This is a genomic window from Planococcus donghaensis MPA1U2 (assembly GCF_000189395.1).
Classification (GTDB): domain Bacteria; phylum Bacillota; class Bacilli; order Bacillales_A; family Planococcaceae; genus Planococcus; species Planococcus donghaensis_B.
Genome location: NZ_AEPB01000001.1, coordinates 1 through 57671 on the forward strand (window position 1 = coordinate 1; position 57671 = coordinate 57671).

Below are 57671 nucleotides of genomic sequence, written 5' to 3' on the forward strand. Positions count from 1 at the left end.
GTTTGTTTCGTTTTGTTTGTCGCGCTCATTGGCGACTCAACTAATATACCATGCTGATATATAAGAGTCAACACTTTATGCAAAGAAATCTTTAGTTTTATAAAATAAGTCTATTTCGAAATAAGGATTTCCATCTCTATACGGTCGTTTTAATAGAGATAGCTATCTATCGAAGATCACTCGAACCCATGGTATCACTTGATTTTCTTGTCTTATTTACTTCTCTGCGTTTTTATAATACAACAAAGAACCGAGCTAATTTATTATCGGAAATTACTTATCTTAAAACTCATCTCAAAATACACGCCTAACTAATTGAATATCTAACTTCTAAGTAAAGCGTTTCTTCAATAAATGCTTTGTAAATGATTTAGCAAAATCAGTGGCGCTCTTTTAAATCTCGAGCTCTACTTTTAAAAGTGTTTTTCTATAAATCCCTTTTTCACTGGTCCAACTAACTAAGCTAAATCTTTTTAAACGAATAGTCGTTTTAATTATCCGCCTATTAAGTTAGTAGGGCTCAAACAATTTTTGCAAATAAAAAATCGCTGCTCTTTTTTTGTCATTGCTCTCCAAGTTTCTTTCGCACATACCCGGTCGCTCCAAAATATTGATCCTCTATTCGTTAATTAGCTGCTCGCTCTTAAGCTTAGAAAGATTCACGCCTCTCTTTCATTGCGGTGGCCACTCATCATGAATTTCTACACAATAAAAGCCCCTTGATTAAATCAAGGGGCTTGAACTTATTCTCCGTCTTCTTCTGGAGTTTCTTCTATAGAATCAACTTGATCGTTTGCAACACTTTCATTTGCTTCAGCGTTTTCGTTGATTGTTGTTTCTGTGTTGTCGTCTTCTAATTCTTCAGGCACGTCGATATCTTTTTTGACTTTAGCTACAGTTGCTACTACTTCGTCATCGCCTAATCGAATTAAACGAACGCCTTGTGTGCTTCTACCTGTAGTTGAAATATCATTAACGTCCATACGAATTAAAATACCATTAACCGTGATCAGCATGATATCTTCTGTGCCATTAACAGTTCGCACTGCAACAAGTGGTCCGTTTTTGTCTGTAATCTGACACGTCTTGATCCCCATACCACCACGAGATTGAACACGGTACTCAGATTCTTTTGTCTGCTTACCATATCCTTTCTCCGTAATAACCAACACATTGTCGTTAGGGTCTAAAATCTCCATACCGACTACTGCATCGCCTTCACGTAGACGAATACCGCGAACTCCACTAGCTGTTCGGCCCATGCTGCGAATATCGGTTTCTGGGAAGCGAATCAACGCACCATCTTTAGTACCGATGACCATTTCCTTAGTGCCGTCTGTTAGTTTAACTGAAATGAGTTCATCTTCTTCACGAAGACTGATTGCAATCAAACCGTTTTGACGGATGTTGGCGTAATTCGTTACAGGTGTCCGTTTGCTGAGCCCTTCGCGTGTTGTAAAGAAGAAGAATGAGTCTTCTTTAAATTCTTTCACACGAATAACAGCTGTAACTTTCTCTTCTTTACTAATTTCCAGAAGGTTGACCAATGGTAAGCCTTTGGCAGTACGGCCGTATTCAGGAATTTGATATCCTTTTTTACGGTATACTTTCCCTTTGTTTGTAAAGAACAAGATTGTGTCATGAGTCGACGTATACAATAAATGTTCAACGAAATCGTCTTCGTTTGTGCCCATTCCTTGTACACCACGTCCACCACGTTTTTGACTACGGTAAGTGTTCGCCGGCAAACGTTTGATATACCCGTTATGAGTCAGTGTTAATACCGTTGCTTCCACTGGAATCAAATCTTCATCTTCAAACATTTCCGCTCCGCCAGTCGTAATTTCAGTTCTACGCTTATCGCTAAAACGGTCTTTAATTTCAAGCATTTCTTCTTTAATGATTTCAAGAATGCGGTATTCATTTGCAAGAATATATCTTAATTCTTCGATTAATTTCACTAATGCTTGATATTCTTCTTCAATTTTATCTCTTTCCAACCCAGTTAAACGTTGCAAACGCATGTCTAAAATGGCTTGAGATTGGCGTTCTGTTAAATTGAAATCCGTCATTAAGCCATTGCGCGCTTGTTCTGCCGTTTGAGATCCACGGATCAACGCAATAATGGCATCAATATGGTCTAAGGCAATTCGTAAACCTTCCAAAATATGAGCACGGTCTTCTGCTTTCGTCAATTCGAATTGTGTACGACGACGAATAACCACTTTTTGATGCTCAAGGTAATGGAAGAGAATTTCTTTTAAGCTCAGCACTTTTGGTCGGCCATCGACAAGTGCCAGCATGTTAAGACCAAAGCTCGTTTGCATCGCCGTTTGTTTATATAAATTATTTAAAAGAACACTTGCACTGGCATCTCTGCGAACTTCGATGACGATACGCATGCCGTTACGGTCAGACTCATCGCGTAAATCAGTAATGCCGTCGATTTTCTTGTCACGCACAAGTTCTGCGATTTTTTCAATCAATCGAGCTTTATTGACTTGGAAAGGAATTTCGTTAACGATAATGACTTCTTTGCCATTTGGTTTTGTTTCAATATCTACAACAGAACGAATTAAAACAGAACCTTTCCCTGTTTCGTAAGCGCGACGAATCCCGCTACGGCCGAGGATAATACCACCAGTCGGGAAATCAGGTCCTTCAATATGTTCCATTAGTTCTTCAGTTGTGATTGCCGGATTATCAGCAAGTGCCAAAACCGCATCAATTGTTTCACCTAAATGGTGTGGCGGAATATTCGTCGCCATACCAACAGCGATCCCTGAAGTACCGTTTACTAAAAGGTTTGGGAATCGACTTGGCAATACGATTGGTTCTTTTTCTTGGCCATCATAGTTATCGCGATAATCAACCGTATTTTTATTTAAATCACGTAATAATTCCATCGAAATTTTTGACATTTTGGATTCTGTATAACGCATTGCTGCCGCAGAATCTCCATCAACTGACCCGAAGTTACCGTGTCCGTCAACAAGCATATAGCGGTAACTAAAATCTTGCGCCATACGAACCATGGTTTCATAAACAGCTGAGTCACCGTGAGGATGGTATTTACCAATTACATCTCCGACGATACGCGCTGATTTTTTATAGCCTTTATCTGCTGTAATTCCTAAATCATGCATTGCATAAAGAATGCGGCGATGAACTGGTTTTAATCCATCACGTACATCCGGTAAGGCACGGGACACAATAACACTCATCGCATAATCTAAAAAGGAAGTCCGCATTTCTGTACTTATATTTATTTCTTCAACACCACTGCTCGGCCGTTCAGCCATATCCGCAGCCTCCTCTCAACTCTATATCACTTAAACGTCCAAGTTTTTAACGTATTTCGCATTTTCTTCAATAAAGTTACGGCGTGGTTCAACTTCATCTCCCATTAAAATATGGAAAGTTTCGTCTGCGACCATCGCATCGTTTAATGTGACTTGCAACAATGTACGAACATCTGGATCCATTGTTGTGTCCCATAATTGCGTTGCATTCATTTCTCCTAACCCTTTATAACGCTGAATGTTTGGTTTTGGCGTTGGAGATAAGTTTTCAAGTGCTGTTTTTAATTGTGCGTCTGTGTAGACATATTCTACATGCTTCCCTTGTTTGATTTGGAACAATGGAGGCTGAGCAATATAAATATAACCAGCTTCAAGCAATGGGCGCATATAACGGAAAAGGAATGTTAATAACAATGTACGAATGTGCGCTCCATCAACATCGGCATCTGTCATAATAACGATTTTATGGTAACGAGCTTTTTCAAGGTTGAATTCTTCGCCGATTCCAGTGCCTAATGCGGTAATGATATTGCGAATTTCGTCATTAGTCAGAATGCGGTCTAGTCGTGCTTTTTCAACGTTTAAGATTTTACCACGCAACGGTAAAATTGCTTGGAAATGACGATCACGGCCTGATTTTGCTGAACCACCAGCCGAATCACCCTCAACGATATAAATTTCACTGATTTTCGGATCACGCGATGAACAATCGGCGAGCTTACCTGGAAGACTCGAAACTTCTAACACCGATTTACGGCGTGTGAATTCACGCGCTTTTTTAGCGGCCATTCGTGCATGAGAAGCCATAATCCCTTTTTCAACAATCTTTTTCGAAACGGCAGGATTCTCTAATAAGAATCGTTCAAATCCATTTGAGAACAAATTATTGACGATGGTGCTAACTTCCGTATTGCCTAATTTAGTTTTTGTCTGACCTTCAAATTGTGGATCTGGGTGTTTAACCGAAATAATGGCTGTTAACCCTTCGCGCACGTCATCTCCAGTTAAATTAAGATCTTGTTCTTTTAACATGCTTTTTTTACGACCATAATCATTAACTACACGTGTTAAAGCCGTTTTAAATCCAGATTCATGTGTCCCGCCTTCGTGCGTATTAATGTTATTGGCAAAAGAGAAAATATTTGCTGCATAGCCCGCATTGTATTGCATCGCAACTTCAACAGTAATTCCATCTCTTTCCGCTTCAACAAAAATAGCTTCTTCATGAAGTGGATCTTTCGATTTATTTAAATGTTCGACATACGACTTTATGCCGCCTTCGAAATGGTAGATTTTTTCTTTTTCTTCGCCTTCGCGCTCGTCTTTCACCACAATTTTCAAACCACGGTTTAAGTAAGCAAGTTCACGCAAGCGATGGTCTAAAATATCAAATTCATAAACGGTAGTTTCTTTGAAAATTTCTGCATCTGCTTTAAAACGGATGGTTGTCCCTGTGTGATCTGAATCTCCAATTACATTCAGTTCTTCAGTTACCGCTCCTCGTTCAAATTTAATATAATGTCTTTTTTCGTCACGATTTACATATACTTCAGTTGTTTCAGACAAAGCGTTTACTACAGAAGCCCCTACACCATGAAGACCGCCGGATACTTTATAACCGCCGCCGCCAAATTTACCGCCTGCATGGAGTACCGTCATAATAACTTCTACTGCTGGACGGCCCATTTTCTCTTGCATCCCAACAGGAATTCCACGTCCATTATCTTCTACACGAATCCAGTTGTCCGGTTCGATCGATACACGGATTTCTGTACAATGACCAGCTAATGCCTCATCGATACTATTATCAACAATTTCCCAAACTAAATGGTGTAGCCCTCGTGCACCTGTAGATCCTATATACATACCTGGTCTTTTACGAACCGCTTCTAATCCTTCTAATACTTGAATCTGACTTGCTTCATATGATTCTTGTAGACCTTTTTCTTCCATAGCCATTCCATTCACCTGCTCTTTCTTACGCATTTCATAACCGTATCTATTCACAATCAACGTTATATCGATATATTAAAGTGTTTTTACTTTGTTACAGTGCCGTGTGAAACTTCGAAAAGACGCGCATTTTGAATTGTTTCATGTTGTATGCCTTCAACACTAGTTGTGGTGACAAATGTTTGAACTGATCCTTTAATCGTATTTAACAAATGGGATTGTCGATAATCATCTAGTTCAGACAATACATCATCAAGCAATAGCACGGGTGCTTCTCCAACTTCTTGCTTGATCAACTCAATTTCAGCTAACTTCAACGATAAAGCAGTTGTGCGCTGCTGACCTTGTGAACCGTAAGTTTGAACATCGTAACCATTTACAAAAAATTGCAGTTCGTCTCGATGTGGTCCAACAAGCGTCACCCCACGTTCAATTTCTCGTTTGCGCACTTCTATCAGTTTCTGCTCTAAAAAAGACGCCATTTCTTCAGGCGTCCATTCAGGCTTTAAACCGCTAATCGGTTGATAGCGGATTTGAAGTTGTTCGAGCCCCCGAGAAATGCCGTGATGAATCGGTTCAGCCCATTTTTGCAAAAGCTCCATAAACTGATACCGCTTGCGTATAATTTTGACAGCCGCTTCGATAAATTGTTCTGTATAAACTTCGAACATGACGTCATTAATGGTTTGTTTTCCATAATGTTGTTTCAATATATGATTTCTTTGTTTGAGGAGTTTTTGATAATTTACTAAATCGTGTAAATAAACCGGAGAGATCTGTCCAATTTCCATGTCAATAAACCGTCTGCGCACTTGTGGACTTCCTTTTACAAGATGAAGATCCTCTGGAGCAAACATGACAACATTCAATTGGCCAATATAATCACTCAGCCTGCGTTGTTCTAAATGATTAACTTTCGCTTTCTTCCCTTTTTTTGACAAGGTGATTTCAAGGGGTAGTTTGCCGTATTTACGGAAAACATCAGCTTTAATTTTACCATAATCAGCATCCCAACGTATCAATTCTTTATCATTAGAGGTGCGATGCGATTTTGCCATAGATAACACATAAAGAGATTCCATGACATTGGTTTTGCCTTGCGCATTTTCCCCTATAAAGACATTAATTTCTGGAGAAAATTCCAGTTCTAATGATTCGTAGTTTCGATAATTGACAAGCTCAAGGCGGTCAATCCGCATCGAAGCTCATGCCTTCAGCCGTCACGATACGAAAATCTCCAAACCCTGGAATATTTACAAGATCGCTTGCACGCAATTTACGTCCTCTGCGATTTTCTGCTTCACCGTTTACAAAAACTTCGTGTTCACTTAAAAACCATTTTGCCATTCCGCCTGAACTTATTGTGTCCGTCATTTTTAACAATTGTCCTAATGTTATATATTCCGTCTCAATCCCGATTTCTCTCAAAATGCACTCATCCTTCGATTCATAGTCTATCCCTCTATTTTACCCTATTTTAGCTAAAAAGTAAAAAAGGATAGCCTATATGGCTATCCTGAGGGTTTGTTTTGTTTTTAATATGTTCGGACAGGAAGAATCAACTGTAAAATTGAGTCATCTAATGCTGATTTCAAAATAAATGGACGCATAGCTCCAGTAAATTGAATTACCACATCTTGTCCATCAATCGCTTTAAGTGCATCCATCATAAATTTAGCACTAAATGAGATTTTCAGTTCTTCGCCTTCGATACTTTGAGCTTGCAGCTGCTCTTCTACTTTACCAACTTCAGGTGAATTAGAAGAAACTTCAACATCAGTACCCTCTTTTGCAGAAAAGCGTACAACATTATTGCGTTCTTCTCTAGCTAATAGCGATGCACGATCGATTGCTTGCAAAAGTGAACGTCCGTTTACAGTTACCGTTGTTTTGTATTCCGCTGGAATTAAACGACTTGTATCTGGATAGTTGCCTTCTAATAGACGAGAAAAGAAAAGAATATGCTTTGACTTGAACAATACTTGTTGGTTCGTCATCACGATTTCAACAGCTTCAGAAGTGTCATCAAGGATTTTGTTGAGCTCAGTTAAGCTTTTCCCTGGAATAACAACACTGTATTCCCCTTCTGGCAATGTTTCAAGTTTTGTTTTGCGACGAGCTAGACGGTGACTATCTGTTGCAACACAAACTAATTCCCCATCTTTCACTTCCCAATGAACGCCTGTTAGTACAGGACGTGTTTCTGAACTTGAAACAGCAAATACCGTTTCACGGTTAATTGTTTTTAATAGATCTGCTGGAATGGTAAACAAACGATCGTCCTGAATATCAGGCAATTGTGGATAATCCATTGCGTCTAAGCCGATTAAATGGAACTCTGACTTTCCTGAACGGATATGTGTTTGAAAGTTTCCTGTAATTTCAATTTCAACTTCGTTTGTCGGTAACTTACGAATGATTTCTCCGAAAACTTTTGCTTGAAGAACAATACTTCCTCCATTAGTAACTTGGATGATTTGTTCCCCATCTTCTTCTGCAGGAATAAATGTTTGGATTGTGATATCGGAATCACTTCCTGTTAATCTCATTCCTTCTGAAGAAACATCCATTTTAATTCCCGTTAAAATCGGAATGGTCGTTTTTGAACTTACTGCTTTCATTACATCGTTTAATCCTTCAACTAATCGCTCACGTTTTATCTCGAATTTCATTCTCGAACCTCGCTTATATATATATTTTATTTAAGGGCTTTTAAAGTAATAGTAGTAGTAGGGCCTGTGAATATGTGGATAAGCCTTAAAAAGTCAATAAAAGCAGTTTATCCACATGTAGACAGCCTGTGCATAAACTGCTTGATGATTTATGGGTTTATCCACAATCATTTTTACTTGCCAAGCGCACTTTTGATGTCCTTGACGTCTTGCTGAAGCTGCTGATTATCCGTTAACATTTTAGAAATTTTGTCGTGGGCGTGAATAACTGTCGTATGATCACGTCCACCAAATTCTTCGCCTATTTTAGGCAGCGAGAAATCCGTCATCTCACGTGACAAGTACATAGCAACTTGGCGTGGATAAGCAATATCTTTCGTACGGCGTTTTGTTTTAAAATCTTCTAATTTAACGTTGAATTGCTCACCAACAGCGTTTTGAATGTCTAAAATTGTAATAACTTTTGGTTTTGAGTTAGGCATAATGTCTTTTAATGCTTCTGAAGCGAGTTCTGCACTCATGTCTCGGTTGATTAAAGAAGAATAAGCCACAACTCGGATCAATGCGCCTTCAAGTTCACGAATATTTGAGTCAATCGAATTTGCAATATACGTCATCACATCATTCGGAATATCAAGTCCATCCGCTTTTGCTTTTTTGCGTAAAATAGCGATTCGTGTTTCTAAATCTGGCGGCGTAATATCTGTGATCAAGCCCCATTCAAAGCGAGAGCGAAGCCGATCTTCCAGTGTTGGAATCTCTTTTGGCGGCCGATCACTTGAAATGATGATTTGCTTTGACTCTTCGTGCAATGTGTTAAAGGTATGGAAAAACTCTTCTTGAGTTTGTTCTTTGCCCGCTAAAAATTGAATATCATCGATTAAAAGAATGTCGACACTTCTATATTTGTCACGGAATTCACCTGTTTTATTGTCGCGAATCGAATTGATAAATTCGTTCGTAAATTTTTCCGAAGATAAATAAACGACTTTCGCGTTTGGATTGTGTTCGAGGACATAATGTCCAATTGCATGCATTAAATGTGTCTTGCCAAGTCCTACTCCCCCATAGATAAACAGCGGGTTATAAGCTTTTGCTGGCGCTTCGGCCACAGCCAAAGAAGCGGCGTGTGCGAAACGGTTACCTGAACCAATTACAAATGTATCAAACGTGTATTTTGGATTCAGCATGCCAGGTAAAAACTCGTGCTGCTGGTCTTGTCCCGGTTTAACGCGAGGCGCAGGAAGTTGAAAATCATCCATATCCTGATCTTTAGGCACAACAAATTTAATCATCATATCATCGCCGGTAGTATCTGATAAAATCCCGGTGATCAAATGCACATAATGGTTTTCCAACCAATCACGTGCAAAAGAATTAGGCGCTGAAATAGTGACTGTATCATCCTGATAGGATAAAAGCTTTGTCGATTTTAACCACGTTTCAAAACTCGGTTTGGAGATTTTGGTTTCAACTTGGGCTAAGACACTTGACCATAATTCGTCTAAGTGTTCCAATAGCTCGTCTCCTTTATATTTAACGATATTTTAAAGTATATCATACACAAAATCACAGCTTGTGGATAACATTCATAAACAAGCTGGTGAATAACTGTCCACACCTTACCCACAATTTGTGGATAACTTATTTGAGTTGAAAATTGTTAACAAGTGAAAACAAGTTAATGTTACCAAAAAAGAGTAGACAATACAAGAAGTTCTTTAAGTTATCCACATATCTTTTTTTCTGCACAATTAATCTATCCACAAGGGGTTTGTATGTTAAAAAACTGTAGATAAGGCATGTGGATAATTATTTTTCGGAAAAAAAGAGTAAACAGGAGATTAAGAGAAAAAAAGAAGAATTGTGTATAACTTAGCAAAAAGGAAAGAAAGTAAATGGAGCAATTTATGGACAAAAGAATACTTATATAATTTTCATATGCATATGGAATTCTTTGCACTAAGCAGACGAAGTACAGGAGTCGCCACTAGCTGCTGCGGATTGGAGAGGGAGTAGGAAAAATCTTTTAATGGGAGCATACCTAGAAATCTCACATTGATCGAAGCTAAAAGCCTTTCAGTGGCGATCACTGTGAGATTAGACATCACGATTTAGTTTAGTAAGACTTTGTCTATCGTCTGGAATTCAGGTGTTTTTTTCGTGAGACATTGACATTTATGGCGTTGCACCTTTATAATAGTCGAGACTGTCTTTAGAAAAATAGTTAACTCTCAATATAGGAGGTGTCATATATGACATTACGCACATACCAACCAAATACACGTAAACACAGCAAAGTACACGGCTTTAGAGCACGTATGAGCACAAAGAACGGACGCCGCGTTATCGCAGCACGTCGTCGTAAAGGAAGAAAAGTATTATCAGCTTAAGTCCACTGACCGCATCAGTGGTCTTTTTTTTCTTTTCTGCTCGTTTTGAGCGGGAAGTAGTAAAATAAGCAGGTGAAAGAATGAATAAAGATCAACGGATCAAGAAGAACAAAGAGTTCCAACACATCTTTAAAAAAGGAAAATCTTTTGCGAATCGGCAGTTTATCGTTTATGTATTAAAAAACGAGCAACCTGAATTTCGCGTTGGGCTTTCTGTCAGCAAGAAAGTTGGAAACGCAGTAGCACGTAATCGCATTAAGCGTTACATAAGGCAAACTTTCTTGGAATTGAAAGATGATTTATTGCCAAATGCGGACTACATTATTATCGCCCGACCACAGGCGGCCACATTGGATTTTCACGAAAGTAAGAAAAGTCTCGAACATGTATTGAAAATTGCCCGTACATTACCGAGGAAGTAGAAGATTACGTAAAATAGATGTTATTATAGAAGTAATTGAGATTAGTTTGGGGGAAAAAGGGTGAATAAGAAATTAATTTTACTTATTTCACTGATTGCAGTAACCTTGCTGCTTTCTGGCTGTACCGAGTTTGATCAGCCGATCAGTGACCAAAGTGAAGGTTTTTGGAATGAATTTATCGTTTGGCCATTGGTTTCCACTATCACATACTTTAAAGGGTTATTAGGAACTTATGGTTTTGGGATTATCGCAGTAACAATTATTATTCGATTAGTTATGTTGCCGTTAATGGTCAAACAAACGAAAAGTTCAAAACGTATGCAAGAAGTACAACCTGAACTTGTTAAGCTAAAAGAAAAATACAAGTCTAAAGATGCGGTAACACAACAGAAATACCAAAAAGAAATGATGGCATTGTTCCAAGAAAAAGGCGTTAACCCAATGGCAGGTTGTTTGCCTGTAGTTATTCAAATGCCTGTGCTAATTGGTTTTTATCACGCAATTAGCCGTATGAACAATACACCAGAAATCGATTTAGGATCGTTTCTTATTTTCCCACTTGCAGAACCAAGTATTATTTTGGCGGTTATTGCCGGATTAATGCAATTCGTTGTTTTGCGTACGGGACCAGCGATGGACAATCCTCAAATGCGGATTATGATGTATTTCATGCCAGTGATGATCATTGGATTTGGTATTGTATTACCTTCCGCACTAACATTGTATTGGGTTATCGGAAATATCATTTCATTAATCCAAAATTTGGTAATTTATCGTCCGTGGGAGAAAAAAGATGTACAAGAGCCTGTTAAAACGAAAGCAGGAGGGGCTAAAAAGTGAAACAGATTACGCAAACGGGTTTAACTGTTGAAAAAGCGATATCTGAAGCATTAGAAAGACTCCAAGTTACACGTGAAGAAGTAAGCATTAACGTAATTCAAGAAGAGAAAAAAGGATTTTTCGGTTTTGGTGCCAAAAAAGCAGAAGTTGAAGTTACTGTTATTGAAAAAACAATAGCCACTGAACAGCAGACGCCAAAAGAATCAGCTACTGAAATTCTTGAAACACCTGTAATGTCGATTGAAGAAGAAAAAGAGGAAGAAATTCCTGCTCTTTCAAATGACAAAGCAATTCAAGAAACGAAAAATTACATCTTATCCATCGCGAAAGACATGAAAATTGATGATTTATCGATTACTCATGAAAAGCGAGGCAATAAAAAAGTTAATTTTTATCTGGAAAGCGAAAAAGTAGCCATGTTGATCGGAAAAAGAGGGCAAACCTTGAATTCTCTTCAACAATTAGCTCAACTCGTTGCCAATAAATATTCAAATCAATTTATGATGATTCAATTAGATGCGGAAAATTATCGTGAACGACGTCAAGAAACGCTGGAACAATTAGCGGATCGTATGGCGGATAAAGCAATTCGGACGGGTGGCCGTGTTCAATTTGAACCAATGCCATCTTATGAACGAAAAGTGATCCATCAAACTTTATCAAGACGTTTAGACATCGATACGTATTCTGAAGGCAAAGATCCGAACCGATACCTTGTTATCGAACCTCATAAATAAAAAACTCGCCATCTAGGCGGGTTTTTTTTATGCCAAATTAACGAAATTTAGCAATATGAAGCACTGTGTCTTTCGATTTCAAATGCTTTATGCTATTGTAGTATGTTAGAAAGCCATGTGCATTTACTGGTTGTCCACATGTGGACAACTTTTTTTAAGCAAAAAATAAAGAAAAGACTATATATTTTTGTAATCAAGCCGCGCTCATGCTCTGATTGTTATCCACAGAGTAAAAAGTGCTGCTTTTCTTAAGAGGAGGGAACATCATGGAATTCGACACAATCGCTGCCATATCGACACCGAGTGGAGAGGGAGCAATCGCAATTGTCCGCTTGAGCGGTCCTGAAGCTGTTGCAATTGCAGACAAACTGTTCCGGGCTCCAAGCAATAAAGCGTTAGCTTCTCAAGCAACTCATACTATCCATTATGGGCATCTTGAAGATCCAGCGACAGGAGAAATCGCGGAAGAAGTAATGGTATCACTCATGAAAGCACCCAAAACCTTCACCCGTGAAGATGTTATTGAAATCAACTGCCATGGTGGAATTGTTTCGGTAAACCGAGTGCTTGAATTGGTACTACGTGCAGGAGCAAGACTTGCGGAACCAGGTGAGTTTACGAAACGAGCATTTTTAAATGGCCGAATCGATTTGTCTCAAGCAGAAGCGGTTATGGACTTGATTCGTGCAAAAACGGATCGTGCCATGGATGTTGCGCTCAATCAAATGGAAGGCAAGTTGTCAAAGTTAATTGGCACATTGCGTCAAGCCTTACTAGAGTCGATTGCTCAAATGGAAGTAAATATCGATTATCCAGAATATGACGACGTGGAAGAAATGACCCGTCCAATTATGTTGGAAAAATCGAAATGGGTTCGTTCAGAAATTGAGAAATTGTTGCAAACCTCTTCACAAGGGAAAATTTTAAGAGAAGGGCTTTCTACCGTCATTCTAGGACGTCCCAATGTCGGAAAATCTTCGCTTTTAAACAGCCTTGTTCAAGAAAATAAAGCAATTGTCACAGAAATAGCGGGAACTACCCGTGATATAATAGAGGAATACGTAAATGTCCGTGGTGTTCCATTGCGTTTAGTTGATACAGCCGGGATTCGTGAAACAGAAGATATTGTCGAGCGAATTGGTGTTGAACGTTCAAGAAAAGTGTTAAAAGAAGCTGATTTGATCCTTTACGTGTTAAATTATGCAGAAGCGCTAACGCCAGAAGATGAACTGTTGTTTGAAACGGTTAAAGATATGGACTATATTGTCGTGATCAATAAAACCGACTTGCCACAGAAAATCGATTTGGAGCAAGTGCAGAAGTTAGCTGGCGATAAATTGTTAGTGACAACTTCGCTAGTTGAAGAAGAAGGCATTGATCAGCTTGAAGAAGCGATTGCTGCTTTGTTTTTCAAAGGAGAAATCGAAGCAGGGGACATGACCTATGTATCCAATGTGCGCCACATTGCATTGCTGCATCAGGCACATAAAACCATTTCAGACGCTATTGAAGCTGCTGAAATGGAGGTTCCTGTAGATATGATTCAAATTGATGTTACTCGAACGTGGGAACTTCTTGGTGAGATTATAGGAGATACCGCAGATGACGGCCTCTTAAACCAATTGTTCTCTCAGTTCTGTCTAGGGAAATAAAACTCGAAGGGAATGAACGAACATGCCACAATACGAAGCAGGCACGTTCGATGTCATCGTTGTAGGAGCCGGACATGCAGGAGCGGAAGCTGCTCTTGCGTCTGCGCGAATGGGCGCTAAAACGCTTGTTTTGACGATGAATCTGGATATGATCGCATTTATGCCATGTAACCCATCTATTGGGGGACCAGCAAAAGGCATAGTCGTACGTGAAATAGACGCACTTGGCGGAGCCATGGGGCGCGTAATCGATAAAACACACATTCAAATGAGAATGTTGAATACAGCTAAAGGACCTGCTGTTCGCGCACTGCGTGCACAAGCCGATAAAGTTCTTTACCAACAAGAAATGAAACGCTTGATGGAAGAAGAGCCAAACTTAAGCTTGCACCAAGGAATTGCAGAAGAATTGATCGTTGAAGACGGTAAAATTCAAGGTCTGATTACGCAAGTAGGGGGCATTTACCGTGCGAACTCTGTCGTAATTACGACAGGAACTTTCTTGCGTGGGGAAATCATTATTGGGGATCTGCGTTATTCAAGCGGGCCGAATAATCAGCAACCTTCCATTAAATTAGCAGAAAACCTGGAGAAGCTAGGCTTTGAAACAGTTCGTTTTAAAACAGGAACACCTCCACGTGTAAACAGTAACAGCATTGATTACAGCAAAACGGAAATTCAGCCTGGAGACGATGTGCCACGTGCATTTAGTTACGAAACGACTGAATACATTACGGATCAATTACCATGCTGGTTAACGTACACAAACGAAGAAACACATCAAGTAATTGATGACAACCTTCATTTGTCACCAATGTATTCTGGAATGATTAAAGGAACGGGGCCGCGTTATTGCCCTTCTATCGAAGACAAAGTGGTGCGTTTTAATGATAAACCGCGTCATCAAATCTTTTTAGAACCAGAAGGTCGTAATACGCGTGAGGTTTACGTACAAGGCCTTTCAACTAGTTTACCTGAACACGTCCAGCGGAAGCTGTTAGAATCGATTCCAGGGCTTGAGAAGGCTGAAATGATGCGTGCAGGATATGCCATCGAGTATGATGCCATTGTGCCGACGCAATTATGGCCAACATTAGAGTCGAAACAAATCGAAAATCTTTATACGGCAGGTCAAATTAACGGAACATCTGGCTACGAAGAAGCAGCGGGTCAAGGACTAATGGCGGGAATCAACGCAGCAGCAAAAGTGTTGGGCAAAGAAGAAGTCATCTTGAGTCGTTCGGATGCATATATCGGTGTATTGATCGATGATTTAGTCACAAAAGGCACAAATGAACCTTATCGTTTGTTAACATCACGTGCTGAATACCGTTTATTGCTACGTCATGACAATGCAGACATGCGTTTAACTGAACTAGGTTACGCTATCGGTATGGTAAAAGAAGATCGTTATGTGAAGTTTCTTTCGAAAAAAGAGCGGATTGAAGAAGAAATTAAACGCTTGAGAAGCGTTATGATCAAGCCAAATGAAACGACCCAGCAAACGATTCGCGATGCAGGGGGCAGTGAATTAAAAGATGGCATTCGTGGAGCGGATTTATTGAAGCGTCCAGAAATGACATACGACATGATTTCACAGTTAACCGCTTCTCCTGTAGACCTAGAGGATGAAGTAAAAGAACAAGTTGAAATTCATATCAAATATGAAGGTTATATTGAGAAATCATTGATGCAAGTGGATAAACTCAAAAAAATGGAAAACAAAAAGATTCCTGATAACATCGATTATCATGCAATCTCTGGAATTGCGACGGAAGCTCGCGGCAAGCTGGCAGAAGTTCGCCCGTTGTCAATTGCGCAGGCATCTCGCATCTCTGGTGTAAATCCGGCTGACATATCCATCTTATTGGTGTATATTGAACAAGGAAAGATTGCAAAAATCTCTGTTTAAAGAGGAAAGACGAAAGTTTTTCTTTTGAACTTTAAGTAACTAAAGGCATAAGCTAGACAATAGAATGGACTGGCTCACACCAGTCCATTTCTTAATTTACATAAGAGTACGAAAGAGGGAGGAAGCCAGTTTGAATGAACAACAGTTTAAAGATGCCCTCAGTGAAAAAGGGATCGTCTTAACCGATACACAGCTCGAGCAATTTCGGATCTACCATAAAGAACTAGTTGAATGGAACGACAAGATGAACCTTACAGCCATTACAGAACAAACGACTGTGTATTTAAAGCATTTTTATGACTCAATTACTGCAGCATTTTATTTAGATTTCACAAAACCGATGAATATTTGTGATGTTGGTGCCGGTGCAGGATTCCCCAGTATCCCACTAAAAATTTGTTTTCCCCATATTGAGGTTACGATAGTGGACTCTTTAAACAAACGCATTCAATTTCTTCAGCATTTAAGTGGGGAACTAGGATTAACTAAAGTTCAGTTTGTTCACTCAAGAGCAGAAGATTTCGGACAATCTTCGCATCGTGAAAGCTACGATGTTGTAACAGCACGTGCAGTAGCAAGATTATCGGTACTCGCTGAATTATGTGTCCCACTTGTTAAAAAAGGTGGCGTTTTTGTAGCGATGAAAGCAGCCACGGCTTCGGATGAATTAGATGACGCAGAAAAAGCATTGCAAAAACTAGGTGTAAAGCTAGAAACCGTACATTCTTTCTTATTGCCAATAGAAGAAAGCGAGCGTTACATTCAAGTATTTAAGAAATTCAAAGAAACACCAAAGAAATATCCGCGGAAAGCTGGAGTTCCAAACAAGTCACCAATCTCTTAATGTTTCACGTGGAACATTAGTTATAAAAGCAACAAGGGTGATCGGTACTCAGTAATAAAGTGAGCTTGTAAAAGGTGGTGCTTGAGGATGAAAAGTCCTTTTTCTCGTTTCTTCGGAGGCGGAGATAAAGCAAATGATACAGCGAAGAAGGAAACAGCAGAACACAAAGCGTCAGAAGAAGTCATGAAATTGCCGCTCGATAAAATACACGCAAACAAATACCAACCTAGAACAATTTTCGATGAAGAGAAAATTGAAGAACTTGCACGGACTATCCATGTCCATGGCGTTATTCAACCGATCGTAGTCAGAAATTCTGAAAGGGAAGGCGAATATGAAATAATCGCCGGTGAACGACGTTTCCGTGCAATGAAATCGCTCGAGTGGACAGAAGTACCGGCAATTATTCGTAACTTGAGCGACAAAGAAACAGCATCTATCGCTTTGATAGAAAACCTTCAGCGCGAGGAACTTACTTCGATAGAAGAGGCCCATGCTTATCGAAACTTGTTGGATATACAAGAAATCACACAAGAAGCTTTAGCGCAGCGTCTTGGTAAAGGTCAGTCGACAGTTGCCAATAAATTACGTTTATTAAAACTGCCAGAAGAGATCCAGACAGCATTACTTAATCGGCAGCTGACAGAACGGCACGCAAGAGCTTTGTTGCAAGTAAAAGATGTAGAACAACAGAAAAAGTTGTTTGATGAAACCATTGAAGAAAGCTTGAACGTAAAACAGTTAGAAGCGAAAGTAACTAAATTGCTTTCAACTGAGCCAAAAAAACCAAAAGCACGTAAAAAAGCCTTTAGTAGAGACATGCGCATAGCTATGAATACGATCAAAGAATCATTAAGCATGGTATCAAAAAGTGGCATTGATTTGACTACAGAAGAAGAAGAACACGAAGAATACTATCAAATCACTGTGAAAATTCCGAAGAAAAAATAACGAAAAGCTCTTTCCAAGTTTGGAGAGAGCTTTTTTACTGATTAGAACATCGTATTGTTGAAAAATTTTGATACAATAGAAAAATAGGAAGCTCCTATAACGCAAGTTACTGATTTCTTTCGAATAAAAAGTTTATAAAGCTGTTTTTAACGACAATAAAATAGCTAAAATAGAGATTCCGCAGTAAAATAAAGAAAGTAATAAAGAAAGTTGGTGCAAGTGTGGGTAGAACTATTGCGATCGCCAATCAAAAGGGCGGCGTAGGAAAAACAACGTCTTCAGTGAACTTAAGTGCCTGCCTTGCTTATTTAGGCAAAAAAGTTCTTTTAATAGATATCGATCCTCAAGGAAATGCTACTAGTGGAGTAGGCGTTAACAAAGGCGATGTAGATAAATGCATATACGAAGTGTTAATCGATGACATCGCTGTAAAAGATACAATAATGGAAACAAAGGTGGAAAATTTACATGTAGTTCCCGCTACTATTTCTTTAGCAGGAGCTGAAATTGAATTGGTTTCGACCATTTCAAGAGAAGCCCGTTTAAAAAATGCTTTAGAAGAAGTCAAAGATATGTACGATTACATAATCATTGATTGTCCGCCATCTTTGGGATTACTGACTTTAAACTCCTTAACCGCTTCTGATGCAATCATTATTCCAGTACAATGTGAATACTATGCGTTAGAAGGATTAAGCCAGTTATTGAGCACGATTCGCTTAGTGCAAAAACATTTAAATCATGACTTAATGATTGATGGTGTATTGTTAACAATGCTAGATGCACGAACAAACCTAGGCGTGCAAGTAATTGAAGAAGTGAAAAAGTATTTTCAGGATAAAGTGTATAAAACCATTATTCCAAGAAACGTAAGATTAAGTGAAGCACCGAGCCATGGAGAGCCAATTATTATTTATGATCCAAAATCCAGAGGCGCAGAAGTGTATTTAGAATTGGCAAAGGAAGTGATTGATAATGGCTAAAGGATTAGGAAAAGGTATTAATGCATTGTTTCCAGGGGAGACAATTAGCGATACAGATAAAGTAAATCAAATCAATGTAGGCGAAATCCAAGCCAATCCATATCAACCACGGAAAATCTTTGATCAAGTGGCTTTAGATGAGTTGGCAGAATCTATTAAAGAACATGGGATTTTACAGCCGATTGTTGTACGTAAAGCAGGAGAAAAATATGAAATTGTGGTTGGAGAACGTCGTTTCCGTGCAGCCAAGTCAGTTAAGTTAAAGAAAGTTCCAGCGATTATTAAAGATCTATCAGATCAACAAATGATGGAACTTGCTATATTAGAAAATCTTCAACGTGAAGACTTAACCCCGATTGAAGAGGCGGAAGCTTACCAAAAATTAATGGAAGCTTTGAGCTTAACACAAGAGCAGTTAGCTTTCCGATTAGGGAAGAGTCGTCCGCATATCGCCAATCACATTCGTCTTTTGTCATTGCCTGAAAATGTCCGAAAACTCATCTCTGATAAGGAATTGTCAATGGGTCACGGACGTACATTATTAGGTTTAAGAAGCAAAAAACTTATTCCAGAAACTGCTGAAAAAGTGGTTAAAGAAAACTTGAATGTTCGCCAATTAGAAAATTTAGTACAACGTTTAAATGAGAATGTTCCACGTGAAACAATCGAAAAAAAGAAAGATATTTTTATAGAAGAAAAACAATCTGAACTGAGAGATCGTTTCGGTACAAAAGTTCAAATTAAGAAAAACAAGAACAAAGGGAAAATAGAAATAGAATTTTTCTCGGAAGATGATTTAGAACGAATTTTAGAATTATTAAGCTGACGAGTGCCTATTTCCCGAAACAGGGGAATAGGTTCTGTTTTTGATAGGTAGAAAACTAAATAATGCTCTCAAAAGAGGGAGAAGAGGATCTTGCTGTAAATGGGGCAAGGGGCGAAGGGGGAGAAACGGAATGGTTCTCTTAGGGACATTGATAAATGCAGTATTGATTATAGTGGGAACCATACTTGGAAGAGCTCTTCAAAACATTTCGGAAAAGATGAAAGAGACAGTGATGTATGTAATTGGCTTATCGGTCATTGTGCTGGGTCTAGATATGGGATTAGGAAGTCAAAACTTCGTAATTGTCATTATCAGTTTAGTGCTGGGTACAGTTATTGGCGAATGGGCAGATTTAGAAGGTAAGTTGAATGCGTTTGGCCATTGGATTGAACGCATACTCGGAGCAAAAGAAAGCAAAGGCAGTTTAGCACAAGGATTTGTCACAGCGACGTTAATATTTGTGATTGGAGCAATGGGGATTATTGGGGCGATGGAAAGCGGCCTTAGTAATGAGCATGGAGTCCTGATCTCTAAAGGGATTATTGATGGATTTACTTCTATTATTTTAGCTTCTACACTTGGATTTGGCGTTATGCTTGCGGCAATCCCTGTGTTTGTCTATCAAGGATTGATCGCGTTGTTTGCTACTCAAATTAGTTTGGCAATTCCTGCCGATGCGCTAGATATGTTTATTTTAGAAATGAGTGCAACAGGCGGTGTGATGATTGTCGCCATTGGGTTAAATTTGATGGGTGTGACAAAAATTAGAGTCGCAAATTTATTGCCAGGTATAGTAGTAGTCGGATTAGTCGTTTCGGTTATGTATAATTTTAATTTGATGTAAAAACCGGGAAGGTGAAAGAGTGAATGTTGAAAAAATAACGCAACGGATTTTAACCGTGCTATCTGACGAAGCCATGTGGGTAGGGTTGTTCGTTGTATTTTTGAAAGTAATTTTAATCACGGTAGCTGCAATTGTGTTGGTGAAAGTATTACGCATGTTAATACGAAAAACATTTTCTGTTCGCATTAAAGGACCGCTTGTTTACAATGAACGAAGACAGCAAACGTTATCGAAATTATTGTCGAATGTCGTAGCGTATGTTGTTTATTTTATAGCAGTAGTTTCTATATTAGCGACTTTTACAATCGATATTACAGGACTCATCGCAGGTGCGGGAGTTTTAGGGTTGGCTGTAGGGTTTGGTGCACAAAATTTAGTGCGTGATGTAATTACTGGATTCTTTATCATTTTTGAAGACCAGTTTTCAGTAGGGGACTATGTTCGTATCGGTACTGCTGAAGGCACTGTAGAAGAAATTGGATTACGAACAACCAAGGTGAAAGCATGGACCGGAGAATTATTTATTTTTCCGAACGGCAATATAATGGATGTAGTAAATTTTTCAATCCATAACTCAATCGCAGTAGTCGATATCAATATTTCGTATGAATCGGATATAAAGCGTGTAGAAGAATTAATCATGGAGTTTCTAAATAGCTTGCAAGAGCGATATGAACAAATTATTAAGCCTGCAGAATTGCTAGGTGTGCAAAATTTAACAACAACGGAAGTGGTCATGCGAATTACAGCAGAAACCATGCCGATGCAACATTTTGCTGTAGCGCGTGAAATACGTCGTGATTTGAAAGATTTCTTGGATCAGCGAGGAGTCGAAATTCCTTATCCGCGTATGTTAATGGTGCAACGGTCACCAGGGGAATCACCTATCACGAAAAATGCTAAAAATGAATAAAAGGAGAAAAATTCATGGAAATGAAGGATTTTGGACTGAATGATATAGTGGAAATGAAAAAAGGTCATCCTTGTGGAGCAAATGCTTGGAAAATTATCCGCATGGGAGCAGACGTCCGGATTAAATGTGAAGGTTGTCAGCATAGTGTCATGCTTCCTCGTATGGAATTTAATAAAAAGATGAAAAAGGTTTTAGTAAAAGCTGAAAGTGAATGAAAAATGGACATTTTCCTGTTTCGTTCTTATAATGGAATGGTTGTGTAAAAAATAATTCGTTTTATATAGAGGAAAGGTTGTGCATCCTATGGCATTAACTGCAGGGATTGTAGGGTTACCAAACGTGGGGAAATCCACATTATTTAATGCAATAACTAAAGCGGGTGCCGAAGCGGCAAACTACCCGTTCTGTACAATAGATCCAAACGTTGGAATTGTTGAAGTTCCAGATGAGCGTCTTGATAAGTTGACGGAATTGGTAGATCCGAAAAAAACCGTTCCAACGGCTTTTGAATTTACAGATATTGCAGGAATCGTAGAAGGCGCGAGTAAAGGTGAGGGATTAGGAAACAAATTCTTGTCTCATATCCGTGAAGTTGACGCAATTTGCCAAGTGGTTCGTTGTTTTGCTGACGACAACATTACGCATGTAACAGGTAAAGTAGACCCGATTTCGGATATTGAAGTGATTAACTTAGAGTTAATTTTAGCTGATATGGAAAGCATCGAAAAACGCATTACGCGTGCAGCAAAATTAATAAAGCAAAAAGACAAAGACGCAGTGGCAGAAGAGCCAGTGCTTATGAAATTGCGTGAAGCCTTTGAAAATGGTCAATTGGCACGTTCAATCGAATTCACGGAAGATGAGTTGAAGATTGCAAAAGGTTTGAACCTATTAACGATCAAACCAATGCTTTACGTAGCAAACGTTTCAGAAGATGAAATTGCAGATGCTGATAACAACGAATACGTTCAAACCGTGCGTGACTTCGCTGCAAAAGATAATGCAGACGTGATCGTGATCTGTGCGAAAATCGAAGAAGAAATGGCAGAACTTGAAGACGAGGAAAAAGAAATGTTCCTTGAAGAGTTAGGCATTAAAGAATCTGGTTTAGATCTATTGGTTAAAGCTTCATACAGCTTACTTGGATTAGCGACTTATTTCACTGCGGGCGTTCAAGAAGTTCGTGCATGGACATTTAAAAAAGGCATGAAAGCACCACAATGTGCCGGCGTTATTCACTCTGACTTCGAACGCGGATTTATCCGTGCAGAAACAGTTGCTTATGATGACTTGGTCGAAATCGGATCAATGGCAGCGGCAAAAGAAGCAGGCAAAGTACGTCAAGAAGGTAAAGAATACATCGTCAAAGACGGCGACGTAATGCTATTTAGATTTAACGTCTAAAAGCGGAAGCGACCGTTATGCTCCGTTGAACGAAAGATTACAAAACTAAAAACTACCGGATGCCTTACCGCATCCGGTTTTTGCATGGAGGAATAGAAAATGTTGTTATTTGTATACGGAACGCTGAAACAAGGCGGGAAGTATCATTGTTATTTGGATGAAGCTGAATTAGTGGAAAAACGCGCAACGGCAAAAGGCTCTTTGTATGACACCGGCATGGGTTATCCAGCAATGGTTTTATCGAGTGATTGCCAAGTTGAAGGAGAAATATACGACATTCCGGAAGTTTTATGGCCGGCTCTAGATTACCTTGAAGACTATTCGGGAAATCCAGAAATGGATTTGTACGATAAAAAGAAAATTCAAGTAGAAGTAGATGGCAAAGTTGTCGAAACGCTTGCTTATCTTGCAAAAGATGAAAAGTTATTAAAAGACCTAATCCCGACTGGGAAATGGGAAGTACGGTATTCGATGGCATAAAAAAGCACCGAGGTTACTCAGTGCTTTCGGGGTTCGGATAGTGATCGTATACATGAAGACGCGGCAGCGAAGGATCATCAAGAATCCATGCCGCGTTTTTTTCTTTGCGCAATTCGCTATACATGATAAAGTCGCCAAAAGCACCGGCAGTCAGCATGGCTCCTAAAAAAACAAGCACTTGACTATCGAGCCAAAATCCTAAAACAGTCGGGATAAAGGCAGTTGTCCAAAAAGGCAAGAGCAGCGCTTTGCGCATTGCTAAATTTCGGATAGGTTTATTGGTAGTGGCATATGCAATGCCGAGTTTCAGGTTTACACCGTAATTCAATGAGGAAAGAGGCACTTTACCGAACAACACAAAGCCGATTAAGTGAAAAAGCTCATGTAAAACAATCAGCACCAAATAGCCCGTTATAAACAAAGAAATACCTGTTAAAGAAAAGCCGAACGATAACGGTTCATTAAAAAGATGGTACAGCACAGCGAAGACAACAAGCAAAGCAGCATTAAACCAAAGTGCTTGAGGAGCTATTTTATCCATCTTTAACTCGATGATTCGAGAGGGTGTCATGGCTTCACATCCTTTAGGATCTATGCTGAAAAGTATAGCTGATTTGAAAGTGAAAAACATGCTTGCGGGAGCTTAGTTATTATGATACAATACTGTGATGTGAGTAATATTTATGAATTGCTTGCTCCTTGCCCGCTGGATACAGCAGGGCCCAAGTCCATGAGGAGGTGACAACACGATGAGAGAATATGAATTAATGTATATCATTCAGCCTGCAATTGAAGAGGAAGCGAAAAAAGCTCTAGTTGAGCGTTTTAACGACATCCTTACTACAAACGGTGCTGAAATCATCGAGTCGAAAGAGTGGGGTAAACGTCGTTTAGCTTATGAAATCAACGATTTACGTGAAGGTTTCTACCAAATCGTAAAAGTAAACGCTGGTTCTGAAGCTATCAACGAATACACACGTCTTGCGAACATTAACGAAGACATTATTCGTCATATCGCTGTACGCAAAGACGCGTAAACAGGATACAGACACTGAAATTTTTTTGACTTGAAGGAGGTTGAATTCTGATGATTAACCGAGTTGTTTTAGTCGGAAGACTGACAAAAGATCCAGACCTTCGTTACACACCAAGCGGCGCGGCAGTAGCTCGATTTACACTAGCTGTAAACCGGACTTTCTCGAACGCTCAAGGTGAACGCGAAACTGATTTCATTAATTGTACCGTTTGGCGCAAACAAGCTGAAAATACAGCGAATTTCCTTAAAAAAGGAAGCTTAGCAGGTGTTGAAGGCCGTATCCAAACTGGTAGCTACGAGGGACAAGACGGGAAACGCGTCTATACAACAGAAGTAGTGGCGGACAGCGTTCAATTCCTTGAACCAAAAAACGCCAATACGGATCGTTCACAAGGCCAGCAGCCTTCTTATCAACAGAACCAATCACCGAGCCCAAGTCAGCAAAACCATACTCGTGTAGATGAAGATCCATTCTCAAGCGGTAGCGGCCCGATCGAAGTATCGGATGACGATTTACCGTTCTAAGATGGACGGAAACTAACGATTAATCATTAAGTAAAGGAGGTAATTCGATATGGCACCACGTCGCGGAGGAAAAAAACGGAAAAAGGTTTGTTACTTCACTTCCAACAACATCACGCACATTGACTATAAAGATACTGATCTTTTGAAGAAATTCATTTCTGAAAGAGGGAAAATCTTGCCACGTCGTGTTACAGGCACTAGCGCTAAATGGCAACGTAAGTTGACAATCGCTATTAAACGCTCACGTATCATGGCACTTCTACCGTTTGTTGCGGAAGAAAGATAATTACGATTTTAAAGACCGGGAAACCGGTCTTTTTTTTATGCGTTGAAACATGATGAAAATATAAAAAATGATAGCAAAAATCATAATTTTAATACGACTTCTATTTTACAGCCGTTATCTTCATACAGGGGACGGCTCCTTTTGTTCAGGTTCTTGAATCATGGTACAATTACAAGGATGAAATATACCCGAAAGAAGGGGAAATCCAGTCATATGCAAAATCAACAAACGCGACAACTTACCAACGGTGCGATGATGGCAACCGTATTTACCGTGCTCTTGGCAATTTCGGTTTATGTGCCTGTATTAAGTATAGTAAGTACGTTATTTTTAGCGTTGCCAATTGCATGGTACAGTGCGAAATATCCGTGGAAAGCGTCTGCGCTTTTCGCAGCGGTCTGCTTGATACTAGCCTTTATCATTGGTGGTCTTTTTTCTTTACCTTTAGCATTGATCCACGTGCCTCTAGGGGTAGCAATCGGTATTTCAATTTATTATAAGAAAAGCAAATTATTTATGTTCATGAGTGCTAGTTTAGTGTTATTGATGTCATTAATGCTCCAATACGTGGTTTCCATTTGGTTGTTTGGCATTAATGTATTAGAAGAATTTTCTTCAAACTTTGATAAATCTTATGAACAAACAGGCGTTATGATGGAAAAGCTAGGGGCTTCTGAAGCTTCCATAGCAGACTATAATGAACTCGTTGGACAATTGCAGTTTTCATTTGAAACTTTATTGCCTGTGTTGTTAGTGTTAGTCGTTTTCTCAACTGTGTGGGTGTTATTGCTGATTCTATTGCCGATTTTAAAACGCTTTGGAATTATGGCTCCTAAATTTCCACCTTTTCGGAACATGAAATTGCCAAAATCTGTTTTATGGTATTATTTAATCGTGTTGCTTGTGTCGTTGTTATCAGAGTTTGAACCTGGAACAATGGCATACATGATTTTTATCAATGCCACCGTGCTGCTCCAATTCCTGTTGTTTTTACAAGGTGTTTCTTTTTACCACTACTATATTCACCAGGAAGGTTGGCCAAAATGGGTAACAGTGCTCGTCACAATTTTAGCATTTCCCTTGCAGTCATTTACGAGTATTGTCGGAATCGTAGATCTTGGATTTGATATCCGAGGTTGGGTCAAACGAGCACACGAGTTTAAAGGAAAATAAGGAGCTGAAGAATAATGTCGGCTTTTTTCAGAAAAAGAAAACTTCGATATCCACTTATCGCACTTCTAGCTCTTGGCATGGCCGCAGCGATTTTAATTTCGCTTTGGTCAGAATGGGCCGCAGGTATTTTTACCTTGCTTTTTGTGCTGGCTTTTACAGCTACGTGGGTAACCGAAAAAAGAGTTTACGAGGCGACGGAAAAGCATATTGAAACATTATCGTACCGAATGAAGAAAGTCGGAGAAGAAGCGTTGCTCGAAATGCCGATTGGTATTTTGCTAGTCAATGAACAGTATGACATCGAATGGGCCAATCCTTATATGACTTCGACGCTAGAATACGATACATTAATCGGTGAGTCGCTATATACATTGTCTGAAGACTTTCATCCGCTTGTGAAATCAGAAGAAAAAGAACTAACAATTGCGTTAGGCGATCGGAAATACCGCGTGTATTATAAAGCGGATGACCGGTTGTTTTATCTTTTTGATATTACAGAACAAGTTGAAATTGAGTCCCTCTATTATGCGGATCGTACAGTTATCGGGATTTTATTCATCGATAATTACGACGAATTAGCACAGGGGATGGATGATCAAACACGAAGCAATCTCAATAGTTTAGTTACGTCATTGGTTAACCAATGGGGGGCAGATCATGGGATTTTCGTGAAACGAATTTCTTCGGAACGGTTTATGGCTGTATTTAATGAGTCAATTTTAAAAGATCTTGAGACATCAAAATTCGCTATTTTGGATGATATTCGTGAAGTTACGTCTAAAGATAATTTGGCATTAACTTTGAGTATCGGTGTCGGCGCCGGATCGGCTTCTTTAGTTGAATTGGGCAGTCTTGCTCAATCGGGCTTAGATTTAGTTCTTGGCCGTGGTGGCGATCAAGTGGCGATCAAGCATCCGAGTGGAAAAGTTAAGTTTTACGGAGGCAAGACCAATCCGGTTGAAAAACGAACAAGGGTCAGGGCGCGGGTTATCTCGCATGCGTTGCGTGATTTGATCCAAGAAAGTGATCAAGTGTTTATTATGGGGCATAAAATGCCCGATATGGATTCAATCGGTGCTGCAGTTGGCGTAGCCAAAATGGCAGCTATGAACAAAGTCAAAGGGCGCATTATCATTGATTTTGATGCATATGATCGCAGTGTCATGCGATTAATGGAAGCTATTGAAGGAGAACCGGAATTGTTTTCTCAGTTTATAACACCTGAAGAGGCGTTAGCTGAGATGACCGAGAATTCACTGCTAGTTGTTGTAGATACGCACAAGCCGTCCATGGTTATTGATGAACGCGTATTGCAGCGGATGGAACGAGTTGTGTTGATCGACCATCACCGAAGAGGTGAAGAATTTATCACCAATACCATGCTCGTTTATATGGAGCCTTATGCGTCATCAACTGCTGAATTGGTTACCGAACTTATTGAGTACCAACCAAAGCATGAGAAATTGTCTATGTTAGAAGCGACAGCGATGTTGGCTGGAATTATCGTCGATACGAAAAGCTTTACGTTAAGAACAGGTGCACGGACCTTTGAAGCAGCTTCTTACTTGCGTTCAAATGGAGCGGATACAGTACTCGTTCAACGGATATTAAAAGAAGACTTAGAAACATATATTGAACGTGCTAAAATCGTGCAGACAGTAGAATTTGTTGGCGAGGGTATTGCGATTGCAAAAGGCGAACCCGAACGTGTCTACAGTCCCGTATTAATCGCACAAACAGCAGATATCTTGTTGACGATGAAAGACGTCAATGCGTCGTTTGTTGTGGCTGAGCGTTCAGAAGGCGGCATTGGTATTAGTGCCCGTTCACTTGGTGAAGTAAACGTGCAAATAATTATGGAAAATCTCGGCGGCGGTGGTCATTTAACAAATGCGGCTACTCAAATGTCAAACTCAACAATAGAAGAAGCCGTTGAACAGTTAAAAGCGGTAATTTTGGAAGATACTGAAGGAGGAACAAACGAATGAAAGTAATATTTTTGAAAGACGTAAAAGGTAAAGGCAAAAAAGGTGAAATTAAAAATGTAGCAGATGGTTATGCACATAACTTTCTATTAAAAAATAATTTAGCGATTGAAGCAAACCAAGCAACTATCAGTAAATTAGATGGTCAAAAGAAAAAAGAGCAAAAAGAAGCTGACCAAGAACGTCAAGAAGCAGAACAGTTAAAAGAAACACTTGAAGGTTTGACTATCGAATTGACTGCGAAATCTGGAGCAGACGGACGTCTTTTTGGTTCAATTACAACAAAACAAGTAGCAACAACACTTGAGAAAAAGCATGGCATCAAATTAGACAAACGCAAAATGGAATTGGACGATGCCATTCGTGCGCTTGGCTATACGAATATTCCTGTGAAATTGCACCAGGATGTGACCGCTACACTTCGAGTTCATGTTACTGAAGAAGCGTAAGGTGAGACACCGATGAACGAAGCGATAGATCGTGTCCCCCCGCACAACCATGAAGCCGAGCAATCGGTTATTGGCGCCATCTTTTTAGAACCGCCATCTTTAATCACGGTTGCTGAAATCGTTATGGCAGAAGATTTTTACCGCATTGCGCATCAAAAGATTTTCCAGACGATGCTGAATTTAGCAGATCACGGAAAAGCGATTGATGTGGTGACCGTGACAGAAGAACTTTCTGTCAAAAAAGAATTAGAAGACGTTGGCGGTTTATCGTATTTAACGGAAATCGCTAACGCTGTCCCAACGGCGGCAAACGTTGCGCATTATGCGCATATAGTGGAAGAAAAAGCATTGCTTCGCCGATTGATCCGTGTAGCTACTACAATTGTAGAAGATGGATTTACACGTGAAGATGAAGTAGAAGCGTTGCTTTCCGAAGCAGAAAAGAAAATGATGGAAGTATCGAGCCGGAAAAAGGCCGGTGACTTTACCCACATCAAAGATGTACTAGTAAAAACTTACGATAACATCGAATTGCTGCATACTCGTAAAGGAGACGTCACAGGGATCCCTACTGGCTTCCGTGACCTTGATAAGGTAACAGCAGGGTTTCAGCGAAACGACTTAATTATTGTAGCTGCACGGCCTTCTGTTGGTAAGACAGCTTTTGCTTTGAACGTCGCACAAAACGTCGCGACCAAAACAGACGAAAATGTCGCCATCTTTAGTTTAGAGATGGGTGCTGAACAGTTGGTTATGCGTATGCTTTGTGCGGAAGGCAATATTGATGCACAAGTACTGCGTACAGGAGCACTTCAAAACGAAGATTGGCGTAAGTTAACGATGGCAATGGGCAGCTTATCCAATGCCGGAATCTTTATTGATGATACGCCAGGTATTCGCGTGAATGACATTCGGGCAAAATGCCGTCGTTTAAAACAAGAATATGGACTCGGCATGATCATGATTGATTATCTTCAATTGATCCAGGGACCCGGTAAATCTGGTGAAAACCGACAACAAGAAGTATCGGATATTTCCCGTTCATTAAAAGGATTAGCGCGTGAGCTTGAAGTACCGGTTATCGCGTTGTCGCAGTTATCGCGTGGAGTAGAGCAACGACAAGATAAGCGTCCAATGATGTCGGATTTACGTGAATCTGGAAGTATTGAGCAAGATGCCGATATTGTGTCGTTCTTGTATCGTGAAGATTATTACGACAAAGAAACAGAAGACCAAAACATGATTGAAATCATTATCGCCAAACAACGTAACGGTCCAACAGGCACTGTTAAATTGGCATTTGTAAAAGAATATAATAAATTTGTTACCATTGACTGGAGTCAACATGAATCTGGCGGAGATTTTTAAACACGAACATTAAATGTGGCAACACATTTATATGTTCGTGTTTTCTTCTGTTTTGTATTGACGGTTTCGTGTTTAATTGGTACAATAAACACTGTTTGAGATAGGGCATATGCCTAACGGAGGTGCGGAATTATGACGTCAGTCGTAGTAGTTGGAACGCAATGGGGAGACGAAGGAAAAGGGAAAATCACTGATTTTCTATCAGAACATGCAGAAGTAATTGCACGTTATCAAGGCGGTAATAACGCTGGACACACGATTATTTTTGGTGGAGAAACGTATAAATTGCATTTGATTCCTTCAGGGATATTCTATAAAGAGAAAACATCGGTAATTGGAAACGGCATGGTCGTAGATCCAAAAGCGCTTGTTAAAGAATTAAAAGGCCTTCACGAGCGTGGCATCACAACTGAAAACTTGCGCATTTCAAACCGCGCACATGTGTTATTGCCATACCACATTAAGCAAGACGAGGTAGAAGAAGCACGTCGCGGAGCAAATAAAATTGGAACAACAGGTAAAGGCATCGGACCTGCTTATATGGACAAAGCAGCACGTGTCGGAATTCGTATGGCGGATTTATTGGACCACGTTGTGTTCGAAGAAAAACTACGCATGAACTTAATCGAAAAAAACCGTTTATTCGAGAAGTTTTATGAAACAGAAGGATTCACGGTAGAAGGAATTATGGAAGAGTATTATGCATATGGGCAAGAAATTGCTAAATATGTAACGGACACATCAAAAGTATTAAACGATGCTATTGATAATGGCCGTCGCGTATTGTTTGAAGGCGCTCAAGGCGTTATGCTCGATATCGACCAAGGAACATATCCATTTGTAACATCTTCAAACCCAGTAGCGGGTGGAGTTACAATCGGAGCAGGCGTTGGCCCAACAACAATTCAACACGTAATCGGCGTATGTAAAGCGTACACGTCACGTGTTGGAGACGGACCATTCCCAACAGAATTGTTCGATGAAGTAGGTCAACAAATCCGTGAAGTTGGTAAAGAGTATGGTACGACTACTGGACGTCCGCGCCGAATTGGCTGGTTTGACAGCGTAGTTGTTCGTCATGCAAGACGTGTAAGTGGCTTAACAGATTTAACAGTTAACTCGATCGACGTATTGTCAGGTCTTGAAACAGTTAAGATTTGTACAGCTTACCGTTACCAAGGGGAATTGATCACAGAATATCCAGCAAACTTACGTATGCTTGATGAGTGCGAACCAGTGTACGAAGAGCTTCCAGGCTGGTCTGAAGATGTAACAAGCTGCAAATCATTAGATGAATTGCCAGAAAATGCACGTCATTACTTAGAGCGTATTTCTCAGTTGACGGGTGTTCAAATTTCAATTTTCTCTGTCGGTCCTGACCGTAACCAAACAAACATCGTTACAAGTGTTTGGAGATAATTTAAGCTTATGATATGAGATTAAGCAGTCGCCTTTAGGCGGCTGTTTTTTGCCGTTTTGTGGATTGCGCTTACGTTTTGAGCGGTTGTGGCAGAGCGGGGGTAGCTACTGATAGATGCGAAATGCCCTAAACAATGATAAAGTATAGGGTAGTAAAGAACGAGCAATGACAAGAAAAAAGGGTATAGATGGGAAGAAAAAGGGGAGAAAAATGATGAGTAAAACAATTTTAGTTGTAGACGACGAGAAACCGATTGCAGATATTTTACAATTTAACTTAAAAAAAGAAGGGTTTAATGTAGTTTGTGCGTATGACGGGGACGAAGCGATTAAGATTGCAAGTGAAATCCAACCCGATTTGATGTTATTGGACATTATGTTGCCAAATCGCGACGGGATGGAAGTTTGTCGTGAAATTCGCAAGAAGTACGATTTTCCAATCATTATGTTAACAGCAAAAGACTCTGAAATTGATAAAGTACTAGGTCTAGAATTAGGTGCGGATGACTATGTGACCAAGCCTTTTTCTACACGTGAATTGATTGCACGCGTAAAAGCGAACTTACGTCGACAAAACATCGCGCCTGCTGAAGAAGAGGGACAACACTCTAATGATATTCAAGTAGGTGTGTTAACGATCCAGCCAGATGCGTATCTTGTGTTAAAACGTGAAGAAACAATCGAATTGACTCACCGTGAATTTGAATTGCTTCATTACCTTGGCAAGCATATCGGACAAGTCATGACGCGCGAGCATTTATTGCAGACGGTATGGGGCTATGATTATTTTGGCGATGTCCGTACTGTGGACGTTACCGTTAGACGTCTGCGTGAAAAAATTGAAGACAATCCGAGTCATCCGGCATGGATCGTGACACGTCGTGGCGTAGGGTATTATTTACGAAATCCTGAACAGGAGTAGTTAGATGTCAAAAGTAAATTTTTTAAAGTCGATACATGTGAAGTTTGTGTTAATTTATATTTTGCTGATTTTGCTAGCCATGCAGATTATTGGTCTGTATTTTGCTCAGCAGCTTGAAGAAACCTTAAAAGGGAACTTTGAAAGTTCCATTAAAGATCGTATGGAAATTATTGAATTTAGTGTGCGCGAAGAAATGATTAAAGAACGTACAGAAGAAGATTCAACGCTTGAACAAACATTGCGAACGGTATTATATGGATTTCAATCAGATGATATTAATGAAATCCGCGTTGTGGATACACGATATAGCATTTTGGCATCTTCTGTTATCGAAAACCAAATACTGGTTGGTCAGCGTTCAACAAATGACTTAGTTCGGCAATCCATCATAGGAGAAGTCGATTTAGAACAGACCTATGTAGATAAGGAAAGCGAAGAGCGAATTTGGGTGCGAACCTTGCCGATTGTTGCGACAGGTGGCACCTTACTCGGGACTTTATATGTGGAAGCCGAAATTGAAAATGTTTATGACCAAATGGATGATATCAACTCGATTCTTGCAGTAGGTACAACAATTTCCTTAGTCATTACTGCGATTTTAGGGATTTTAGTGGCTCAAACCATTTCACGACCTATTGCAGATATGCGAAGACAAGCACAAGCGATGGCTAAAGGAAACTTTTCACGTAAGGTAAGGGTTTATAGTGACGATGAAATTGGTCAACTTGCCCGAGCTTTTAACCATTTAACAAATCGATTGCAGGAATCTCAACAGTCGACAGAAAGTGAGCGTCGTAAATTAGCATCTGTTCTTTCCAATATGACAGATGGTGTGTTATCGACGGACAGGCGAGGTCGGATTATTTTAATCAATGATCCTGCGCTTCAATTGCTTAATGTTTCACGTGAAACGGTCATAAATCGACCCGTAACGAGTGTATTAGGTCTTGAAGAAGAATATACATTCGAAAATTTAATTGATATGAAAGAGTCTGTTACGTTAGATTTGAGTTCGTATGAGCAAAGTACCTTATTACGTACTACGTTTTCGGTCATCCAAAAAGAAACAGGCTTTGTTAACGGACTGATCGCAGTCTTGCATGATAATACGGAACAGGAAAAAATTGATATCGAACGCCGTGAATTTGTTGCCAATGTATCGCATGAATTGCGGACACCTTTGACGACAATGCGCAGTTATTTAGAGGCATTGGCTGATGGGGCATGGCAAGATCCAGACTTAGCTCCAAACTTTTTAAATGTAACGCAAACAGAAACAGAGCGAATGATTCGCCTAGTAAACGATTTGCTAAAATTATCGAAAATGGATTCGAGTGAAACTGAATTAAGCAAAGAAATGGTTGAATTTAACGTCTTTTTCAACCGCATTATCGATCGTTTTGAAATGTCGAAGTCGCACAAAGTGAATTTTATGCGTCAATTGCCTAAAGAGCAGTACTTTGTAGAAATTGACCCTGATAAATTGACACAAGTAATTGATAACATCATTTCGAATGCATTGAAGTATTCTCCTGAAGGCGGAAAAGTTCGCTTTAATATGACGGTTGAAGAAGGATATTTACTGATTCAAATTAGTGATGAAGGAATGGGAATTCCAAAAGAAAATGTCGATCGAATTTTTGACCGGTTTTATCGCGTAGACCGTGCAAGATCTCGTGAAATGGGCGGTACGGGATTAGGATTGGCCATTTCCAAAGAAATGATCAATGCTCACGGAGGCGTCATTTGGGCAGAGAGTAAGCTAGGAAAAGGAACAAGTATTTTCTTTACGTTGCCATTTGAAGAAGACGATGGGGGTGAGTGGGATTGAAATATGTAGAACATATCAAGTCGATCGCCTTGTTTTTACTCATCCTACTGAGTCTCGCGTTAACTTTTACTATTTGGACATTCACACCGACACATGAAATTATTGAGCCCACTACTACGGTAGAAATGCCAATTTCAGACACAAAAAACACAGAAGAAATTGTACGCCCTGTAAAACTGTTATTTCATAATGACGAAAATGTCACTGGCACTAGCGATCAAACCGGTATTGATGTATTGGTAGAGTCGGTAAAAAACTGGCAAATTAGCAATATAAGACTGGTGCAAGATGAAGCAACTCCAGCGACGATCAAATCCTATATGCACAGTTCAAAGCGAGCGCTTGTGTATTATCCAGGATTGGTTCCGTTGCCGGTGTTTGATTCGATAAATAACATTGTGGATACCACAATTCCAGAATCTTCTTTTGATCGACTCGTTATTGAATGGGAAGCGCCAGCTAATGATCGGCCCGCTTTGTATTTTATCAATACCTTGTCAGGAAGAATCTACAAAGGGGATCTTCGTGTAGAAGACTTGTATCAATTTCAAACAGAAATTGTAGATCAAGCGGTTGATTATGAAACCTATGTCACAGACGATGCCATTGGTGTATTACCGATTTATGTGCAAAAAGATAAAGTCGAAAAAACAAGTATTGGGTTTTTACTCGATGGAATTTCAACTTCGAAATTTGCGGATGCGCTACTGGAAAGTCCTGAATTAGTATTTTCAGCGGATTTAAAAACGCAAGAGTACACGGATGATTCTGGAGCATTTATGAGAGAAAACGAAAATACTAAAAGCATAAGTTACATTCAGCCAAAAGCTGAAACTACAGATCCTGCTATTCCATCTGATTTGTTGTTCGATTCGCTTAACTATATCAATGCACATGGTGGCTGGACGGATCAATATTTATACGCAGGCATGAATTCAGTGAACCAGCAAATCAAGTATCAATTATATGTAGCGGATTTACCGGTTTTTAGTAATTCTACAACCACAAACCTTGAAATTATGTGGGGAATAGATGATGGAGTAGAACAAGTTTATAGTTATGTTCGACCGGCTTATCAATTAGATTCAGAAGCAGAAAAAAGAGTTGTTGTACTGGCCGCAGGAGAAGATGTATTAAAAGCTCTCGGTCAAATGGAAGAAGAAGAACGATCCGCGATAACGGATGTTACGCCGGCTTATCATGTTACGACAAGCGAAGATGATGCTTTTATCATTTTTGAGCCAACTTGGTATGTTAAAACAAATGGTATTTGGACAGAGCTGCCAACTGAATTGACAGGAGGGCGAGAACTTGGATTGGAATAAAACCAAGACCATTTTTATCATTGTCTTTTCTATATTAAATGTCTTTTTGTATTCCTTGTATTTGAATCGGTATACAGAAGCTAAAAATGTAGAAGTGCTTTCTGAATCCTCAGTGGATGAAAAGTTGCAGGCTGATAAAATCACCTATTCAAACCTTCCTGAAAATGTGGAAGGGATGCCTTATATTCGTGGAGAAACGAAAATATTCACGGCGAAAGAAGCACCAAAAGTAAATGTTCAGGTTAATATTCAAGACGGAAAAAAACTACAGGTTTCGTATGAAAAAGCTGTTTCACCAGTAGGTGATCCTGAAAGTGTAAAAGCGTTAACTACGTTTATGGAACAAAATGTGTATGAAGGCACTTCCTATGAATTATGGGAAATTGATAAAGAATTAAATAAAGCGGTATATTTTCAAAAGCTTGCTGGGGAAGTTCTTTACTTTAGTGATGATGGCAAAGTAACGGTGTATTGGGATAACGAAGGAAATATTGTCCGCTATGAACAAACGATGTTCACCAATATTATCGAAAACGAAGAGCCAAAAAGTTTAGTGACAGCGGTCACCGCCATTCACACGCTTTACCAAAAAAACATGCTGGAATATGGCACGAAAATTGTCAATACAGAATTAGGTTATTCGGTGCATGTACAAGTATCAAAAGATCGCCAAATGTTTGTGCCGACTTGGCATGTTCGAGGCGAACTTGAAGATGGTAGTCGACAAGATTATTTTGTGAATGCTGTAAAAGACGGAGTTATTGAATTGAACAAACCACCAGAAGAAGTAGAGTAAGGAGATTTTTACTATGCAATTCAGTGTATTAGCCAGCGGTTCAAGCGGCAATGCCACATATATCGAAAACGGAGAACATTCTTTTTTAGTCGATGCTGGACTTAGTGGCCGCAAGATGGAAGAATTGTTTGCTGCAATCGGTAAAAAAATGAGCGATTTGGATGGCATTTTAGTCACACATGAACACAGCGATCACATTAAAGGGCTTGGGATTGTAGCACGCAAACACAAGGTGCCGATTTATGCTAACGCTAAAACATGGTCTGCGATGGATGGATTGATCGGAGCGGTTCCTGTTGAGCAGCGATTCCATTTTGATATGGATACGGTGAAAACTTTCGGTTCGATGGATATTGAATCGTTTGCGGTGTCGCACGATGCGGCAGATCCTATGTTTTATGTGTTTCATGCAGATGGCCGGAAGTTGTCGTTGATTACGGATACAGGCTATGTCAGCGATCGGATGAAAGGTGTTATTCAAGCATCTGATTCGTATGTGTTTGAAAGCAACCACGATGTGGGAATGCTGCAGATGGGCCGTTACCCATGGTCGATCAAGCGCAGGATTTTGAGTGACGTGGGTCACGTGTCGAATGAAGATGCGGCAGTGGCGATGAGTGAAGTGATTGCTGAAAAACCGACGCGCATTTATCTTTCGCATTTGAGTAAAGATAATAATATGAAAGATTTAGCGCGTATGAGTGTTGAGCAAACATTGCAGTCAAAAGGGATTATCACGGGAGAATACGTGAATCTGTTTGATACGGATGCCAACATACCGACTAAATTAATCGTTGTGTAAGAGAAGAGCTGTTCAAAGGTCGTGAAAGTGACTTTTGGATGGCTTTTTTTAGTGTATTAAAAGAAGAAAGCGCTCCAGGCGGACGCTTTCGGGCTCATAGGATGTGAGTCATGCAGCAGGTGCGACAGGACGTCGCGGTACCAGCTGCCAGGGGGGCCGGCTTTAGCCGCTTCCTTCGCTTTGCTCAGTCCAGGGTCTTCAGCTCGTCCTGATCCCCTAGGAGTCGCCGCCTTCCACTCTTTCTTCTGAGTGTGTTGAATACTCTGTTCGTTGATACTAGTGGAAAGTTAAATATATGAAATTTTTTCAGCTTGCATTGGTCACGCGAAATTTTTAAACTGAAATTATAAAGGTCTTATAAATGGTTCAAACGGGGTAAATAGAGAGAGAAGATAAAGGAAGGATGAGTGCGGTGGGTTATTACAATCAAACACCGAACGGCAGGCAGAGACCGAGTCGGTTTGGTGCGTTTGCTGCAGGGCTAGGCGGAGTGGTCGTAGGTGCGTTATTGGTCTGGGTATTATTTTATACGTTACCAGAGCCGAGACCGGATAATGGCACTACTAGTGAGACTCAAATTGTAGAGCAAGGTGCGAAAGAAGATTCTGAAGCGGTTTCGGTTAATATCATGACAGATGTGACGAAGGCTGTGGATATAGCGGCGGATGCGGTTGTAGGGGTTAGTAATTTGCAAGCAAATGGGGATTTTTGGTCTCAATCAGAGCAACAAGAACAAGCTGTTGGCACAGGGTCTGGTGTTATTTATAAAAATGACAATGGCACAGCTTATGTGGTTACCAATCATCATGTTATTGATGGAGCCAGTGGTATTGAAGTGACGTTGTCGGACGGTTCTAAAGTTCAAGCTGAGCTAGTAGGAAGTGATATTTGGACCGATTTGGCTGTACTTGAAATGGACGGCGCTAAAGTGCAGGCGATTGCTCAATTTGGGGATTCTGATGCTTTAAAACAAGGAGAGACAGTGATTGCAATTGGTAATCCGTTAGGTCTAGATTTTTCAGGTTCCGTGACGACGGGTGTCGTTTCTGGTAAAGATCGAGCGGTGCCAGTGGATTTGAATGGAGATGGTCAAGAAGATTGGCAAGCAGAAGTGTTGCAGACAGATGCAGCGATAAATCCAGGAAACAGTGGTGGCGCATTGGTCAATTTAGCAGGGCAACTGGTTGGTATTAATTCGATGAAAATTGCGACTTCGCAAGTAGAAGGCATTGGATTTTCGATTCCCATCAATTCTGCGATTCCTGTGATCGAGTCGATTGAAGAAAATGGGGAAATGATTCGACCTGCAATGGGTGTAACGTTGATGGATTTGGTTCAAGTGCCCCAAGCTTCTCGTCAAGACACATTAAAACTTCCTGAAGACGTTGTAACGGGCGTCGTTGTCAATTCAGTGATAGAAGGTTCTGCTGCAGCTGCAGCGGGTATGGAGCAGTTTGATGTAATTATTGAAATGGATGGTACCGCAATAGAAGATATTATCGAGTTGCGAAAGCATTTATACAATAAAAAGAAAATCGGTGATGAACTGACCGTTAAAGCGTATCGAGATGGGGAGTTAATCGAATTCAACTTAAAGCTTGTGGATAATTCAGCATTGTAAAATAAAAACCGGCATAAAAGTTATTATGCCGGTTCAGACTGTAGACAAACTCAGGTAATCCGAGTAGTCTGCAGTTTTTTTGTGGAAATTTATCGCTTCGGTCGCTTTGGATAGACGTGCCTTCGCTAGTAAAAGGTTCTTTTTTAAGATAGGAAATATACTCTGAATTTGTTTATTTTAAGGAGTAACCGCCGTCTACGACTATTTCCGCACCGTTTATATAGGATGCTTTGTCTGATGCTAAAAATAGAACGACTTCTGCAATCTCACTTGGTTTTCCGTAACTTCCTCTAGGGTGTTTTTTGGATTGTTCTTCATACTTCTCTGTTCCGCCATATGCATTAATGGCTAGGTCGGTTTCTGTAGGACCAGGAGATATGCAATTTACGCGAATGCCTAGGTTAGCAAAGCGAAGTGCCGTACTTTGAGTCATCGCGACAACTGCTGCTTTTGTTCCACTATAAGCTGGCAACATAGGATTAACCTTGTCGTTTCCAAGGATGGCTGCATTATTAATAATAACGCCACTTCGTTGCTTACTCATCACAACTAAAGAATATTTCATGTAGGCGAAAATTGCTGTTTGATTGACCGCAATTAAATGATTCCAGTCATCTAGCTTTACTCGAGACAAAGGCCCCATTCCTGTAGACAGAATACCAGCGCTATTGAATAGAATATCCACATTGTGTCCGTTATTTTCAAGTGTTTTAAAAAAGCTTTCGATTTCTTCCACGTTTTCATTATGAACTTGGTAAAAATGAGCCATTCCGCTGCATTCACTCTCTACTTGAGAGCCTTTGTTGCGATCTCTTCCAGTAAAATGAACGGTAGCTCCTTCTTTGCAAAAGAAACGAACCACTTCTTTACCAATTCCATCGGTTCCACCATTAACAATTACTACGTTGTTTTCGAACATCATGAGATCTCCTCCAAATATCATAGTAAAGTGATGAGTATGTGAAATCAGTATATAACATTCGTATAACCAAAGGAAATCTAAGTACACGCCATTTTAGGGAGGCATAGATCGGTACTTATGATGAGCATTCAACCCGACTTATTACTTCATTTTTTCGTTCTTTTGCAGAAATGGCCACCTACTTTTCTTTTATTGTCTTGAACTAATACTATTCAAATATTAAAGTCTGAAAGGCGAAGTAGAAGAAGGAACTTTCGGAAAGGTGTAAATAGCATGTGGATAACTTTTTATGTATAAATAAATTGTTAACAATCCACAAGAGGATAAAAGCTTCGCTATCCGGAACTCTTTAGGTCTGTTAAAATAGGGTGTGGATAAAGATGAATGAAATGTGTATAACTATGTGGAATATTCGGAAATCGAAAGAGGTGGAAATAATGGAGATAAAATGCTGTAAAACCCACGTGGAGCATGCGTTGGACGTGTTCGTAGCAGAGACTAAAAATTATCCTATACTAACAGAATTATCAGAAACAGAAAAGTTATCCACAACTTGTGATTATTGCAAAGAGGCTGCAACGTATCTTGTGGCAAACACCTGATCGAGCACAATATGTAGAAAATGGGTGTTAGTATGTGTATAACTATTGTGCATAACTTGTTTGTAAATTTAATGTGAAGGGGGATAAGTTGTGAATATCTCAATTATCAGTGTAGGAAAGTTGAAAGAGAAATATTTGAAATCTGGAATCGAAGAGTATACAAAACGACTGGGAAGCTATTCAAAAATTAACGAAATCGAAGTTGCAGACGAAAAAGCACCAGAGCAATTGAGTGATGCGGACATGGAAATTGTCAAAAAGAAAGAAGCCGACCGAATTATGGCGAAAATTTCTGCTGACGCGTATGTCATTGCATTAGCAATTGATGGAAAGATGAAAACATCGGAGCAGCTTGCAAAAGACATCGAATCGTTAATGACCTATGGCCGCAGCAAAATTGTCTTTGTTATTGGCGGATCGCTCGGATTGCACGATGAAGTGTTAAAGCGGGCGGATGAAAAATTATCGTTTTCGAAGATGACGTTTCCTCATCAATTGATGAAGTTGATTTTGGTGGAGCAGGTTTATCGGGCGTTTCGGATTATGAAGGGTGAACCGTATCATAAGTGAATGAGGTTTTAAAAATAAGGAAGCAAAAAGAGGTATTAAAGAAATTTAATGCTTCTTTTTATTGAAGTTTATTTGCTAAATACAAGTAGATATATTCCATCGAAATGTAAATTTTTGTTACAATGAAAAAGAATTAATAATAAAAAGAAACTTTGTAATACCTAGTTAATCCATAAATGAGGAAGGCGTGATTTAAATGAATCAATTGCTTCAAATGGGAGCAAATACCGCTTTGAATTCTCCAAAAGGTGATGTTACGGTAAGCTACGAAATTTCAGATGCAATAGATATTTCCTTAACGGCTTTCCTTTTAACTGATTTAGAAAAGGTACAAGGAGACAATGGAATTATATTTTATAATCAGCCAGAGAGCTCTTCTGGAGCAGCCACTCTTAGACCTTCTGCAAAAGTGGGAAATACAAAAGTACATAAGATTGATTTTGATCTGAGTAAAGTCCCACCAGGTATTACTAAAATAGCTGTTACACTTACAGAGGATAATAATACTGGTTTTTCAAATGTAAAAAACTTAAAGGCAGAGATACGAAGCGGTGATAGTAGTATCCAGTTAACCCCTGCTAACTTCTCAAAGGAAAATGGAATAGTAGTATTGGAATTATACTTAAGGAATGGTCAAACAAAGGCCAAATCAATCTGGCGTGGATTTGATTCCGGTCTTGAAGGGCTATGTAAGAACTACGGTGTGGAAGTTGAGCCGGTGGAGTCAATAAAGCCTTCGGAGCCAAAAGAGCCTGAGAAACTCCCCGGGGAACCTAAAAATAAAAACAGCCAGAATGCATTTTCATCGATAAATCTTGAAAAAGTAAAAGGTAAGATAAATCTTGATAAAGGTCAAAAGCCGATTATAATTGATAAAACACCTGAGATTACAGCTACAGTATCATGGAAGACTGGGACAGACTACGATATATATGCTTTAGTCTACACAAAGAACGGTAAGCAGGTGGATGTCGCTATGTTTGGTGCAACGGGAACCCCACCTCTCAGCCAGTTTGGCAACGGCGCAGTGGAACATATGGGGGATGTTGGGCGAAACAGTGGTTCAATTAAGAAAGAGATAATTAAAATAAGATTGACGAATGATATTCTCGCAGTGGTTCCTGTGGTTTATTCTGCTCAGTCAAATGGAACAGGCTCATTCTACAGATACAAAGTATCCATGAGTATAGATAATCACAACGGGACTTCCGTTACCATCTCCTCCAAAAATGCAAATAATAATGACAGAATTTATACTTGTGTGCCCGGAATTCTTCAAAATACAGAAGACGGTGTGATTATCAGTCCAATAGAGCTGTACAGTAAGTCGAACTCGGAATATAGACCTAAACTTAAGATGGGACCTTCAAATATGGTAGAGGTTGTAATGGATAAGGGACCAAAAAATAACTATAAGTAAACAAGGATACGATTTCAATGAGTTTGCAAATGATGTAATAGAATTGATGAGACGTAGCTAAGGATAGAATCTATTGTAATTGAGGAAAAATTGTTAAAAGAAGGATATTGATTTTCAATATTAATGAGTATATGATTATTATGAACTTGCGGTGTCCTTGTTCGGCTTTAAATCGAATTAAGCAAGGACAGATTAGTTCTGTAGAGAGCTAATAGACTTATTTAGTAACGCAATCTCGCAAAAGAGCTTAGTCATCTGACTTAGCTCTTTTTGTTTAAAGTAGAACAAATTGTATAAAACCTCATTTAGAGCCATTATGGAGAACCGTACCATAAGTAAGTAAGGTTTATATCATTACCAGATGCTAAAAATGATTCAATTATTGAAAACCATCAAAAGGAAATAAGCTTTTGGCTATTTGGATTTGCTAAATACGGGTCTAAATTTCGTTATTTTGTTTGAATACATCGATGATAAGGATATGACTGCGCTTATTAGAATCACGCAATCATCGAATGGACCGAGACGGTTTTTCGTTCTCTTTTTTTAAAAAGCTATATTAATGATAGAAGATGAATTTTAGCTGAAATTTTCTCTTAAGGCGTTTTTATTTATCGCGTTAAGAGAAAGTTTGAAGCAAAGAAAGCGGGACCAAAATTAATGAAAAAAATTGGATTTGATTCGGAGAAATATTTGCAAGAACAATCAGCTTACATCCTAGAACGGGTGCAGCAGTACGATAAACTTTACTTGGAGTTTGGCGGAAAATTGATAGGCGACAAACATGCCAAGCGTGTTTTGCCTGGGTTTGATGAAGATGCCAAAATCAAACTATTGCATACACTGAAAGAAAAGGCGGAAATCATCATCTGTGTCTACGCTGGAGACATCGAACGAAACAAAGTCCGTGAAGATTACGGCATCACGTATGATCAAGATGTTTTGCGCTTAATTGATGAATATCGGGCATATGGTATTTCTGTCAATAGTGTCTTAATCACTCGTTATCAAGGGCAACCAACAGTCAAAGTATTTATGACTAAGCTTGAGAGAAGCGGAATTAGCGTCTGTATTCATCGTGAAATCGAAGGTTATCCGACAAACGTGGACGCCGTCCTTGGGGAAGAGGGATTTGCGACAAACCCTTATATTCAAACGACAAAGCCAATCGTGGTAGTAACGGGCCCTGGCCCCGGCAGCGGAAAGCTTGCCACCTGCCTTAACCAAATGTACCATGAGAATAAACTTGGAAATGAAGTCGGTTATGCCAAGTTTGAGACTTTTCCGGTTTGGAATTTGCCGTTAAAGCACCCGGTTAACATCGCTTATGAAGCGGCTACCGTCGATTTGAAAGACGTAAATATGATTGATAATTATCACTATGAAGCATATGGAAAAGTAGCGATTAATTACAATCGTGATATTGAGACGTTTCCTGTCATCAAACGGATTATCGAAAGGATTACCGGTAAAGCGTCTGTTTACAGCTCACCGACTGATATGGGGGTCAACCGTCTGAAATCGGGCATCACCGACGATAGGGTTGTTCAGGAAGCTGCCAAGCAGGAAATCATTCGGCGCAGTTTCGTCGTAGAGAATGACTATAAAAAAGGGCTTGCCGATGAAGACAGTGTAAGCCACATGCAAGTGATTCTAGAAGAGACCGATTTAAAGAAAGAGGATCGGGCACCTGTATTGCCAGCACGTAATTATGCGAAAGTAATCCAAGAGCAAATTGATAGCACGAATCTACAAGCCGTAATTGCGATAGAACTGCCGAATGGCGAGATAATCACCGGTCGCACGACAACTTTGATGGATGCTTCGGCAGCCGCGATTTTAAATGGGTTGAAGAAATTGACCAATATTTCCGATGAAATTAATTTGTTGTCACCGATGATTTTACAGACGATTCAACGGTTGAAAACGGATGACTTGAACAGCCGTGTCCCAACATTAAGCACCAATGAAGTGCTCATTGCACTGGCAATCAGTGCAGTCACCAACCCTACTTCTGAGTTGGCTTATAAGCAATTGCCCAATTTAAAAGACACCCAAGCTCATTCCACGGTCATATTGAATAGAGAAAACGAACAGACTTTTAAGAAGCTTGGAATCGACATCACCAATGATTCGGTCTATCCAACTGAAAACCTGTATTACAATTAGATTTTAGAAAACACCTACCTTATTCTTCTTACATGGGAGTCTGAGGCAGGTGTTTTTCATTTATAGAGTGATGATTATTTTGAACTTGCGGTGTCTTTGTTCTGCTTAAAATTGAATTAAGCAAGGACAGATTAATTCTGTAAAGAGCTAGTAGACTTTTTAGTAACGTAACCTCGTAAAAGCGCCAGGATCATCATCCTGGCGCTTCTTCATATCGAAATAGTGATGCTTTGTTTTGGGGAATCTAATAGCCAACTACGCATCATGCATGCCTAAAACAATCTACTTTTTAAAATGCCCGTGCGGATCAATAACAAACTTCTTGGAAGCGCCATGGTCAAATTCAGCGTATGCTTCTGGCGATTGATCTAAAGTAATGACGGTTGCGTTTACGGCTTTGGCAATTTGTGCTTTTCCGCTCAAAATCGATTTCATCAAGTCACGATGGTATCTCATAACCGGAGTTTGGCCAGTTACAAAGGTATGAGCTTTTGCCCAGCCCAGTCCTAAGCGCACCTTCAAGGTTCCATTTTTTGCATCTTCGTCGGAGGCACCTGGATCACCGGTTACATAAAGTCCAGGTATACCAAGACGCCCACCTGCACGCGTAACGTCCATAATTGAATTTAATACGGTAGCTGGTGCTTCACCAGCGCCCTCACCATGTCCGCTAGCTTCAAAGCCTACGCAATCAATCGCGCAATCCACTTCTGGAACACCTAGGATTTGAGCAATTTGTTCCCCAAGGTTCGGATGTTCCCGAAGATTTACAGTTTCACAGCCGAAACTATGGGCCTGTGCAAGGCGTTCTTTGTTTAAATCCCCCACGATGACAACAGATGCACCCAATAGTTGAGCAGAATGGGCAGCGGCTAAACCTACAGGACCAGCCCCGGCAACATAGACAGTAGCTCCTGGTTTCACACCAGCACTCACAGCGCCGTGGTAGCCTGTCGGGAAAATATCGGAAAGCATCGTTAAATCAAGTATTTTATCCATTGCCTGATCTTTATCTGGAAATTTGAGCAGCTGAAAATCTGCGTAAGGGACCATCACATATTCCGATTGCCCGCCGACCCATCCACCCATATCGACGTAACCATAAGCAGAACCTGGGCGATCCGGGTTTACGTTCTCGCAAATATGGGTGTCTTGTTCTTTACAGCTGCGGCAGCGGCCACAAGCAATATTAAATGGAACAGATACTAAGTCACCTTTTTTTATAAATTCAACATCACGGCCAACTTCGATGACTTCTCCTGTAATTTCATGGCCGAGTACAAGCCCTTCAGGAGCTGTCGTCCGGCCACGCACCATGTGTTGATCACTTCCGCAAATATTCGTTGTAACGACTTTTACAATTACTCCATGCTCACATTTACGCCCTACATTCAACGGATTTACCCCGGGACCGTCTCTGATGATTAATTCAGGGTAGCTAATGTCTTCAACTGTTACTGTTCCAGCACCTCTGTATACAACCGCTCTGTTTCCTGCCATTTCTGTCAGCTCCTATCTAATTTTGTACATAGAAAGATCTAATCTTTACACCGGGGCAGCATCGGAGAAGAGACAAAACTGTAAGTATTTATATTAAATATTCTCTATCTTCGATTTATTCTAAATTATAATTCTTATTAATGGAATAACGCACTTTATTGTGAGAAGGTTACCTAAAGGATACTTTCAGGAAGAAATGGAAGAAAGGGGCAGTCTCATGAGTGATCTGCGGTCAGAAATAAAAAGGGAAATTGAGAGTGGCGAATTTAATTGCGAAAAAGAACTGACCTTATCAATTATTAGCGGCAAGTGGAAAATCATTATTATTTATTATTTAGGGACAGAAGGTGTGTTGCGTTTTAGTGAGATTAACCGCTTACTTCCCAAAATTTCACATAAGGTACTGACTACTCAAATTAGAGAATTAGAGGAGGACGGGGTTGTCCATCGGGAAGTATTTGCTGAAGTTCCGTCGAAAGTAGAATATTCATTAACTCCTTTAGGAGAAAGCCTAATTCCAATCGTTTTAATGATGGACGAATGGGGAAAGAAAAACATCAAACACTTTCCTGTTGCGAAAAATGGATGAGTGGCATTTATTATAAGTTTAAAAATCGCGCCCCTATATGCTAACGATTTTTACAATACATTACAATTTATACCCTATACATCGCTGCTCCTATTGTTACTGCATTGTCAGTGATTCATTTTCATTTTATCCATTATATAAATTTTGTTGGAATTCTGCGGAGCATAGAGAATAGTTGAGGCTGCTAGAAACAGAAGATTTATCATTATGGGTTCAGCTGTAGTTAGTAAAGACAACAATAAAAAAAGTAAGCCATAAACTTATTGGCTTACTCTTTTTGTTATGAAATTGCATACTCCACGCGATTTCGTCCTTTATCTTTCGCTTGGTACAGGGCATGGTCGGCTCTCGATACGAATGTGTTCAATGTGTCACCCGCCATATAGGCTGTAACGCCGAAGCTACCTGTTTTTCGTTCAACCTCTTGAAAATGATACTGTTCAAATTGTTCTCGAATCTTGGAAGAAAGCCGGATCGCATCGTCGATTGTGGTGTCAGGACAGATGATCAAGAACTCCTCACCACCCCACCTTCCCACAGTATCCCCAGCTCGAATATGATCTTTTAATAACTTAGCAACTTCGGTTAAGACGATATCGCCTATTTGGTGGCCAAATTGGTCATTCACACTTTTAAAATGATCAATATCCAATAGGATGATGGACAACGGTACTGCATCATGTTGGGCACGTCGCAATTCAGTTTCCAAGACCTGGTCAAGTCGAAGGCGGTTCGGAATTTGGGTTAATCTATCTGTGTTTGCTAACTGCTCAAGTTCTTGTTTAGCCAACTCTAATTGTTGTGTCCGTTCTTTTACTTTGTGCTCCAAGTTAGCATTTAATTGAAGTTGCATTTCTTGATGCTCTTTCTTGATAATATTAATCTTATCTCCAAGTGCCAAGGATAGGAAGATTGCTTCGAAAATCGCCCCAATTGCTGGAATGTCTTCATAAATTCGAGGGTGCAATGGAATGACGCCTAAAAACCCCAATCCTTGAATGATGATGGAGGATAGTAAAATCGTCCATCCAACCATATAAAAACGAGCTGCTTTATGACCTCTCAGCAATAAAGTTAATCCTGAAATCCAAAGTAATACGAGTACAAGCATTGTGAATATCGTTGTAATATTATTGATCGCCATTACGTCGGGCGTAAGGAGAACTGCGATAAATAAGACTGCGTTTATCCATAATGCAATCGTTAGTAACTGGTTATGCAAAGGTAAATACTTTTTCAATTCGAGGAAGTTTCTTCCGAATAATGTCATAAATAAAAGCAATAAATTACAGCTCAAGACTAAAGATCGTGTGAAAAACCACTCGGGCAGAAAGTGTCCGGTCAATTCGATGTCAAACGTATTCATCGTCGCTTGGAAAACCATGAAGCTCCACATATAAAAAACGTAATACAAGTAAGTTTTTTCTCTAAAAGAGAAAAAAAGAAATAGGTTATAAATAGACAAAGCAGTTAAAAATCCATAAAAAGCACCAACAAAAAATTTGTAAGAAATAATTTTTTCTATAAATCCCGTTGTTGTAGAGAGAGAAGAAATGACCGTAAGAGGCATTGAACCTTCTATTTTAAGATAAATTTCGTCAATGGAAGGATCATCAATTGAAAATAGAATGGAACGGAATTTGATTTGGCGTTCCTCTAGATTTGAAAAACCACCAATTTTTTTATCATAGGAACCGTCTTGTTTGACTAAATAGAGCTCGATCGTTTCAAGTTTGTCTATGAATTCTAACCAATATGACTCCTCGTTGTCCTTAATAACTTCGTCTGCGTCCAATCTAAGCCAAACGGTATCATCTGTATGCCAGAAGTTTAAATACTCTTGTGTACTTGGTGTGAAAGAATTAGTATATTCACCAGACAAGAGCTCCTCTATCGTTACTTCATTGGTTGAATCAAGAAAAATATCGTAATAAGAGCCTAGCTTTACAGTAGGCGGAGCTTCTGCGGCATACATGACTGTAGGTGCGAATAGTTGTATGACGAAAACGAACATGAGGATACTCACAACTAGAATGAGCTTTACATTTCTAAATAAATGCGTCTTTTCTATAATTAGTATAACCTTCCTTCCTAGTGAAATAGGTAGTTATGATGGAAAGAAAGCTTACAATGCGAGAGCCTACCATTTGTTATTTTGTAAAATATAATCTTACACTAGTGTTGTGTTAATTTAAATCGAAAATATAATGCGTCCAAAAGAAAAAGTCCTCTGTAGAGGAAACGTATCATAAGTAAGTGATTTGAAGATGAGTTCTTTCACCAAATTCGCTCAGTTAAATGCAAAAAAGCGATCCCGTTCAAAACGGAATCGCCTTTCTTAAAGTGCATTAATTTAGAAATAAATAAATAAGGTATAGTGGCACTAAAACAATCGCCATGTACTTCAGCATATACAGTGAACTAGTAGAGAGACATTTTACTTTCGCGATTAACGCCTCTTTAAAATCGTTTGCCATTTCGGACATTGTGTCTGCCCCCTTTAGTAAGTAAGATTAGTATAAAGCAGGAATTGCTTGAATGGTAATTTGCTGTTTCAATATTTTTTATCTATTATCGAAAAAGACTTAGAGTGCGTAAAAATTGTTTGAAAAGGTGGCTTATTTCAATGACTAAAATACCGATTATTATCGATACAGACCCGGGAATTGATGACGCAATGATGCTCACGTTAGCATTTGCTAATGAAGGCGCATTGGATGTGCGACTCGTGACAACGTGTTCAGGAAATATTTCACAAGACAAAACAAATTATAACGCACGGTCTTTCTTAAGTTATATCGGGGCAGATGTTGAAATTGCGCGTGGACTGGAACAGCCGATTTTTCGAGAGTTAGAAGTAGCGGAAGATATACACGGCGAAAGTGGATTTGGAAATGTGCAATTTCCAACGCCAACTTTGCTGGTAAGCAACCGACCAGCCGTTACAGCAATGCTCGAAACGATTTTAGCGAGCGATGAGAAAATAACGATTGTCGCAACCGGACCATTAACAAATGTCGCAGCGTTATTACTAGCGCACCCTGAAGTAAAGACGAATATTGAGCGGATTTCTTGGATGGGTGGAGCTGCAGTAGGCGGTAATATGTCGCCAAGTGCTGAATTTAATGCGTATGTGGATCCGCATGCAGTTGAAATCGTCTTTCGGTCAGGTATACCGATAGTAATGAGTGGATTAGATGTTACACATAAAGCATTTGTAACAATTGAGGAAGCAAAAAATATTTTAGCTATTGGTACGGAATTTGCAGAAAAAGCTTATCATTTGGTGACTTATTATTTAGATGTTATCAAAAGAACTCCTTTCCACGAAGCAAACTACGATCAAGTGCTACACTTTCACGATGTTTGCGCCGTAATGTATTTATTGAAGCCTGAATACTTTAAAGGACAAGATTGTTATGTGGAAGTAGCATTAGAAGGTGTAACAGCAGGAGCCACAGTGGTCGATTATACGAATAGATCCGGTAAAATGCCGAACGTGCATGTTCTACACACAGTCGACCGCGGAGCATTTGTAGCTGAATTTGTAAAAGCAGTAGAAATTATTTCCGATAGGTTGGAATAATAAGTAAGGGTTAAAGGTTATATAAAAATAGCGTCTAAAAGTGGGATAACCGACTTTTAGACGCTATTTTTGTATAGATTAGAAAGACATGAGACATCTTTTTGGATATTAGGGGGCTATTTGTCCTTTTTAAATAAATTTTATATAGATACATAGTCTTTTTAAAAGATAAGTCAGTTAGGTTTTTTATCTATTATTTAAGAAAATACGAGAATTTTTAAGGTCTAAATACTTAATATAAATAACCTATATTAATTTTTTTAGCGTAAAAATAGATTGAAAGACAATTTAATACAAGAATATATAGGTGTGGTTAACTGATTAAACGTTGACTTGAAAGGGTTTTTATTAATCTGAAAATAGAATTAGTATATTTTTGAGAATTCCAAAAAAATAAATTGAATAAATTTACAATAGTGTTACAATAGGACTATAATACACTACGATAGAACTAAAATTTAATTTTATAATAAATAGTAGATGAGATGGGGTATTTAAATGACAAATGAATTCGCTTCGATGGGGGAAGTTTTGGCTCACTTAAAAGGTGTCGATGATTTAGAAGAAAGAGCTCAGACGATTCAAAATTTTGTTGTACGCGGTAACGAATATGACCGGTATTTAGCAGGTGGGCCCGCAACATCGGCCAATGTTATAACGGATCATTCTGGAGAAGTAAAAGAATGTATTCTGTGGAATGTAAATCATTACCTTAGCTTAAACCGCAATAAGACTGTAATTGAAAAAGCGACTCAAGCTTTACATCAATTTGGTACGGGTGCTGGGACTTCTGCTTCTTCTTGTGGCATGACAACGTTGCATAAAGAAATAGAACAAAAAATAAGCAAGATGACTGGGAAAGAAAGTGCGGTTCTATTTCCTACAGGTTTTACTGCAAACTTAGGTGCTATTTCAACTTTGGTCGGCAGCAAAGACTTGATCCTTTTTGATCGCGAAAGTCATTCTTCTATTATTAATGGTATAAGATTAGCCAACGCTAAAAAAACAATTTCTTTTAAGCATAATGATGTAGCCGATCTTGAAAAGAAACTAATAAGATATGAGGGTCAATTTGAAAATATCTTTGTTATCATTGAATCAGCTTATTCAATGAGTGGCGATTTGGCTCCTTTGAAAGAAATGATTCATTTAAAAAAGATGCACAAATTTTACTTGTATGTGGACGAAGCGCATACATTTGGTATTTATGGAGATAAAGGGCAAGGCTATTGTTTCGAACAAGGAGTAAGTGGTGAAGTTGATTTTATTATGTCCACCTTGTCAAAAGCAACGGCTTCTATTGGAGGCTTTCTTGCAGCGGATAAAAAGTATTGCTCATTGCTACGATTTTCTGATTCCTATTTGTTCCAAGCATGCTTAACACCTGTGGATGCTGCAGTTGTTTTAGCTTCGCTGGAAGAAATAGAGAGCAACTCTTCCTTAATTGATGAACTTCATGCTAAAAGTATGTATATGCGAAATTCTTTGACATCTAAAGGGTTTGATCTTAGGGAAAGCAAAAGTCCAATTATTCCTATATTTATCGAAGATCATCATAAATTAAGATTAGTTGTCAATGATTTGTATCTTGCTGGTATTTATTCAACACCTATTTTTTATCCAGCAGTAAAAATGAATCAAGGAAGAATTCGATTAATTGTGAACTACAATCACACAAAAGAGCAAATTGATTACACAGTCAAGACTCTAGAAGACGTTTGCCGTAAGCACGAAGTCAATAATGAAAATAGACTATTAAATATGTATAGAGTTATGTGAGCCTATGGATAACAGTAGAGGCCAGCTTAAATTTTCTTTTCATCCATTGACCTTGAGTTTTCTGGATCGCTCCATAGAAAAAGAGTTTAAATCTTTTAACGATGGTGAAGCTCGTATATTTAACCAAATAGGAATTGTTCTATCATACTTAGCTTGGCTTGCTTTAGGAATATTTTCGTATGTAAACTTAGAACTATATGATCCCAAAATTGCTTATTTAATAATTTTTTTATTGTACCCTATCTTTACGATCAATTTAATTATTTTACATTCGCATCGATTTAAAAAATATTATCAGCCTATGACAGCGATTTCCAATGGAGTTGCAGGAGTCGGTATACTTTTTATTGGACACATCATTTTAAAAAATGATATTTTGGCGATTTGCGGGATAACTGTAGTGAGTTTGTTCTCTTTTTTCATTTTGAGACAACGCTTTAAAATCTCGGTTATGACGACTCTTATATATGCCATTGTGAATCAAATTCTTTTAGTAGGTACAAGTGAAGTTGCTATGTTCTCTTTGTTTATGTGGATGTTATTAATCACTTGCATCGTGGGAGGAAACATTTTAGAACGAGCAAACCGCAAAACATTTCTTCAGAACAAATTACGCCGAATCGCTGAGGCGGAAAACCTTGATAAAGACAAGTTTCTAACTAATATGTTCAACTTAGTTTCTGTACCGATTATTGTCGCTGAGGAAGATCATCAAATTTTGGAAACCAATCCAGCTTCAAATAAACTTTTTGGCAGAGAGCAGCAGTATTTAATCGACTTATTAGCACCTTCTGAGCGACGTCGGATGACTTTACTTAAAGGCTTTTTAAAGCGGACTCCTATTCATAACTTTGAAGCAGAACTAGTTGATCAAGAGGGGCATATCATTTCTACGCTAGTCAATGTGAACTTTGTAGAAAGAGAAGGAAAGAAAATCTCTATTTGTGCCATCCAAGACATTTCTGATCGCAAAAAAGCCGAAGAGGAAAGTACCTATCTGGCGTATCATGATACATTAACTGGACTTCCTAACCGTTTGCAGTTTACAGAAAAACTGAATAGCTTTGTAGAATTAGAGCAGGAAATCGCGGTATTGTTCATTGATTTGGATAAATTCAAAATGGTCAATGACACTCGAGGTCACACAGTTGGTGATAAACTATTGCAGCAAATCGCAAAACGATTAATTAGTTGTGTTTCTAGAGGTGATATCGTGTCTCGTATAGGTGGAGATGAATTTACTATCATCTTGTTAGGAAGAACAAAATTTGAAGTGTCTCGTATTGTAGAGAGGATTTTAGAAGAAATTCGAAAACCAATTTTTATCGATCAGCATGAATTGTATTTAAGGTCGAGTATTGGGATAAGCTTTTATCCATCAGACGGTGAGAACATCGAGTCATTGATAAAAAATTCGGATATTGCAATGTACAATAGTAAAGTATTGGGCGGGAACAACTACAAGTTCTTTACAAACTCGATGAATAGCTCTTTTGAAGAACGAGTAAATCTTGAAGAAAATCTTCATACTGCACTAGATAATAATGAGTTAGTTATGTATTACCAACCGCAAATTGATCCTAAAACAGGGTGTATGTACGGTGCAGAAGCTCTTATTCGTTGGATTCACCCAGAGTGGGGAATTGTTCCACCAGATCGCTTTATTCCGATTGCAGAAGAAACGGGACTCATCATTCCAATAGGAGAATGGGTATTGAGGACAGCCTGTAAACAAGCGGTCGAGTGGAACGACCAGTATGGCCGTCCTTTCCATATAGCTGTCAACTTGTCGGTTAAACAATTTGTGAACAGTGATATTGTGGATACCGTCGAACGGGTTCTCGAGGAAACTGGCTTAAATCCAAACATACTAGAACTTGAGTTAACCGAAAGTGTTTTCCTAGAAAATACTGAATCTATGATAGCTATTATGAATAAATTGAAGAAGTTAGGGGTTCGAATCTCGATTGACGATTTTGGAACAGGCTATTCTTCTTTATCTTATTTGAAGGATCTTCCAATCGACTCGATCAAAATTGATCAATCCTTTATTAGAAATCTATCTAAAAGCAAAAAAACAAACTCTATTATTTCTACAATTATTAGTTTGGCACAGAAGCTGGATTTAAAGTCTGTTGCTGAAGGAGTAGAAACTTTAGAACAATATAATTACTTTAAAGAAGAAGGGTGCGATTTAGCACAAGGCTATTATTTCAGTCGGCCAGTACCTGTAGATCAAATAGCTTCTTTACTTGATCGTACAGAGTGGGATATTGAAAAAGTAGATGATAATATGTCGGCAGTGCTTGAAGCAATTGAAATAGCTGCGAAATGATTTTTCAATAAGCCAATCAAATAAAAGCGGACAGCGAAAAAGGAGCCCTTTTTCGCTGTCCGTTTTTTTAGTTTGCGGTATGATAGTGAAATATATAAATAGCTTGTTTAGTGATGCGTAAAGGAGGAGCCAAATGATTAACGAAACGGATTTAATGCACTTAAAGCGTTGTGTGGAATTAGCGGAAACGGCTTTAGAAAAGGGCGATGAACCATTCGGGTCAGTTCTCGTTTCAGAAACTGGAGACGTTCTTTATGAAGACCATAATCATGTGGCCGGAGGTGACCATACACAGCACCCTGAATTTGCGATTGCACGCTGGGCAGCAACAAACTTATCTCTTGAAGAACGAAGCAAGGCAACGGTTTACACGTCAGGAGAACATTGTCCGATGTGTGCAGCAGCCCACGGCTGGGTCGGACTGGGGAGAATCGTTTATGCTAGCTCTTCTAAGCAATTAGCTGAGTGGTTAAGTGATATGGGAGCTGCGCCATCGCGTGTTCGAAATTTGGCTATTAGAGAGGTCATTAAAGACACGATTGTCGAGGGTCCTGTTCCTGAACTGGCAGAGCGTATGTACGAACTTCACCAGCGTTCGTTTAAAGCAAAAGAGTGTCTGTGAAATTTATTTGCTAGAAGAGATGTGTCATCTTAATTCTTGTTATACTGAAAGAGTGTCAAAAGCTAATGAATGCTTTGATGCTCTTTTTTTTTTGATTACACGGATTTTATTAGTTAGGGAGTTGGAATAACAATGAATAATAAAGATATAGCCGATATTCGCAAACGATTTAAACTAGACAGTGATTTACTGAAAATCACTGATATTTATAATGTCTACATTCAGCAAGAAAGTAGTGAGATTTATCACGAGGAAAGTCGGTCGTTTTCTTTGTTGGACCGCGAACAACAAGAATTGTTTCTTGCCAATTTCAAAAAGGTTTTAGGTGGCAAGCTTGACATCAAGTTGTTTGAGGTGAAATTTCAACCTCAAGAAGAAGGACAAACCGATCATACGCAACACTTGTTGTATGAGGGACTCGAGTCAAAAGCGGTCGCAGAATGGAAAGAAAATATGCAGCAAATTGCGTTAAAGATGGTTCAAGATGTGCAATATGAAAAAGACATCGTGGTTACGTTCATTCGTGGAAATTACCATAAAACAACTAAGCGCAAATCAGATGAGTCTGAAATGGACTTCCGAGACGAAACGTATACAACGCCGTTTATTTTAAGCAGCATGAACCAAACCGAACTGCCAAAAAGTTCGTTGGTATTTGACTTCATGGAAAAAGAGTTTAAGTCGAACGTGCTAGTCGATCCCGTTATTAAGCTTTCTTCACCAATTGGGGGCTTCTTGTTTCCAAGTTTCACAGACAATGCAGCTGACATCAATCACGTTTTGTATGCAGCAAGCAAAGCCAATAAACCAGATTTTCAATTTATCGAAAATGTCTTAAATGGCAATGAGATCGTCACTGCTGAAGAAGATAAAGCTGTGTTTGAGGAAATCGTGAAAGCAGTGATTGGGGATGAAGTCGATTCAAGAACACTGGCAGGTGTGTACGATGAAATCAATCACCTATTAGTTATCGAAGCCGACAGTGATGACGATGATGAAGAGACACCAATGATGGATGTAAAAGAAGTTGAGCGTGTATTAAAAGCAAGTGGCATGAAAGACATTAGTACGGAGAAAGTGGAAAGAGCTTTTCAACAAGTGGTTGAAGACAAAACTTATGAGATGAAAGCAAGCCATATCGTACCGAGTTACACATCAAAATCCATCAAAATCAGCACGAAAGTAGCGGATATTGCCATCAACCCGCAAGACTTACGTTACGTTAAACAAGTTAATTACAACGGCAAACGTTGTGTGTTGATTGAAGTAGAAGAAGATACAATGATTGAAGGATTTAAATTGATTTCTGAAGATTTACTGGAGTAAATCCAGTGATTAACAAGTAATCCGTCACCAAATTTAATAATGTAATACAAAAGAGCGAGTGATTAAAACTATTTACGAAATAGTTACCTCGTTCTTTTTTTGCTACAAAAGAAGTCCTACAGCCGAAAATACAGAAATTTCTCACAGTTAACGAAACCGGTTTACATTTATTTTTAAAAAAAGATTGATTTATCTAACTAATCATTATATATTATGCATGTAAGCGGTTTAATTCTATTTTTTTTACGAATTAACGAAACCGGTTTCGTTAATTATCGAAAAAGTGTCTTTACATTTGGGATAGGAGAAATTATTTAAATACAAGGGGGAAAACACATTGATTAACAAAAAATGGCCTGTACTTGGTGCAGCACTAGCTCTTTCTTTAACACTTGGAGCATGTAGCGGAGATGAGAAATCAGAAGGTTCGGGTGACGGCAACGAAGAAGTAACATTAAACTTTTGGTCTTTTGGTGCTACTAACTATGAAGAATTAGCAAAAGCATATGAAGAAGAAAATCCAAACGTAACAATTAAAGTAAAAGCTTCAGAAACAGCAGAACATCATGATGCATTATTTACCTCTTTATCAGCTGGAAGTGGTGCACCTGATATCGCAATGTTAGAAGTTGACCAATTTGACCGCTTTAAAGAAGCACAAGGTAGTTTTGAAAACCTATACGACCTTGGCGCTAAAGATGTTCAAGACCAATACTTAGAGTGGAAATGGAATGCTGGAGAAAACCCAGAAGGTGATTTCCTTTTCGGTCTACCTACAGACATTGGACCAAAAGCATTGTACTACCGTACGGATGTATTTGAAGCAGCTGGATTACCGACAGATCCTTCAGAGGTAGAGGCATTGATTAATTCTCCAGAAGCGTTTAAAGAAGCTGGAGAAAAAGTTTTAGCGGAAACTGAAAAACCTTTTGTTGATAGTATCGAAATGGCTTACAGAGCTTACTTGGATGCTTCAGAAACAACATATTTGAATCCAGAAGGCGAATTGTTGATCACAGAATCTGGTAACGACGTTAAAAAAGCATACGACTATGCAGTTGAACTTAACGAAGCTGGAGTTGTAGGGAAATTTGATATGTGGTCACCTGAATGGGCAAATGCAGTTAACAACGGTGAATTTGCAGTTGAGCTAGGAGCAGGTTGGTTAAAAGGCTGGATGGAAGGAAACGCACCGGATGCTGTAGGTAAATGGAAAGTTGCTACACTTCCTACTGAATTCGCAGCAAACTGGGGTGGATCGTACCTTGCGATTCCAAACGAAACCGATCATGCACAAGAAGCATATGACTTTGCTGAATGGTTAGTTTCTGCTGAAAACCAATTAGAATCATTCCAAAGCAAAGGGTTATTCCCATCATCTCCAACTGTTTATGAGATGGATGAATTCAAGTCGAACGAAGATGAATTCTTTGGTGGGCAAGTAACATCTTCCGTATTTGCTGAAGCTGCACAAGATATTGATACAGCTGTTTACAAAGGCGTAAAATACTTCCCTGTAAACAACGAAATACTAACAGCTTTGAAAAACGTACAAAACGGAGCAGACCCTGAAAAAGAGTGGGAT

Annotated in this window: 51 protein-coding genes (1 of these 51 running past the window's edge); 40 read left to right on the forward strand and 11 right to left on the reverse strand. The window is 39.2% G+C overall.

All coding sequences use genetic code 11. The features are described from left to right. Positions 1-743 precede the first annotated feature (743 nt). The 6 genes from gyrA to dnaA all read right to left on the reverse strand — a co-directional run bounded on the left by gyrA (position 744) and on the right by dnaA (position 9444). The gene (gene gyrA / locus GPDM_RS00005; RefSeq protein ID WP_008427666.1) at positions 744-3302 is read right to left on the reverse strand and encodes a DNA gyrase subunit A; all 2559 of its coding nucleotides are present in this window, start codon (positions 3300-3302) and stop codon (positions 744-746) included. A gap of 30 nt (positions 3303-3332) precedes the next feature. Then, a complete protein-coding gene (gene gyrB / locus GPDM_RS00010) occupies positions 3333-5261 on the reverse strand; it encodes a DNA topoisomerase (ATP-hydrolyzing) subunit B (RefSeq protein ID WP_008427668.1) in 1929 nt (642 codons plus the stop codon). 80 nt (positions 5262-5341) lie between these two features. Then, a complete protein-coding gene (gene recF, locus GPDM_RS00015; RefSeq protein ID WP_008427671.1) occupies positions 5342-6454 on the reverse strand; it encodes a DNA replication/repair protein RecF in 1113 nt (370 codons plus the stop codon). Next, the gene (gene yaaA / locus GPDM_RS00020; RefSeq protein WP_008427673.1) at positions 6444-6683 is read right to left on the reverse strand and encodes a S4 domain-containing protein YaaA; all 240 of its coding nucleotides are present in this window, start codon (positions 6681-6683) and stop codon (positions 6444-6446) included. The genes recF and yaaA overlap by 11 nt, the downstream gene beginning before the upstream one ends. Positions 6684-6790: 107 nt before the next feature. Further along, positions 6791-7927, reverse strand: coding sequence for a DNA polymerase III subunit beta (gene dnaN / locus GPDM_RS00025; protein WP_008427675.1), 1137 nt, complete (start codon positions 7925-7927; stop codon positions 6791-6793). Between the two features lie 173 nt (positions 7928-8100). After that, positions 8101-9444, reverse strand: coding sequence for a chromosomal replication initiator protein DnaA (dnaA, locus tag GPDM_RS00030; RefSeq protein WP_008427678.1), 1344 nt, complete (start codon positions 9442-9444; stop codon positions 8101-8103). 738 nt (positions 9445-10182) lie between these two features. On the opposite strand from dnaA, the gene rpmH reads away from it, so the two are divergent. The 15 genes from rpmH (at position 10183) to GPDM_RS00105 (ending at position 23128) form a co-directional block, all read left to right on the forward strand. Beyond that, positions 10183-10320 carry a 50S ribosomal protein L34 gene (gene rpmH / locus GPDM_RS00035; RefSeq protein ID WP_006830546.1) on the forward strand — a complete coding sequence of 46 codons (138 nt, stop codon included), beginning with the start codon at positions 10183-10185 and terminating at the stop codon, positions 10318-10320. Between the two features lie 80 nt (positions 10321-10400). Then, entirely contained in the window at positions 10401-10742 is a 342-nt protein-coding gene (rnpA, locus tag GPDM_RS00040) for a ribonuclease P protein component (protein WP_008427682.1), read from the forward strand. A gap of 60 nt (positions 10743-10802) precedes the next feature. Then, the gene (gene yidC, locus GPDM_RS00045) at positions 10803-11582 is read left to right on the forward strand and encodes a membrane protein insertase YidC (RefSeq protein ID WP_008427683.1); all 780 of its coding nucleotides are present in this window, start codon (positions 10803-10805) and stop codon (positions 11580-11582) included. Beyond that, positions 11579-12319, forward strand: a complete 741-nt coding sequence (gene jag / locus GPDM_RS00050; RefSeq protein WP_008427684.1) for an RNA-binding cell elongation regulator Jag/EloR — start codon at positions 11579-11581, stop codon at positions 12317-12319. The genes yidC and jag overlap by 4 nt, the downstream gene beginning before the upstream one ends. 266 nt (positions 12320-12585) lie before the next feature. Next, a complete protein-coding gene (gene mnmE, locus GPDM_RS00055) occupies positions 12586-13971 on the forward strand; it encodes a tRNA uridine-5-carboxymethylaminomethyl(34) synthesis GTPase MnmE (RefSeq protein WP_008427690.1) in 1386 nt (461 codons plus the stop codon). Between the two features lie 22 nt (positions 13972-13993). Then, entirely contained in the window at positions 13994-15883 is a 1890-nt protein-coding gene (mnmG, locus tag GPDM_RS00060) for a tRNA uridine-5-carboxymethylaminomethyl(34) synthesis enzyme MnmG (protein ID WP_008427696.1), read from the forward strand. A gap of 130 nt (positions 15884-16013) precedes the next feature. After that, on the forward strand, positions 16014-16727 hold the full coding sequence (gene rsmG, locus GPDM_RS00065) for a 16S rRNA (guanine(527)-N(7))-methyltransferase RsmG (protein WP_008427698.1): 714 nt from the start codon (positions 16014-16016) through the stop codon (positions 16725-16727). 87 nt (positions 16728-16814) lie between these two features. Next, positions 16815-17678 (forward strand): nucleoid occlusion protein, encoded by an 864-nt coding sequence (noc, locus tag GPDM_RS00070; protein ID WP_008427700.1) that lies wholly within the window; start codon positions 16815-16817, stop codon positions 17676-17678. 221 nt (positions 17679-17899) lie between these two features. Further along, a complete protein-coding gene (locus GPDM_RS00075; protein ID WP_008427702.1) occupies positions 17900-18661 on the forward strand; it encodes a ParA family protein in 762 nt (253 codons plus the stop codon). Continuing rightward, positions 18654-19487, forward strand: a complete 834-nt coding sequence (locus GPDM_RS00080) for a ParB/RepB/Spo0J family partition protein (RefSeq protein ID WP_008427703.1) — start codon at positions 18654-18656, stop codon at positions 19485-19487. Before GPDM_RS00075 ends, GPDM_RS00080 begins: the two co-directional genes overlap by 8 nt. 130 nt (positions 19488-19617) lie before the next feature. Beyond that, positions 19618-20331, forward strand: coding sequence for a DUF554 domain-containing protein (locus GPDM_RS00085; protein ID WP_008427704.1), 714 nt, complete (start codon positions 19618-19620; stop codon positions 20329-20331). A 19-nt stretch (positions 20332-20350) separates the two neighbouring features. Further along, positions 20351-21244 carry a mechanosensitive ion channel family protein gene (locus GPDM_RS00090; RefSeq protein WP_008427705.1) on the forward strand — a complete coding sequence of 298 codons (894 nt, stop codon included), beginning with the start codon at positions 20351-20353 and terminating at the stop codon, positions 21242-21244. Positions 21245-21258: 14 nt separating this feature from the next. After that, complete coding sequence (locus GPDM_RS00095) at positions 21259-21459, forward strand: DUF951 domain-containing protein (RefSeq protein ID WP_008427706.1); 201 nt, start codon at positions 21259-21261, stop codon at positions 21457-21459. An 88-nt stretch (positions 21460-21547) separates the two neighbouring features. After that, positions 21548-22648: a redox-regulated ATPase YchF gene (gene ychF, locus GPDM_RS00100; protein ID WP_008427707.1), complete on the forward strand. Its 1101-nt coding sequence runs from the start codon at positions 21548-21550 to the stop codon at positions 22646-22648. A gap of 99 nt (positions 22649-22747) precedes the next feature. Continuing rightward, positions 22748-23128: a gamma-glutamylcyclotransferase family protein gene (locus GPDM_RS00105; protein WP_008427709.1), complete on the forward strand. Its 381-nt coding sequence runs from the start codon at positions 22748-22750 to the stop codon at positions 23126-23128. A 13-nt stretch (positions 23129-23141) separates the two neighbouring features. Here GPDM_RS00105 and GPDM_RS00110 read toward each other — a convergent pair whose 3' ends face one another. After that, positions 23142-23699, reverse strand: coding sequence for a DUF3267 domain-containing protein (locus GPDM_RS00110; RefSeq protein ID WP_008427710.1), 558 nt, complete (start codon positions 23697-23699; stop codon positions 23142-23144). Between the two features lie 178 nt (positions 23700-23877). Between GPDM_RS00110 and rpsF the strand changes: the two genes are divergently transcribed. The 14 genes from rpsF to GPDM_RS00180 all read left to right on the forward strand — a co-directional run bounded on the left by rpsF (position 23878) and on the right by GPDM_RS00180 (position 38666). Beyond that, positions 23878-24165, forward strand: a complete 288-nt coding sequence (gene rpsF / locus GPDM_RS00115; protein ID WP_008427712.1) for a 30S ribosomal protein S6 — start codon at positions 23878-23880, stop codon at positions 24163-24165. A gap of 50 nt (positions 24166-24215) precedes the next feature. Continuing rightward, the gene (gene ssb / locus GPDM_RS00120) at positions 24216-24689 is read left to right on the forward strand and encodes a single-stranded DNA-binding protein (RefSeq protein ID WP_008427713.1); all 474 of its coding nucleotides are present in this window, start codon (positions 24216-24218) and stop codon (positions 24687-24689) included. A 49-nt stretch (positions 24690-24738) separates the two neighbouring features. After that, positions 24739-24975: a 30S ribosomal protein S18 gene (gene rpsR / locus GPDM_RS00125; protein ID WP_006830564.1), complete on the forward strand. Its 237-nt coding sequence runs from the start codon at positions 24739-24741 to the stop codon at positions 24973-24975. Positions 24976-25188: 213 nt separating this feature from the next. Beyond that, positions 25189-26148 (forward strand): YybS family protein, encoded by a 960-nt coding sequence (locus GPDM_RS00130; RefSeq protein WP_008427717.1) that lies wholly within the window; start codon positions 25189-25191, stop codon positions 26146-26148. A 14-nt stretch (positions 26149-26162) separates the two neighbouring features. After that, positions 26163-28136 (forward strand): DHH family phosphoesterase, encoded by a 1974-nt coding sequence (locus tag GPDM_RS00135; RefSeq protein ID WP_008427719.1) that lies wholly within the window; start codon positions 26163-26165, stop codon positions 28134-28136. Next, positions 28133-28582, forward strand: coding sequence for a 50S ribosomal protein L9 (gene rplI, locus GPDM_RS00140; protein ID WP_008427721.1), 450 nt, complete (start codon positions 28133-28135; stop codon positions 28580-28582). The genes GPDM_RS00135 and rplI overlap by 4 nt, the downstream gene beginning before the upstream one ends. Before the next feature lie 12 nt (positions 28583-28594). Continuing rightward, a complete protein-coding gene (gene dnaB, locus GPDM_RS00145; RefSeq protein WP_008427723.1) occupies positions 28595-29950 on the forward strand; it encodes a replicative DNA helicase in 1356 nt (451 codons plus the stop codon). Between the two features lie 132 nt (positions 29951-30082). Continuing rightward, positions 30083-31369 (forward strand): adenylosuccinate synthase, encoded by a 1287-nt coding sequence (locus GPDM_RS00150; protein WP_008427724.1) that lies wholly within the window; start codon positions 30083-30085, stop codon positions 31367-31369. A gap of 214 nt (positions 31370-31583) precedes the next feature. Next, positions 31584-32291: a response regulator YycF gene (gene yycF / locus GPDM_RS00155; protein ID WP_008427725.1), complete on the forward strand. Its 708-nt coding sequence runs from the start codon at positions 31584-31586 to the stop codon at positions 32289-32291. A 4-nt stretch (positions 32292-32295) separates the two neighbouring features. Then, positions 32296-34122 carry a cell wall metabolism sensor histidine kinase WalK gene (gene walK, locus GPDM_RS00160; RefSeq protein ID WP_008427726.1) on the forward strand — a complete coding sequence of 609 codons (1827 nt, stop codon included), beginning with the start codon at positions 32296-32298 and terminating at the stop codon, positions 34120-34122. Beyond that, on the forward strand, positions 34113-35447 hold the full coding sequence (locus GPDM_RS00165; RefSeq protein WP_100069826.1) for a YycH family regulatory protein: 1335 nt from the start codon (positions 34113-34115) through the stop codon (positions 35445-35447). Before walK ends, GPDM_RS00165 begins: the two co-directional genes overlap by 10 nt. Further along, positions 35434-36243 carry a two-component system regulatory protein YycI gene (locus tag GPDM_RS00170; RefSeq protein WP_008427728.1) on the forward strand — a complete coding sequence of 270 codons (810 nt, stop codon included), beginning with the start codon at positions 35434-35436 and terminating at the stop codon, positions 36241-36243. Before GPDM_RS00165 ends, GPDM_RS00170 begins: the two co-directional genes overlap by 14 nt. A gap of 13 nt (positions 36244-36256) precedes the next feature. Further along, complete coding sequence (locus GPDM_RS00175; protein ID WP_008427729.1) at positions 36257-37045, forward strand: MBL fold metallo-hydrolase; 789 nt, start codon at positions 36257-36259, stop codon at positions 37043-37045. A gap of 412 nt (positions 37046-37457) precedes the next feature. After that, a complete protein-coding gene (locus tag GPDM_RS00180; protein ID WP_039862635.1) occupies positions 37458-38666 on the forward strand; it encodes a S1C family serine protease in 1209 nt (402 codons plus the stop codon). A gap of 172 nt (positions 38667-38838) precedes the next feature. Here GPDM_RS00180 and GPDM_RS00185 read toward each other — a convergent pair whose 3' ends face one another. Next, positions 38839-39588: an SDR family NAD(P)-dependent oxidoreductase gene (locus tag GPDM_RS00185; RefSeq protein WP_008427731.1), complete on the reverse strand. Its 750-nt coding sequence runs from the start codon at positions 39586-39588 to the stop codon at positions 38839-38841. Between the two features lie 437 nt (positions 39589-40025). On the opposite strand from GPDM_RS00185, the gene GPDM_RS00190 reads away from it, so the two are divergent. The 4 genes from GPDM_RS00190 to GPDM_RS00205 all read left to right on the forward strand — a co-directional run bounded on the left by GPDM_RS00190 (position 40026) and on the right by GPDM_RS00205 (position 44349). Then, positions 40026-40190 (forward strand): CxxH/CxxC protein, encoded by a 165-nt coding sequence (locus GPDM_RS00190; protein ID WP_039862660.1) that lies wholly within the window; start codon positions 40026-40028, stop codon positions 40188-40190. Positions 40191-40280: 90 nt separating this feature from the next. Beyond that, the gene (rlmH, locus tag GPDM_RS00195; protein WP_008427733.1) at positions 40281-40760 is read left to right on the forward strand and encodes a 23S rRNA (pseudouridine(1915)-N(3))-methyltransferase RlmH; all 480 of its coding nucleotides are present in this window, start codon (positions 40281-40283) and stop codon (positions 40758-40760) included. Between the two features lie 196 nt (positions 40761-40956). Continuing rightward, positions 40957-42180, forward strand: a complete 1224-nt coding sequence (locus tag GPDM_RS00200) for a TerD family protein (protein ID WP_008427734.1) — start codon at positions 40957-40959, stop codon at positions 42178-42180. A 660-nt stretch (positions 42181-42840) separates the two neighbouring features. Continuing rightward, positions 42841-44349 (forward strand): DUF1846 domain-containing protein, encoded by a 1509-nt coding sequence (locus GPDM_RS00205; protein WP_008427735.1) that lies wholly within the window; start codon positions 42841-42843, stop codon positions 44347-44349. Between the two features lie 282 nt (positions 44350-44631). On the opposite strand, the gene fdhA is transcribed toward GPDM_RS00205, so the two are convergent. Continuing rightward, positions 44632-45849, reverse strand: a complete 1218-nt coding sequence (gene fdhA / locus GPDM_RS00210; protein WP_008427736.1) for a formaldehyde dehydrogenase, glutathione-independent — start codon at positions 45847-45849, stop codon at positions 44632-44634. A gap of 217 nt (positions 45850-46066) precedes the next feature. Here fdhA and GPDM_RS00215 point away from each other — a divergent pair, with 217 nt between their 5' ends. After that, positions 46067-46438, forward strand: a complete 372-nt coding sequence (locus GPDM_RS00215; protein ID WP_008427737.1) for a winged helix-turn-helix transcriptional regulator — start codon at positions 46067-46069, stop codon at positions 46436-46438. 280 nt (positions 46439-46718) lie between these two features. On the opposite strand, the gene GPDM_RS00220 is transcribed toward GPDM_RS00215, so the two are convergent. Both GPDM_RS00220 and GPDM_RS16660 read right to left on the reverse strand, forming a co-directional pair. Continuing rightward, on the reverse strand, positions 46719-48452 hold the full coding sequence (locus tag GPDM_RS00220) for a sensor domain-containing diguanylate cyclase (protein ID WP_008427739.1): 1734 nt from the start codon (positions 48450-48452) through the stop codon (positions 46719-46721). A gap of 334 nt (positions 48453-48786) precedes the next feature. Then, positions 48787-48924 (reverse strand): hypothetical protein, encoded by a 138-nt coding sequence (locus GPDM_RS16660; protein WP_008427741.1) that lies wholly within the window; start codon positions 48922-48924, stop codon positions 48787-48789. Between the two features lie 140 nt (positions 48925-49064). On the opposite strand from GPDM_RS16660, the gene GPDM_RS00225 reads away from it, so the two are divergent. The 6 genes from GPDM_RS00225 to GPDM_RS00250 form a co-directional block, all read left to right on the forward strand. Continuing rightward, positions 49065-50024 carry a nucleoside hydrolase gene (locus GPDM_RS00225; protein WP_008427743.1) on the forward strand — a complete coding sequence of 320 codons (960 nt, stop codon included), beginning with the start codon at positions 49065-49067 and terminating at the stop codon, positions 50022-50024. A gap of 498 nt (positions 50025-50522) precedes the next feature. Further along, a complete protein-coding gene (locus GPDM_RS00230) occupies positions 50523-51803 on the forward strand; it encodes an aminotransferase class I/II-fold pyridoxal phosphate-dependent enzyme (protein ID WP_008427744.1) in 1281 nt (426 codons plus the stop codon). A gap of 4 nt (positions 51804-51807) precedes the next feature. Further along, positions 51808-54138: a putative bifunctional diguanylate cyclase/phosphodiesterase gene (locus GPDM_RS16260; RefSeq protein WP_008427746.1), complete on the forward strand. Its 2331-nt coding sequence runs from the start codon at positions 51808-51810 to the stop codon at positions 54136-54138. Positions 54139-54271: 133 nt separating this feature from the next. After that, positions 54272-54760, forward strand: a complete 489-nt coding sequence (locus GPDM_RS00240) for a nucleoside deaminase (RefSeq protein WP_008427748.1) — start codon at positions 54272-54274, stop codon at positions 54758-54760. Positions 54761-54892: 132 nt separating this feature from the next. Then, a complete protein-coding gene (locus tag GPDM_RS00245) occupies positions 54893-56086 on the forward strand; it encodes a DUF4317 domain-containing protein (protein WP_008427750.1) in 1194 nt (397 codons plus the stop codon). Between the two features lie 337 nt (positions 56087-56423). Next, positions 56424-57671: the 5' portion of an ABC transporter substrate-binding protein gene (locus GPDM_RS00250; RefSeq protein WP_008427753.1), read on the forward strand. It continues 39 nt past the right edge of the window; 1248 of the gene's 1287 nt are visible here — the first part of the coding sequence; the start codon lies at positions 56424-56426; the stop codon falls past the right edge of the window.

Bases quoted from the DNA above. Each gene is read 5' to 3' on its own strand.
- gyrA (WP_008427666.1), bottom strand. From the start codon at position 3,302: ATGGCTGAACGGCCGAGCAGTGGTGTTGAAGAAATAAATATAAGTACA.
- GPDM_RS00190 (WP_039862660.1), top strand. From the start codon at position 40,026: ATGGAGATAAAATGCTGTAAAACCCACGTGGAGCATGCGTTGGACGTG.
- GPDM_RS00150 (WP_008427724.1), top strand. From the start codon at position 30,083: ATGACGTCAGTCGTAGTAGTTGGAACGCAATGGGGAGACGAAGGAAAA.
- rplI (WP_008427721.1), top strand. From the start codon at position 28,133: ATGAAAGTAATATTTTTGAAAGACGTAAAAGGTAAAGGCAAAAAAGGT.
- GPDM_RS00095 (WP_008427706.1), top strand. From the start codon at position 21,259: ATGGAAATGAAGGATTTTGGACTGAATGATATAGTGGAAATGAAAAAA.
- dnaB (WP_008427723.1), top strand. From the start codon at position 28,595: ATGAACGAAGCGATAGATCGTGTCCCCCCGCACAACCATGAAGCCGAG.
- noc (WP_008427700.1), top strand. From the start codon at position 16,815: ATGAAAAGTCCTTTTTCTCGTTTCTTCGGAGGCGGAGATAAAGCAAAT.
- fdhA (WP_008427736.1), bottom strand. From the start codon at position 45,849: ATGGCAGGAAACAGAGCGGTTGTATACAGAGGTGCTGGAACAGTAACA.
- yycF (WP_008427725.1), top strand. From the start codon at position 31,584: ATGAGTAAAACAATTTTAGTTGTAGACGACGAGAAACCGATTGCAGAT.
- GPDM_RS16660 (WP_008427741.1), bottom strand. From the start codon at position 48,924: ATGTCCGAAATGGCAAACGATTTTAAAGAGGCGTTAATCGCGAAAGTA.
- mnmE (WP_008427690.1), top strand. From the start codon at position 12,586: ATGGAATTCGACACAATCGCTGCCATATCGACACCGAGTGGAGAGGGA.
- ychF (WP_008427707.1), top strand. From the start codon at position 21,548: ATGGCATTAACTGCAGGGATTGTAGGGTTACCAAACGTGGGGAAATCC.
- GPDM_RS00215 (WP_008427737.1), top strand. From the start codon at position 46,067: ATGAGTGATCTGCGGTCAGAAATAAAAAGGGAAATTGAGAGTGGCGAA.
- mnmG (WP_008427696.1), top strand. From the start codon at position 13,994: ATGCCACAATACGAAGCAGGCACGTTCGATGTCATCGTTGTAGGAGCC.
- GPDM_RS00110 (WP_008427710.1), bottom strand. From the start codon at position 23,699: ATGACACCCTCTCGAATCATCGAGTTAAAGATGGATAAAATAGCTCCT.
- GPDM_RS00205 (WP_008427735.1), top strand. From the start codon at position 42,841: ATGAAAAAAATTGGATTTGATTCGGAGAAATATTTGCAAGAACAATCA.
- dnaN (WP_008427675.1), bottom strand. From the start codon at position 7,927: ATGAAATTCGAGATAAAACGTGAGCGATTAGTTGAAGGATTAAACGAT.
- ssb (WP_008427713.1), top strand. From the start codon at position 24,216: ATGATTAACCGAGTTGTTTTAGTCGGAAGACTGACAAAAGATCCAGAC.
- GPDM_RS00135 (WP_008427719.1), top strand. From the start codon at position 26,163: ATGTCGGCTTTTTTCAGAAAAAGAAAACTTCGATATCCACTTATCGCA.
- GPDM_RS00230 (WP_008427744.1), top strand. From the start codon at position 50,523: ATGACAAATGAATTCGCTTCGATGGGGGAAGTTTTGGCTCACTTAAAA.
- GPDM_RS00085 (WP_008427704.1), top strand. From the start codon at position 19,618: ATGGTTCTCTTAGGGACATTGATAAATGCAGTATTGATTATAGTGGGA.
- GPDM_RS00240 (WP_008427748.1), top strand. From the start codon at position 54,272: ATGATTAACGAAACGGATTTAATGCACTTAAAGCGTTGTGTGGAATTA.
- gyrB (WP_008427668.1), bottom strand. From the start codon at position 5,261: ATGGCTATGGAAGAAAAAGGTCTACAAGAATCATATGAAGCAAGTCAG.
- rpsR (WP_006830564.1), top strand. From the start codon at position 24,739: ATGGCACCACGTCGCGGAGGAAAAAAACGGAAAAAGGTTTGTTACTTC.
- recF (WP_008427671.1), bottom strand. From the start codon at position 6,454: ATGCGGATTGACCGCCTTGAGCTTGTCAATTATCGAAACTACGAATCA.
- walK (WP_008427726.1), top strand. From the start codon at position 32,296: ATGTCAAAAGTAAATTTTTTAAAGTCGATACATGTGAAGTTTGTGTTA.
- rpsF (WP_008427712.1), top strand. From the start codon at position 23,878: ATGAGAGAATATGAATTAATGTATATCATTCAGCCTGCAATTGAAGAG.
- GPDM_RS00200 (WP_008427734.1), top strand. From the start codon at position 40,957: ATGAATCAATTGCTTCAAATGGGAGCAAATACCGCTTTGAATTCTCCA.
- GPDM_RS00080 (WP_008427703.1), top strand. From the start codon at position 18,654: ATGGCTAAAGGATTAGGAAAAGGTATTAATGCATTGTTTCCAGGGGAG.
- rnpA (WP_008427682.1), top strand. From the start codon at position 10,401: ATGAATAAAGATCAACGGATCAAGAAGAACAAAGAGTTCCAACACATC.
- GPDM_RS00225 (WP_008427743.1), top strand. From the start codon at position 49,065: ATGACTAAAATACCGATTATTATCGATACAGACCCGGGAATTGATGAC.
- GPDM_RS00175 (WP_008427729.1), top strand. From the start codon at position 36,257: ATGCAATTCAGTGTATTAGCCAGCGGTTCAAGCGGCAATGCCACATAT.
- GPDM_RS00245 (WP_008427750.1), top strand. From the start codon at position 54,893: ATGAATAATAAAGATATAGCCGATATTCGCAAACGATTTAAACTAGAC.
- GPDM_RS00220 (WP_008427739.1), bottom strand. From the start codon at position 48,452: ATGTTCGTTTTCGTCATACAACTATTCGCACCTACAGTCATGTATGCC.
- GPDM_RS00105 (WP_008427709.1), top strand. From the start codon at position 22,748: ATGTTGTTATTTGTATACGGAACGCTGAAACAAGGCGGGAAGTATCAT.
- GPDM_RS00185 (WP_008427731.1), bottom strand. From the start codon at position 39,588: ATGATGTTCGAAAACAACGTAGTAATTGTTAATGGTGGAACCGATGGA.
- GPDM_RS00130 (WP_008427717.1), top strand. From the start codon at position 25,189: ATGCAAAATCAACAAACGCGACAACTTACCAACGGTGCGATGATGGCA.
- rpmH (WP_006830546.1), top strand. From the start codon at position 10,183: ATGACATTACGCACATACCAACCAAATACACGTAAACACAGCAAAGTA.
- GPDM_RS16260 (WP_008427746.1), top strand. From the start codon at position 51,808: ATGGATAACAGTAGAGGCCAGCTTAAATTTTCTTTTCATCCATTGACC.